This window comes from Actinomadura parmotrematis, from assembly GCF_019458805.1.
Classification (GTDB): domain Bacteria; phylum Actinomycetota; class Actinomycetes; order Streptosporangiales; family Streptosporangiaceae; genus Spirillospora; species Spirillospora parmotrematis.
Window position 1 is genome coordinate 223,879 of the sequence record NZ_JAIBOA010000005.1, and the last position, 55,944, is coordinate 279,822.

At 75.5% G+C, this 55,944-nt stretch carries 51 protein-coding genes and 1 riboswitch (1 of these 52 only partly in view); of the genes, 18 read left to right on the forward strand and 33 right to left on the reverse strand.

Annotation, left to right across the window (positions count from 1 at the left end):
• A protein-coding gene (locus K1Y72_RS10325; protein WP_220165518.1) for an Fpg/Nei family DNA glycosylase crosses the window boundary here: on the reverse strand, positions 1-84 show its beginning. Its footprint begins 738 nt before the window's first position; 84 of the gene's 822 nt are visible here — the first part of the coding sequence; its start codon is at positions 82-84; the stop codon falls past the left edge of the window.
• Between the two features lie 81 nt (positions 85-165).
• A complete protein-coding gene (locus tag K1Y72_RS10330) occupies positions 166-1,236 on the reverse strand; it encodes a fatty acid desaturase family protein (RefSeq protein WP_308286993.1) in 1,071 nt (356 codons plus the stop codon).
• 190 nt (positions 1,237-1,426) lie between these two features.
• Between K1Y72_RS10330 and K1Y72_RS10335 the strand changes: the two genes are divergently transcribed.
• Entirely contained in the window at positions 1,427-2,269 is an 843-nt protein-coding gene (locus tag K1Y72_RS10335; protein ID WP_220165519.1) for a tyrosine-protein phosphatase, read from the forward strand.
• A 315-nt stretch (positions 2,270-2,584) separates the two neighbouring features.
• Here the strand turns inward: K1Y72_RS10335 and menD are convergent, their stop codons facing one another.
• Genes menD through K1Y72_RS10350 form a run of 3 tightly spaced genes read right to left on the reverse strand, consistent with a single transcriptional unit; the run spans position 2,585 to position 6,130 of the window.
• Positions 2,585-4,255 (reverse strand): 2-succinyl-5-enolpyruvyl-6-hydroxy-3-cyclohexene-1-carboxylic-acid synthase, encoded by a 1,671-nt coding sequence (menD, locus tag K1Y72_RS10340; protein WP_220165520.1) that lies wholly within the window; start codon positions 4,253-4,255, stop codon positions 2,585-2,587.
• Positions 4,252-5,211, reverse strand: coding sequence for an o-succinylbenzoate synthase (locus tag K1Y72_RS10345; RefSeq protein WP_220165521.1), 960 nt, complete (start codon positions 5,209-5,211; stop codon positions 4,252-4,254). Before K1Y72_RS10345 ends, menD begins: the two co-directional genes overlap by 4 nt.
• A gap of 19 nt (positions 5,212-5,230) precedes the next feature.
• Positions 5,231-6,130 (reverse strand): 1,4-dihydroxy-2-naphthoyl-CoA synthase, encoded by a 900-nt coding sequence (locus K1Y72_RS10350; protein WP_220165522.1) that lies wholly within the window; start codon positions 6,128-6,130, stop codon positions 5,231-5,233.
• A gap of 88 nt (positions 6,131-6,218) precedes the next feature.
• On the opposite strand from K1Y72_RS10350, the gene K1Y72_RS10355 reads away from it, so the two are divergent.
• The 9 genes from K1Y72_RS10355 (at position 6,219) to K1Y72_RS37100 (ending at position 17,221) form a co-directional block, all read left to right on the forward strand.
• A complete protein-coding gene (locus tag K1Y72_RS10355) occupies positions 6,219-7,367 on the forward strand; it encodes an AMP-binding protein (RefSeq protein WP_220165524.1) in 1,149 nt (382 codons plus the stop codon).
• Between the two features lie 57 nt (positions 7,368-7,424).
• On the forward strand, positions 7,425-8,432 hold the full coding sequence (locus K1Y72_RS10360) for a cation diffusion facilitator family transporter (RefSeq protein ID WP_220165526.1): 1,008 nt from the start codon (positions 7,425-7,427) through the stop codon (positions 8,430-8,432).
• 331 nt (positions 8,433-8,763) lie between these two features.
• On the forward strand, positions 8,764-10,236 hold the full coding sequence (locus tag K1Y72_RS36150; protein WP_258572203.1) for an RNA polymerase sigma factor: 1,473 nt from the start codon (positions 8,764-8,766) through the stop codon (positions 10,234-10,236).
• Between the two features lie 647 nt (positions 10,237-10,883).
• Positions 10,884-12,026 carry an ATP-binding protein gene (locus K1Y72_RS10370; RefSeq protein ID WP_220165528.1) on the forward strand — a complete coding sequence of 381 codons (1,143 nt, stop codon included), beginning with the start codon at positions 10,884-10,886 and terminating at the stop codon, positions 12,024-12,026.
• Positions 12,023-12,574 carry a roadblock/LC7 domain-containing protein gene (locus K1Y72_RS10375; protein ID WP_220165530.1) on the forward strand — a complete coding sequence of 184 codons (552 nt, stop codon included), beginning with the start codon at positions 12,023-12,025 and terminating at the stop codon, positions 12,572-12,574. Before K1Y72_RS10370 ends, K1Y72_RS10375 begins: the two co-directional genes overlap by 4 nt.
• Positions 12,571-13,059: a DUF742 domain-containing protein gene (locus K1Y72_RS10380; protein WP_220165531.1), complete on the forward strand. Its 489-nt coding sequence runs from the start codon at positions 12,571-12,573 to the stop codon at positions 13,057-13,059. Before K1Y72_RS10375 ends, K1Y72_RS10380 begins: the two co-directional genes overlap by 4 nt.
• Entirely contained in the window at positions 13,040-13,651 is a 612-nt protein-coding gene (locus K1Y72_RS10385) for a GTP-binding protein (RefSeq protein ID WP_220165532.1), read from the forward strand. The genes K1Y72_RS10380 and K1Y72_RS10385 overlap by 20 nt, the downstream gene beginning before the upstream one ends.
• An 81-nt stretch (positions 13,652-13,732) precedes the next feature.
• The gene (locus K1Y72_RS37095; protein ID WP_220165533.1) at positions 13,733-14,983 is read left to right on the forward strand and encodes a styrene monooxygenase/indole monooxygenase family protein; all 1,251 of its coding nucleotides are present in this window, start codon (positions 13,733-13,735) and stop codon (positions 14,981-14,983) included.
• Positions 14,984-15,364: 381 nt separating this feature from the next.
• Positions 15,365-17,221 carry an ABC transporter ATP-binding protein gene (locus K1Y72_RS37100; protein ID WP_220165702.1) on the forward strand — a complete coding sequence of 619 codons (1,857 nt, stop codon included), beginning with the start codon at positions 15,365-15,367 and terminating at the stop codon, positions 17,219-17,221.
• Between the two features lie 58 nt (positions 17,222-17,279).
• Here the strand turns inward: K1Y72_RS37100 and K1Y72_RS10400 are convergent, their stop codons facing one another.
• The 4 genes from K1Y72_RS10400 to K1Y72_RS10415 all read right to left on the reverse strand — a co-directional run bounded on the left by K1Y72_RS10400 (position 17,280) and on the right by K1Y72_RS10415 (position 20,583).
• Positions 17,280-17,870 carry a hypothetical protein gene (locus tag K1Y72_RS10400; protein WP_220165534.1) on the reverse strand — a complete coding sequence of 197 codons (591 nt, stop codon included), beginning with the start codon at positions 17,868-17,870 and terminating at the stop codon, positions 17,280-17,282.
• A gap of 61 nt (positions 17,871-17,931) precedes the next feature.
• Positions 17,932-18,519, reverse strand: coding sequence for a hypothetical protein (locus K1Y72_RS10405; RefSeq protein WP_220165535.1), 588 nt, complete (start codon positions 18,517-18,519; stop codon positions 17,932-17,934).
• Positions 18,520-18,625: 106 nt separating this feature from the next.
• Positions 18,626-19,588, reverse strand: a complete 963-nt coding sequence (locus tag K1Y72_RS10410; RefSeq protein ID WP_220165536.1) for an ABC transporter permease — start codon at positions 19,586-19,588, stop codon at positions 18,626-18,628.
• Between the two features lie 2 nt (positions 19,589-19,590).
• Positions 19,591-20,583, reverse strand: coding sequence for an ATP-binding cassette domain-containing protein (locus K1Y72_RS10415; protein ID WP_220165538.1), 993 nt, complete (start codon positions 20,581-20,583; stop codon positions 19,591-19,593).
• 94 nt (positions 20,584-20,677) lie between these two features.
• Here K1Y72_RS10415 and K1Y72_RS10420 point away from each other — a divergent pair, with 94 nt between their 5' ends.
• A complete protein-coding gene (locus K1Y72_RS10420; protein ID WP_220165540.1) occupies positions 20,678-21,202 on the forward strand; it encodes a MarR family winged helix-turn-helix transcriptional regulator in 525 nt (174 codons plus the stop codon).
• 25 nt (positions 21,203-21,227) lie between these two features.
• Here K1Y72_RS10420 and K1Y72_RS10425 read toward each other — a convergent pair whose 3' ends face one another.
• The 4 genes from K1Y72_RS10425 to nirB are packed head-to-tail and all read right to left on the reverse strand — an operon-like array spanning position 21,228 to position 26,187.
• A complete protein-coding gene (locus K1Y72_RS10425; protein WP_220165542.1) occupies positions 21,228-21,971 on the reverse strand; it encodes a sirohydrochlorin chelatase in 744 nt (247 codons plus the stop codon).
• The gene (locus K1Y72_RS10430; protein WP_220165544.1) at positions 21,964-23,157 is read right to left on the reverse strand and encodes a uroporphyrinogen-III synthase; all 1,194 of its coding nucleotides are present in this window, start codon (positions 23,155-23,157) and stop codon (positions 21,964-21,966) included. Before K1Y72_RS10430 ends, K1Y72_RS10425 begins: the two co-directional genes overlap by 8 nt.
• Positions 23,141-23,614, reverse strand: coding sequence for a nitrite reductase small subunit NirD (gene nirD, locus K1Y72_RS10435; protein WP_220165546.1), 474 nt, complete (start codon positions 23,612-23,614; stop codon positions 23,141-23,143). The genes K1Y72_RS10430 and nirD overlap by 17 nt, the downstream gene beginning before the upstream one ends.
• Positions 23,611-26,187, reverse strand: coding sequence for a nitrite reductase large subunit NirB (nirB, locus tag K1Y72_RS10440; RefSeq protein ID WP_220165548.1), 2,577 nt, complete (start codon positions 26,185-26,187; stop codon positions 23,611-23,613). The genes nirD and nirB overlap by 4 nt, the downstream gene beginning before the upstream one ends.
• 429 nt (positions 26,188-26,616) lie before the next feature.
• On the opposite strand from nirB, the gene K1Y72_RS10445 reads away from it, so the two are divergent.
• Positions 26,617-27,147: an NUDIX domain-containing protein gene (locus K1Y72_RS10445; RefSeq protein WP_220165550.1), complete on the forward strand. Its 531-nt coding sequence runs from the start codon at positions 26,617-26,619 to the stop codon at positions 27,145-27,147.
• A gap of 10 nt (positions 27,148-27,157) precedes the next feature.
• Here K1Y72_RS10445 and K1Y72_RS10450 read toward each other — a convergent pair whose 3' ends face one another.
• Complete coding sequence (locus K1Y72_RS10450; RefSeq protein ID WP_220165552.1) at positions 27,158-27,418, reverse strand: metallothionein; 261 nt, start codon at positions 27,416-27,418, stop codon at positions 27,158-27,160.
• A gap of 142 nt (positions 27,419-27,560) precedes the next feature.
• Positions 27,561-28,940 carry an MFS transporter gene (locus K1Y72_RS10455; protein ID WP_220165554.1) on the reverse strand — a complete coding sequence of 460 codons (1,380 nt, stop codon included), beginning with the start codon at positions 28,938-28,940 and terminating at the stop codon, positions 27,561-27,563.
• 272 nt (positions 28,941-29,212) lie between these two features.
• Here K1Y72_RS10455 and K1Y72_RS10460 point away from each other — a divergent pair, with 272 nt between their 5' ends.
• On the forward strand, positions 29,213-31,501 hold the full coding sequence (locus K1Y72_RS10460; RefSeq protein WP_220165556.1) for a catalase: 2,289 nt from the start codon (positions 29,213-29,215) through the stop codon (positions 31,499-31,501).
• Between the two features lie 57 nt (positions 31,502-31,558).
• On the opposite strand, the gene K1Y72_RS10465 is transcribed toward K1Y72_RS10460, so the two are convergent.
• A complete protein-coding gene (locus K1Y72_RS10465) occupies positions 31,559-32,221 on the reverse strand; it encodes a maleylpyruvate isomerase N-terminal domain-containing protein (RefSeq protein ID WP_220165558.1) in 663 nt (220 codons plus the stop codon).
• 194 nt (positions 32,222-32,415) lie between these two features.
• Entirely contained in the window at positions 32,416-32,844 is a 429-nt protein-coding gene (locus tag K1Y72_RS10470; protein WP_220165560.1) for a plectin, read from the reverse strand.
• Between the two features lie 119 nt (positions 32,845-32,963).
• Between K1Y72_RS10470 and K1Y72_RS10475 the strand changes: the two genes are divergently transcribed.
• Positions 32,964-33,557 carry a TetR/AcrR family transcriptional regulator gene (locus tag K1Y72_RS10475; protein WP_220165562.1) on the forward strand — a complete coding sequence of 198 codons (594 nt, stop codon included), beginning with the start codon at positions 32,964-32,966 and terminating at the stop codon, positions 33,555-33,557.
• 24 nt (positions 33,558-33,581) lie between these two features.
• Here K1Y72_RS10475 and K1Y72_RS10480 read toward each other — a convergent pair whose 3' ends face one another.
• From K1Y72_RS10480 to K1Y72_RS10490, 3 genes are read right to left on the reverse strand one after another with little or no spacing between them, the layout of a single operon-like run.
• The gene (locus K1Y72_RS10480) at positions 33,582-34,169 is read right to left on the reverse strand and encodes a LutC/YkgG family protein (protein WP_308286995.1); all 588 of its coding nucleotides are present in this window, start codon (positions 34,167-34,169) and stop codon (positions 33,582-33,584) included.
• Positions 34,166-35,422 (reverse strand): 4Fe-4S dicluster domain-containing protein, encoded by a 1,257-nt coding sequence (locus K1Y72_RS10485; RefSeq protein WP_220165566.1) that lies wholly within the window; start codon positions 35,420-35,422, stop codon positions 34,166-34,168. Before K1Y72_RS10485 ends, K1Y72_RS10480 begins: the two co-directional genes overlap by 4 nt.
• A complete protein-coding gene (locus K1Y72_RS10490) occupies positions 35,419-36,147 on the reverse strand; it encodes a (Fe-S)-binding protein (protein ID WP_220165703.1) in 729 nt (242 codons plus the stop codon). Before K1Y72_RS10490 ends, K1Y72_RS10485 begins: the two co-directional genes overlap by 4 nt.
• A gap of 352 nt (positions 36,148-36,499) precedes the next feature.
• Here K1Y72_RS10490 and K1Y72_RS10495 point away from each other — a divergent pair, with 352 nt between their 5' ends.
• Positions 36,500-36,703, forward strand: coding sequence for a DUF5999 family protein (locus tag K1Y72_RS10495; RefSeq protein ID WP_220165704.1), 204 nt, complete (start codon positions 36,500-36,502; stop codon positions 36,701-36,703).
• Between the two features lie 111 nt (positions 36,704-36,814).
• Here the strand turns inward: K1Y72_RS10495 and K1Y72_RS10500 are convergent, their stop codons facing one another.
• On the reverse strand, positions 36,815-37,468 hold the full coding sequence (locus K1Y72_RS10500; RefSeq protein WP_258572204.1) for an alpha/beta hydrolase family protein: 654 nt from the start codon (positions 37,466-37,468) through the stop codon (positions 36,815-36,817).
• A 54-nt stretch (positions 37,469-37,522) separates the two neighbouring features.
• Here K1Y72_RS10500 and K1Y72_RS10505 point away from each other — a divergent pair, with 54 nt between their 5' ends.
• A complete protein-coding gene (locus K1Y72_RS10505; RefSeq protein ID WP_220165569.1) occupies positions 37,523-37,948 on the forward strand; it encodes a PPOX class F420-dependent oxidoreductase in 426 nt (141 codons plus the stop codon).
• Positions 37,949-37,985: 37 nt separating this feature from the next.
• Here K1Y72_RS10505 and K1Y72_RS10510 read toward each other — a convergent pair whose 3' ends face one another.
• The gene (locus K1Y72_RS10510) at positions 37,986-39,092 is read right to left on the reverse strand and encodes a tetratricopeptide repeat protein (protein ID WP_220165570.1); all 1,107 of its coding nucleotides are present in this window, start codon (positions 39,090-39,092) and stop codon (positions 37,986-37,988) included.
• Between the two features lie 111 nt (positions 39,093-39,203).
• Positions 39,204-42,086 (reverse strand): aminomethyl-transferring glycine dehydrogenase, encoded by a 2,883-nt coding sequence (gene gcvP, locus K1Y72_RS10515; protein WP_220165572.1) that lies wholly within the window; start codon positions 42,084-42,086, stop codon positions 39,204-39,206.
• Between the two features lie 194 nt (positions 42,087-42,280).
• A riboswitch (glycine riboswitch) is annotated at positions 42,281-42,376 on the reverse strand.
• 333 nt (positions 42,377-42,709) lie between these two features.
• Between gcvP and K1Y72_RS10520 the strand changes: the two genes are divergently transcribed.
• The gene (locus K1Y72_RS10520; protein WP_220165574.1) at positions 42,710-45,184 is read left to right on the forward strand and encodes a lysylphosphatidylglycerol synthase transmembrane domain-containing protein; all 2,475 of its coding nucleotides are present in this window, start codon (positions 42,710-42,712) and stop codon (positions 45,182-45,184) included.
• Positions 45,185-45,251: 67 nt separating this feature from the next.
• Here the strand turns inward: K1Y72_RS10520 and K1Y72_RS10525 are convergent, their stop codons facing one another.
• The 8 genes from K1Y72_RS10525 to K1Y72_RS10560 all read right to left on the reverse strand — a co-directional run bounded on the left by K1Y72_RS10525 (position 45,252) and on the right by K1Y72_RS10560 (position 51,199).
• Complete coding sequence (locus tag K1Y72_RS10525; RefSeq protein ID WP_220165575.1) at positions 45,252-45,848, reverse strand: MerR family transcriptional regulator; 597 nt, start codon at positions 45,846-45,848, stop codon at positions 45,252-45,254.
• 390 nt (positions 45,849-46,238) lie between these two features.
• Positions 46,239-46,709, reverse strand: coding sequence for a bifunctional nuclease family protein (locus tag K1Y72_RS10530; protein ID WP_220165576.1), 471 nt, complete (start codon positions 46,707-46,709; stop codon positions 46,239-46,241).
• A gap of 178 nt (positions 46,710-46,887) precedes the next feature.
• On the reverse strand, positions 46,888-47,634 hold the full coding sequence (ftsR, locus tag K1Y72_RS10535) for a transcriptional regulator FtsR (protein ID WP_220165577.1): 747 nt from the start codon (positions 47,632-47,634) through the stop codon (positions 46,888-46,890).
• A gap of 62 nt (positions 47,635-47,696) precedes the next feature.
• The gene (locus tag K1Y72_RS10540; protein WP_220165578.1) at positions 47,697-48,239 is read right to left on the reverse strand and encodes an FHA domain-containing protein; all 543 of its coding nucleotides are present in this window, start codon (positions 48,237-48,239) and stop codon (positions 47,697-47,699) included.
• A gap of 291 nt (positions 48,240-48,530) precedes the next feature.
• Positions 48,531-49,235 (reverse strand): DUF881 domain-containing protein, encoded by a 705-nt coding sequence (locus K1Y72_RS10545; RefSeq protein ID WP_220165579.1) that lies wholly within the window; start codon positions 49,233-49,235, stop codon positions 48,531-48,533.
• The gene (locus K1Y72_RS10550) at positions 49,232-49,564 is read right to left on the reverse strand and encodes a small basic family protein (RefSeq protein WP_220165580.1); all 333 of its coding nucleotides are present in this window, start codon (positions 49,562-49,564) and stop codon (positions 49,232-49,234) included. The genes K1Y72_RS10545 and K1Y72_RS10550 overlap by 4 nt, the downstream gene beginning before the upstream one ends.
• Positions 49,561-50,490 (reverse strand): DUF881 domain-containing protein, encoded by a 930-nt coding sequence (locus tag K1Y72_RS10555; RefSeq protein ID WP_220165582.1) that lies wholly within the window; start codon positions 50,488-50,490, stop codon positions 49,561-49,563. The genes K1Y72_RS10550 and K1Y72_RS10555 overlap by 4 nt, the downstream gene beginning before the upstream one ends.
• A gap of 61 nt (positions 50,491-50,551) precedes the next feature.
• Positions 50,552-51,199, reverse strand: coding sequence for a LysE family translocator (locus tag K1Y72_RS10560; RefSeq protein ID WP_220165584.1), 648 nt, complete (start codon positions 51,197-51,199; stop codon positions 50,552-50,554).
• A gap of 91 nt (positions 51,200-51,290) precedes the next feature.
• Here K1Y72_RS10560 and K1Y72_RS10565 point away from each other — a divergent pair, with 91 nt between their 5' ends.
• Positions 51,291-52,622 carry an aminotransferase-like domain-containing protein gene (locus K1Y72_RS10565; protein WP_220165586.1) on the forward strand — a complete coding sequence of 444 codons (1,332 nt, stop codon included), beginning with the start codon at positions 51,291-51,293 and terminating at the stop codon, positions 52,620-52,622.
• Positions 52,623-52,644: 22 nt separating this feature from the next.
• Here the strand turns inward: K1Y72_RS10565 and K1Y72_RS10570 are convergent, their stop codons facing one another.
• Positions 52,645-55,143 carry a mannose-1-phosphate guanyltransferase gene (locus K1Y72_RS10570; protein WP_220165588.1) on the reverse strand — a complete coding sequence of 833 codons (2,499 nt, stop codon included), beginning with the start codon at positions 55,141-55,143 and terminating at the stop codon, positions 52,645-52,647.
• A complete protein-coding gene (gene clsA, locus K1Y72_RS10575) occupies positions 55,140-55,814 on the reverse strand; it encodes a cardiolipin synthase ClsA (protein ID WP_220165706.1) in 675 nt (224 codons plus the stop codon). The genes K1Y72_RS10570 and clsA overlap by 4 nt, the downstream gene beginning before the upstream one ends.
• Positions 55,815-55,944: the final 130 nt, after the last annotated feature.

Here is a 55,944-nt window from a genome sequence, read left to right on the forward strand (position 1 = left end):
CGGACTGCACGCCCGCACGGAACGGCCGCCGAACATCCGCAGATGCTCGGCGGCCAAGCGATGAATGGTGTGACCCTCAGGCATAACGCGCCAGCATAAGCCCGCCGCACCCCCGCCACACCGCACGACCGCATCCTCAGACCGTGCCCCCGCGTCCGTGCCCCTTCAGGCCCGCAGCTCCGCGCCCACCCCGTGCATGTGCGCCAGCGCCGCCCGGTACGACTCCACCGCACCCGCCTCGCAGTACGGCAGCCCCACCCGCGCGCAATGCGCCCGCACCAACGGCTGCACCCGCCGCAACGAACACCGCGGCACGCTCGGGAACAGGTGATGCTCCACCTGATAGTTCAACCCGCCCAGCAGCCAATCGGTCACCAGACCGCCCCGCACGTTCCGCGACGTCAGCACCTGCCGCCGCAGATGATCCCACCGCTCACCCGGCGCCGGCATCGCCATCCCCTTGTGGTTGTGCGCGAACGCGCTCCCCAGGTGCAGACCGAACAACCCCTGGTGCACCGCCACCAGCACCGCGCCCTTCACCGGCCCCACCAACACCAGCACCAGCACCAGCGCCGCGTACCCCACCGCGTGCACCGCCAGCAGACCGCCCTCCACCACCCGCGTCCGCAGCGGCCGCCCCCGCAGGAACAGCACACTCCCCACCCGCAGGTTCACCCCCTCCAGCAGCAGCAGCGGAAAGAACAGCGCCGCCTGATGCGCCACCACCCACGCCGCCGCCCCCCGGCGCCCTGCCGCCTGCGACCGCGTCCACGCCAGCACGCCCTCCCCCACGTCCGGATCCCGCCCCACCTCGTTGGGATGCGCGTGATGACGGTTGTGCTTGTCGTTCCACCAGCCGTACCCCATCCCCAGCATCGCGTTCCCGAACGCCAGCCCCCACCACCGGTTCACCCGCGCCGAACCCGCGATCTGACGGTGCCCCGCGTCATGCCCCAAGAACGCCGTCCGCGCCGACACCACCGCCAACGGCACCCCCACCAGCACGACCCACCACGACCACCCCCACCACCACACCACCCCCCACCAGCCCGCCGTCGCCGCCACGTTCCCCACCATCAGCCGCGCGTAGAAACCCCGCCGCCGCGCCAGCAGCCCCGCCGCCCGCACCTCCCGCGCCAGCGGACCGAAATCACTCACCACACCCCGACCGGCACCCGCACCCGCCGCAAACGCACCCGCCGCAGCACTCACGCCCGCACCCGTCACAACAGCCACCGGAGCCACCCCTCCCACCAGCCCGAACCGATGACCGAAACGCTAAGAACCACCCCACCGAACCGTCATCACCCCAACGAGCCAACCCCGCCCTCACCCCTGCGCCCCACCCCCGACCCACCCGGAACGTCACCACCCGATGACCCCCGGGTAAAGAAACCCCCATCACGGCCGGATAAAGTCAGAACACATGAGCGAGAGCACCCGGTGGATCCCCCTCGACGGCGCCGTCAACGTCCGCGACCTCGGCGGACTCCCCACCCACGACGGCCGCACCACCCGCCTCGGCCGCGTCCTGCGCGCCGACAACCTCCAGGACCTCTCGGTCGCCGACACCCGCCTCCTGCTCCACCACTACGCCCTCAAGAACGTCATCGACCTGCGCAGCGACGCCGAGGTCTCCCTCGAAGGCCCCGGCCCCCTCACCCGCACCCCCTCGGTCACCATCCACCACCTCTCCCTGTTCTCCGAAGGCGGCCACCACACCGACGTCGCCGCCGACACCCCCCGCACCATCGACATCGACCGCGTCCTGCCCTGGCAGAACCGCACCGACGACCCCACCGAGGACCCCACGGGTAACACCGCCGGGAACGCCACCGACACCGACCGCTCCGTCGGCCACTACCACGGCTACCTGCGCGACCGCGGCGACTCCATCGTCGCCGCCCTGCGCATCATGACCCGCACCGACGGCTCCGCCCTCGTGCACTGCGCCGCCGGCAAGGACCGCACCGGCGTCGTCTGCGCCCTCGCCCTGGAGACCATCGGCGTCACCCGCCAGGCCATCGTCACCGACTACACCCAGACCGGCGAACGCATCGACGCCATCATGCGCCGCCTGCGCGCCAGCGACACCTACGCCGCCGATTTGGACTCACGCCCCGACGACAGCCACGTCCCCCACGCCGCCATCATGGAGAAGTTCCTCTCCCGCCTCGCCGAGGAGCACGGCGGCGCCGTCGGCTGGCTCGCCGGGCACGGCTGGACCGACGAGGACACCGCCGCTCTGCAGGCCCGCCTGCTGTCCTGACCGCTCCCCGGCCTTTCGCCCGCGCTCCGCTCTCTCCCAAAGCACGGCCTTTGACGTCGTTGAGGGGGTTAGGAGTGAGAGGGGTGCTGGTTCATCAAGCGAATGCCTTTACAAAGTAAGCCACAGTCGGAAGGGGGATTCGGCGTTCGTTCCGCAGGCTCCGCGCCTCTCATCAACCCGGCACAGGGACACGCGCACGGCATCCCCGACCATCCTCAGGGTAATGCCCGGCCACTCCCCGTGTCCGGCCATTGACAAGAAGTGTTCAACACTCCTCCGTCCCGGCACGGCGCCGCCGTGCCGGGACGGGACGGATCAGTGGGCGAGCAGGTCGGTGACCGCGCGGCGGGCGGCGTGGCGCATGTCGGCGTGCAGCTCGGCGTTGGCCTCGCGGTCGGTGCGGGCCTCCACCAGCCGCAGCCCCTCCCCCGCGATCGCCTTGGGCAGGTCGGCGGCCGACTCCAGCCGCCGGTAGGGCAGGCGGTGCGCGGCGGCGACCAGCTCCAGGTCCACCGCCTGCGGGGTGCCGAAGACGCGCTCGAAGGGGTCGGGCAGGCCGGCCTGCGGCAGCAGCGAGAAGATCCCGCCGCCCTGGTTGTTCACCACCACCAGCGCCAGGTCGGGACGCCGCTCGTGCGGGCCGAGCAGCAGCCCGTTCTGGTCGTGCAGGAACGCCAGGTCGCCCAGCAGCGCGTACGCGCGGCCGCTGTGGGCGAGCGCGGCGCCCATCGCGGTCGACACCAGGCCGTCGATGCCGCTGGCGCCCCGGTTGGCCAGCACCCGGATGCCGCGCCGGGGCCGCATGACCTGGTCCAGGTCGCGGATCGGCATGCTGGCCGCGGCGAACAGCAGCGACCCGCCGGGCAGCATCGACACCAGGTCGCGGGCCAGGCGCGGCTCGGTCACCTCCGGGCGGGCGTCCAGCACCCGGTCGACGGCCGCCGCGGCGGCCGCGTCGGCGGCCCGCCAGGACTTCAGCCAGCCGTCGTCGCCCGGCACCACCGGGATCTCCACGTCCTGGGCGACCTGCGTCGCCGACCGCACCGGGTCGGGCCAGGCCGCCAGGTCGGGCGAGACCACCACGTGCTCGGGGACGTGGCGCAGCAGCGACAGCAGCGGCCGCGACAGCCCCGGCTTGCCGAGCGTCACCACCACCTCGGGCCGGTGCCGCTCGAGGAACTCGGGCACCCCGAGCAGGAAGTGGTGCGAGGACAGGGCGTGGTCGCCGTAGCGGGCGTTGCCGCTCGGCTCGGCCAGGACGGGCCAGCCCGCCATCGACGCCGCCGCCACGTACCGCTTGACGTTGGCGGCGCCGTCGCCGACCACCAGCACCCCGCGCCGCGTCGGCGGCACGTGCAGCACCGATCCGGGCGTCGCCGCCCGCACCCGCGTCCAGGCCCCCGGCGATCCGCCGTCCAGCGGCTCGCACCAGGAGGTGTCGCCGTCGGGGACCAGCGGTTCGCGGAACGCGGCGTTCAGGTGCACCGGCCCGGCGACGGGGAACTGCGCCGCGCCCCACGCGCGGCTGACCAGCGACCGCCAGTAGGCGACCATGCCCGGCCGCTCCTCGGGCACGCCGATCTCGCTGGTCCAGCGCGTCGCGGTCCCGTACAGCTTGACCTGGTCGATGGTCTGGTTGGCGCCGGTGCCGCGCAGCTCGGGCGGCCGGTCGGCGGTCAGCACCACCAGCGGCACCCGCGACTCGTGCGCCTCGATGACGGCGGGGTGGAAGTTGGCGGCGGCCGTGCCGGAGGTGCAGACCAGCGGCACCGGCCGCCCCGACCGCTTGGCCAGGCCGAGGCCGAGGAACGACGCCGATCGCTCGTCGACGCGCACGTGCAGGCGCACCCGCCCGGTCCGCTCGGCCTCGTACAGCGCGAGCGCCAGGGGCGCCGAGCGCGAGCCGGGCGCCAGCACGGCGTCGGTCATGCCGCAGCGCAGCATCTCGTCCACCAGGACGGTGGCCAGCGCGGTCGCCGGGTTCATCGGGTCGTCCCGTCCAGATGGGCGGCGGCCGCGTCCAGGCGGCCCCGCCAGCCCTCGTCGTCGATCTCGTAGCGGTCCAGCGCGGCGGGATCCACCGCCGGGCGCCGCACGGGCAGGGCGCCGCCGGCCGGGCGCAGCGGGTCGGCCGCCACGTCGCCCTCCAGCAGCGCCAGGGTGGCCAGGCCGCAGGCGTAGGGCAGCTCGGGCAGCGCCGCGGCGAGCGCGACGCCGGCGGCTAGCCCGACCGAGGTCTCCACCGCGCTGGACACCACGACCGGCAGCCCGGTGGCCTCGGCGACCTTCAGCGCCGCCCGGACCCCGCCGAGCGGCTGCACCTTCAGCACCGCGATGTCGGCGGCGCCGGCCGCCCGCACCTTCAGCGGGTCCTCGGCGCGGCGGATCGACTCGTCGGCGGCGATCGGCACCTCCACCCGCCGCCGCACCTGAGCGAGCTCCTCCAGCGTCGCGCAGGGCTGCTCGACGTACTCCAGCGCGAACCGGTCCAGCAGCCCGATCATGCGGACGGCGCGGTCGACGTCCCAGCCGCCGTTGACGTCGATGCGGACCTTGCCGGCGGGGCCGATCGCGGCGCGGACCGCCTCCACCCGGGCCAGGTCGTCGGCCTCGCCCTGGCCGCGCTCGGCGACCTTGACCTTGGCCGTCGCGCATCCCGACGCCGCCACGATCTGCGCCGCCCGCTCGGGGCCGACGGCCGGGACGGTGGCGTTGACCGGGACGCGGTCGCGCACCGGCTCGGGCCATCCGTCGAACGCCGCCTCGCGGGCGGCGGCCAGCCAGCGCGCGCACTCGGCGGGCCCGTACTCGGCGAACGGCGAGAACTCCCCCCACCCCGCCGGGCCCTCGATGAGGACGCCCTGGCGCCGGATGATCCCGCGGAACCGCGTGCGCATCGGGATGGAGTAGACCCGCACCCGCCGACCCCCTGCCCTGCTCATCGACCGGCTCACCGATCGCCTAGTAGTACCACGGGAAGGACGACCAGTCGGGGTCGCGCTTGTCCAGGAAGGAGTCGCGCCCCTCGGCCGCCTCGGCGGTGCCGTAGGCCAGCCGGGTGGTCTCCCCCGCGAACACCTGCTGCCCCACCAGACCGTCGTCGATCATGTTGAAGGCGAACTTCAGCATCCGCTGCGCCGTCGGCGACTTGCCGTTGATCCTGCGGCCCCACTCCAGCGCCGCCGCCTCCAGCTCGGCGTGCGGCACCACCGCGTTCACCATCCCCATCCGGTGCGCGGCCTCGGCGTCGTAGGTGTCGCCCAGGAAGAAGATCTCCCGGGCGAACTTCTGCCCCACCTGCCGCGCCAGGTACGCCGACCCGAACCCGCCGTCGAAGCTCGCCACGTCGGCGTCGGTCTGCTTGAACCGGGCGTGCTCGCGGCTGGCCAGCGTCAGGTCGGCCACCACGTGCAGGCTGTGCCCGCCGCCGGCCGCCCACCCCGGCACCACCGCGATGACGACCTTGCCCATGAAGCGGATGAGGCGCTGCACCTCCAGGATGTGCAGCCGGCCCGCCCGCGCCGGATCGATCGAGGCGGCCGTGTCCCCCTCGGCGTACTTGTAGCCGTCCTTGCCGCGGATGCGCTGGTCGCCGCCCGAGCAGAACGCCCACCCGCCGTCCTTGGGCGAGGGCCCGTTGCCCGTCAGCAGCACGCAGCCCACGTCGCTGGACATGCGCGCATGGTCCAGCGCGCGGTACAGCTCGTCCACCGTGTGCGGCCGGAAGGCGTTGCGCACCTCCGGCCGGTTGAACGCGATGCGGACCGTGCCCTGGTCCACGGCGCGGTGGTAGGTGACGTCGGTGAACCCGAACCCCTCGACCTCTTTCCACGCCGACGCGTCGAACAGCTCCGAGACCATGTGTTCCTCTCCTAGCGGGCGGACACCCCCATTCAACCGCCTCACCGATATGAACGCGTTCAGCGGGGTCGTCTAGGCTGGCCGGATCATGGAACGCCGCCTGCTCGCCGCCGCCCTGGCGCCCGGACCGCGCCTGCTGGAGGCCCTCGCCGCCGCCCTGGACGGCACCGGCCCCGCCCTCTGCCCGCTGCCGCCCGACCTGCCGCCCCCCGCCCGCGACCGGCTGCTGGACGCCCTGGCCCCGCACGCCGTCCTCACCGAGCAGGGCCTGGCCCCCCGCCCCGGCGGCCACGGCGTCGACCCCGGCACCGCCGTCCTCATCGCCACCTCCGGCTCCACCGGCACCCCCAAGATCGTCGAGCTGTCCGGCGCCGCCCTGCGCGCCTCCGCCGCCGCCACCGCCGCCCGCATCGGCGCCGGCCCGCGCGACCGCTGGCTGTGCTGCCTGCCCACCAGCCATATCGCCGGCCTGCAGGTCCTGGCCCGCGCGCTGCTCGCCGGCACCGACCCGATCGTCCAGCCGCGCTTCGACACCGCCGCCGTCACCGCCGCCGGCGCCGACCTGGTCTCCCTGGTCCCCACCCAGCTGCGCCGCCTGCTCGACGCCGGCGCCGACCTGGCCGCCTTCCGCGCCATCCTGCTCGGCGGCGCCGCCGCCCCGCCCGACCTGGTCGACGCCGCCCGCGCCCGCGGCGCCCGCCTGTTCACCACCTACGGCATGAGCGAGACCTGCGGCGGCTGCGCCTACGACGGCCTCCCCCTGGACGGCGTCCGCCTGGACCTGGACCCCGGCGGCCGCATCCGCATCGCCGGCCCCGTCCTGTTCACCGGCTACCACCGCCGCCCCGACCTCACCCGCGCCGCCCGCGACGGCGCTTGGTTCCTCACCCAAGACCTCGGCGCGTTCCAGGACGGCCGCCTGCGCGTCCGCGGCCGCCTGGACGACGTCATCAACACCGGCGGCGAGAAGGTCGTCGCCGGCGAGGTCGCCGACCTGCTGTCGCGCCACCCCCGCGTCCGCGACGTCGTCGTCGTCGGCCGCCCCGACCCCGAATGGGGCGAGCGCGTCACCGCCGTCGTCGTCCCCGCCGGTCCCCCGCCCGCCCTCGCCGACCTGCGCGACTGGGTGCGCACCGCGCTGCCCGCCGCCGCCGCGCCCCGCCAGCTGGAGATCGTCCCCGCCATCCCGCTGCTGGCCTCCGGCAAGCCCGACCGCGCCCTGCTCCGCCGACCATGATCGCCCCGTGATCGCCGCGAGGGTTTGAGCGGGCCCCCCGCGGAACAGGCTCCGAACATGCCCGACCAGCAGGAGCGGCCCGACCAGGCGCCCGAGAGCACCCTCACCGTGCTGCTCGCCCTCGGCGCCAACCTCGGCATCGCCATCGCCAAGATCGTCGCCGCCGTCGTCACCGGCTCGGCCTCCATGGCCGCCGAGGCCGCCCACTCGGTCGCCGACACCTTCAACGAGATCCTCCTGCTGGTCGGCCTGCGCCGCAGCGAGCGCGCCGCCGACCGCCGCCACCCCTTCGGCTACGGCAAGGAGCGCTACATCTGGACCCTGCTGGTCGCCGTCGCCATCTTCGGCATGGGCGCCCTGTTCGCCTACTACCAGGGCGTGCAGACCCTCATCGGCCACCAGGGGGAGGAGGCCGACCCCCTGGTCGGCTACATCGTGCTCGCCATCGCCCTCGTCCTGGAGGGCACCTCCTGGCGCCAGGCCCTCCGCCAGATCCGCGGCGAGGCCCGCCAGGAGCGGCTCGGCTTCCTGGCCTACATCCGCCGCACCGACGAGCCCACCGCCGTCAGCGTCCTGCTGGAGGACTCCGCCGCCCTGCTCGGCCTGCTGCTGGCCTTCGCCGGCCTCGGCCTGCACCAGCTCACCGGCTCCCCCGTCTGGGACGGGATCGGCTCGGTGTGCATCGGCGTGCTGCTCACCGCCGTCGCCCTGGTCCTCGGCCGCATCAACCTCAACCTGCTCATCGGCACCCAGGCCGACCCGCGCATCGTCGCCGACGTGCGCGACCGGCTGGGCGCCGCCCCCGAGATCGAGTGGGTCGTGGACATCCTCACCATGACCGTCGGCGCCGACCGCGTCCTGGTCTGCGCCCGCCTGGACTTCCGCGACGCCCTCACCGCCGGCGACGTCGAGCGCGCCTGCGTCCGGCTCGCGCACGAGCTGCGCGCCGCGCACGAGGAGATCGACGAGGTCTTCATCGAGCCGGTCCCCCGCGACGACCCCGAGCTGCGGCAGCGCGTCATCGCCCGCTACGGGGAGCAGGGCGGGGCGTCGACCGCTCCGTGAGGGGATTTGCCCTCGTCGCCGGTCTTTACATAGTAAGGTATGTTCTGTCCGTTTTTGTGGTGAGTGTGAGCCGTCTCACTCGCTCTCGCCGTCACCGTGCGTCCCGGGACCGTCACCTGCCCCCGGCGGGCCCGGCGGCCCTTGCCGATCAGGGGTTTCGCGTCCGCGCGCCCGTGCCGGGCACGGCCCGCGCGCCGGTAGGGTGATCCGTTCGGCCCCTCCCCCGCCGGGAACAACCGCGCCCCTGCCAGGCGTTCCGGTTTATGCACGCGTCGAGAGAGAACAGCTTCTCCGCGTCGCCCTACACCACGGAAGGGAGGGGGGTGTCCTCATGCCGCGAACCGCCGTAGAGACCCCGCTGACGGAGTCGACGAACCCGGTCTTCGGCGCTCTCATCGAGCGCGGCCGCTCGCAGGGGCACCTCTCGCTGGACGAGGTGCGCCGTGCCTTCGAGGCCGCCGGGATCAGCCCGGCCCAGGGCCGTTCCATCCTGCGCCGGCTCACCGAGTCGGGCATCGGCCTGGCCGCCGAGGAGGACGGCGCGCGGCGCGCACCCGCCGAGCGGAAGGCGGCCGCCACGACCGACAGGCCCGACACACCCGAGCGGACCGGCGAGGGGGCCGCGAAGGGGTCCACCAAGGGGTCGGCGCCGTCGCGCCGCGTCGCCCGCAAGGACGGTGCCGCCGACGACGCCGCGACCGGCGGCACCGCCGGCGCCAAGCGCGCCCGCCGGACCGCCCGCAAGGACGCCCCGGTGAAGGCCGCGCCCGACCCCGCGCCCGAGCCCGCCCCCGGCGAGGCCGACGGTACCGACGACGGTCCCGACGACGGCGCGTTCGAGCTGACCCAGGTGGAGACCGCCGAGGCCGAGATCGCCGACCTGGACGACACCTCGACGGCCATGGGCGACTCGGTGCACACCTACCTGAAGGCGATCGGGCGGCGCCAGCTGCTCACCGCCGAGCAGGAGGTCGAGCTCGCCAAGCGCATCGAGGCCGGCCTGTACGCCGAGCACAAGCTGGAAACCGCCAAGCTCACCCCGCAGGCCCGCCTGGACCTGGAGTGGGTCGCCGCCGACGGCCGCCGCGCCAAGGCGCACATGCTGGAGGCCAACCTGCGGCTGGTGGTGTCGGTCGCCAAGAAGTACTCCGACCGGGGCCTGTCCCTGCTGGACGTGGTCCAGGAGGGCAACCTCGGGCTGATCCGCGCGGTGGAGAAGTTCGACTACTCCAAGGGCTACAAGTTCTCCACCTACGCCATGTGGTGGATTCGCCAGGCCATCCAGCGCGGCTTCGCCGACTCGGCCCGCACCATCCGGCTGCCCGTGCACGTGCTGGAGATGCTGAGCAAGCTGAGCCGCGTCGAGCGCGACATGCACCAGCGCCTCGGCCGCGAGCCCACCCCCGAGGAGCTGGCCGTCGAGCTGGACAAGAGCCCCGAGCAGATCCGCGAGCTGCTGCGCACCAGCCGCCAGCCGATCAGCCTGGACTCCACCATCGGCGAGGACGGCGAGACCCGGATCGGCGACCTCATCGAGGACACCGACTCCCCCGAGGCCTCCGACCTGGTGGACCGCCAGCTCATGGCCGAGCAGCTGCGCCGCACGCTGGACATCCTGTCCCCCCGCGAGGCCAAGATCATGGCGATGCGGTTCGGGCTCTACGACGGCACGCCGCGCACGCTGGACGAGATCGGCAAGGCGCTCGGCCTCACCCGCGAGCGCATCCGCCAGCTGGAGAAGGAGTCGCTGTCCAAGCTGCGGCACCCCTCCAACGCCCACCCGCTGCTGGACTTCGCCGTCTGATCCCCGCCACGGCCCGAAGGGCCCGCCCGGACACCGTCCGGGCGGGCCCTTCGCCGTTCCAGCCGGACGGTGCCGGCGGGACGGTGCCGGCGGGACGGTGCCGGCGCGGGGTTCGCCACCCGGTGAACGGTTCTCCGGGCGGGACAATGGGAATACCGACCGGTATTTCAACTGTCTTTTCGCTCTTAGTTGCGAGCATGATCCATAAATCCGGTACTGTGCTGCCCTATGAGCGTGAAAGCGCTCACGCAAGGCGGCTTGCGCGCCGCTCGGCCCGCCGCCCGGCGGGGCGTGCCGGCGCCTCCGGCACCGTCTTGCGACCCGCGCGACCACCGGGACGGTGCACTGACCCGACGCCTCCACTCCCCCGTGCGGCGCGCCCGCTCCGCCACCGCCCGGGGCGTTCCCGCGCATCGGCGGCGTCCTCGCGTCGCGGCGCCGCCCCGGCGCCGCCCCGGCACACGCCCGCCTCCGCAGATGGCCCCAGCCCTTTCGGACACTGATGGCAAATTCATGCGAAAATTCCCCCGCTCGGTCGCTTCCGGGATCGTTCCGGTGATGGCGCGCGGCCATTCCGACGCCCTTCCCCTCCGTGCCGCACCGCGCTTTCACGGTGCCGGCGCCGGCGCCGCGAAAGGCGGGCGCTGATGGGCTGGGGGCGGCGCCGCCGGCCCGCTCCGGACGCGGCCGCCGGGTGCCCTCCCCTCCTCCCCGCGCCCGCGTTCGCCGCCGCGCCCGCCGCCGCGCCCACCGGGCGCGAGGCCGCGCTGGAGGCGGCGCTGGAGGAGTTCTCGCTGCGGCTCGGGCTGCTCAGCGAGTCCATGCGCGAGGATCTGGACGGTCTCCAGCAGCGTGTGGAGGATCCCGCCCTGCTGGAGCTGGTCTACCGGCTGGACTCGGCGGCCGCGCGCTCCTGGCGGCTGGCGGGGGACCAGCGGGTGCTCGCCGGCACCGCGCCGGGCCACCTCACCGAGTCGCTCACCATCGCCGACATGGTCGCCGTCGCGATCGGCGGGATCGTCCGCCACGACCACGTCGTCGTCACCGCCATGTGCGAGGCCGCCGCGGCGCCCGGGGTCGGCGAGGACGCCGCCCAGCTCCTGGCGGCGCTGCTGGACAACTCCACGACCGGCACCCGCGCCCAGGTGGAGGTGGCCGCGTCGCTGGTCCCCGGCGGCGCGGTGCGGATCCAGATCGACGACTACGGGACGGGCCTGCCCCCGCAGCGGCTCGCCGAGCTGACCCGGCTGCTGGCCGGGCCCGTCCCGGCCCTGTCGGAGGCCACCGCGCGGCGCACGGGCCTGCCGGTGGTGCACCGGATCGCGGCCCGCCACGGCCTCACCGTGGAGCTGGCCTCCCGGACCGGGCAGGCCCTCTGGCACCCGACCGGCACGATCACCACCGTCACGCTGCCCGCCCACCTGGTGTCGGCCGTGGCCCCGCCGGGCGCCGCGGATGCGGGCGGCCCGCCGGTCCGGGACCGGCGGGCGCTGGTCGCCGAGGTCCCCGCGCCGCCGGTCCCGGCCGCCCCCGCGCCGGACGCGCACGCGCTGACCGCGGACGGCCTGCCCGTCCGGCCGACCGCCGGCCGGCGCGGCGGGCGCGGCGGTGCGCCGCGGACCCCGGCGGTCCCCGACGCCGATGCGCACGCCGCGTTCGCCGCCGACCTGGACGGCCTGCCCGACTACGACATGCCCGCCCACGAGATGCCCGCCCGCGAGATGCCCGGGCAGGGACCGCCCGGCGCGCCCGCCACCGCCGCCGACCCGAGGGGACGCCCTCAGCGATGACCGTGAATCCCCTTCCCCCGCCGCCGGGCCTGCCGGGCGCCGACCCGAGCACCACCGCGGACTTCCAGCGGCTGCTGGAGGAGTTCGTGCACGGCGCCGCCGGCACCGGGCACGCCCTGCTGGCCTCCAGCGACGGGCTGCCGCTGCTGGCCGCGGGGCTGCCGCGGCCCGCCATCGAGCCGGTGGCCGCCCTGATCACCGCGATGATCTCGACCGGGCACCGCGTCGCGGACCTGCTCGCCGACCCCTACCAGGGCGCCGCCCCGGCCGGGCCGGCCGGGCCGGGCCGGCGTCCCGGCCACGGCGCGCACCGCTCCGCCGCGGCCGCCTCCTGCGACGACCTGGTGATCGGCTGCGGCGCCGGCCGGTACCTGATCATGCGGGTGACGCCGGAGGTGACCATGGGCGCGCTGGTGGTCCGCGGCGGCAACCTCGGCCATGTCGCGCACGCCATGAGCCGGTTCATCGCGCAGCACCAGCGCCATTTCGGCGACCGGGTGCGCCTGCGGCTCCGCGAGGACATCCTGAGCGGGACGCTCGCGCCATGACCACGCCGCCCTTTCCCGACCCCCGCGCGCCGCACGGCCCGGCCCCGCGACCTGCCGCGCCGCCCGCCGCACCGTCCACCCCGCAGCCCGGTTCGCCGCCCGCCGCGCCCGGGCCCGTTCCGCCGTCCTGGACGGGCGGGCGGCACCGCTGGGTCCGCCAGTTCGTGCGCGCCGGCGGGCGCGTGCGCCCGCCCCGCCACCTGGACGTGCACGCCCTCGTCGCCGCTCGCGGCTTCGACGCCGGCGCCGCGGCCCGGATGGAGCCCGACGCGCGCGCCCTGTACGGGGCGGCCGGGCGGGGGCCGGCGACCGTCGCCGAGCTGTCGGCGGCGACCGGCATGTCGCTCGGCCTCACCCGCATCGTGCTGGGCGACCTGTTCGCCTCCGGCCACCTGCGGCACGGCGACACCGCCGGGGCGGGCGCCGCCGATCCCTACGACCCTCAGATGTTGGAGCGGCTGCTCGATGGCCTTCAGCGACTCTGACCGGCACCGCGGCCTGCGCGTCACCTCGGCCAAGATCGTGGTGGCGGGCGGCTTCGGCGTCGGCAAGACGACCCTGGTGGGCGCGGTCTCGGAGATCCCGCCGATCAGCACCGACGAGTGGATGACGACCGCGGCCGGCGGGGTGGACGGCGCGCCGGCGGCGCCCGGCAAGACCCGCACCACCGTCGGCATGGACTTCGGCCGCATCACCGTGGCCGGCGATCTGGTCCTCTACCTGTTCGGCACGCCCGGGCAGGCGCGGTTCTGGCCGCTGTGGGACGACCTGTCGCACGGCGCGTCCGCGGCGGTGGTGCTGGTGGACTCGCGGCGGCTGCAGGAGGGGTTCCCGGCCGTCAACTACTTCGACGTGGACTCCGACGTGCCGTACGTGGTGGCGGTGAACCTCTTCGACGGCGTCCGGCACCACCGCCCGGACGCGGTCCGCGAGGCGCTGCGCCTGCCCGCGCGGGTTCCCCTGGTCGCCTGCGACGCCCGCGACCGGCGCTCGGTGCTGCACGTCCTGGTCGCCGCTCTGCGGCATACGCAGGCGACCCGCGCGCCCCGCCCCGCCGGAGCCGCCGCCCCCGCCTGACCGCGCCCGCGCACGTCCCCGCCCCCGATCCTGCCCGCCTTCGTCCCCCGCTCCACCGCCCGATCCTCTGGGAGACCCCCCTTGCGCAAGATCCTGATCATCGGTGCCGGCCAGGCCGGCCTGCAGCTCGCGCTGGTGCTCGCCGGGAACGGCTACGACGTCACCGTGATGTCGGACCGCTCCGGCGAGGACATCGCCGGCGGCCGCCCCACCTCCACGCAGTGCGTGTTCCACCCGGCCCTGGACATCGAGCGCGCCCACGGGCTGGACCTGTGGCCGCAGGCGCCGCAGATCACCGGGCAGCGCGTCACCGTCGCCGGTCCCGGCGGGCAGGCGCTGCTGGAGACCTACGGCCCGTTCGCGCGGCCCGCCGCCTCGGTCGACCAGCGCGTGAAGATGCCCGCGTGGATGGACCTGCTGGAGGAGCGCGGCGGCCGCGTGCAGGTCCACCCCGTGCTGACCTCCGAGCTGCCCGCCCTGGCCCGCCGCCACGACCTCACCGTCATCGCCGCGGGCAAGGGCGAGCTGGTGGAGCTGTTCGACCGCGACGACGCCCGCTCCCCCTACCGCGCCCCGCAGCGCCGCCTGGCGGCGATCTACCTGCACGGCATGGCGCCCTGGCCGGCGGATCCGCGCCCGCACGTGCGGATCACCGCGCTGCCCGGCGTCGGGGAGCTGTTCTACATGCCGGGCCTCACCCGTACCGGGGCCTGCGACATCGTGCTGTGCGAGGCGGTGCCCGGCGGCCCCCTGGACGTGTGGCCCGCGAGCGCCCGCACCTCGCTGACCCCGGACGGCCACCTGGAGCGGCTGCGCGAGCTCACCGCCGAGTGGGCGCCCTGGGAGCACCGGCTGCTGGCCGCGGCCGAGCCGACCGACGCCCGCGCCGCCCTGTACGGCGGGTACCCGCCCACCGTGCGGCGGCCCGTCGCGGTCCTGGACGGCGTGCCGCTGCTCGGGCTCGCCGACACCGTCGTGCTCAACGACCCGGCGACCGGGCAGGGCGCCAACAACGCCTGCCACGCCGCCGACATCTACGCCCGCGCGATCCTCGAGCGCGGCGACGGGCCCTTCGACGCCGGCTGGATGCAGGCGACGTTCGACGCCTACTGGGACACCTACGCCCGGTTCCCGACCGCCTTCACCAACATGATGATCGGGCCGCTGCCCGAGCACGTGCAGCAGGTGCTCGGCGTGGCGTCGGCCGACGACGGGGTCGCCGCCCGCTTCGCCGCCTGCTACACCGACCCGCCCACCACCGAAGAGTGGATCATGGATGCGGGGGCCACCGGCGCCTACCTTGCCTCGGTCACCGGGCAGCCCGCCGGCTAGGCCCGCCCGGCCCGCCTGACCCGCCCGGTCTGCCGGGCCTTCCCGCGGCCGCGCCCGGGGGGTGTCCCTTACCCGCCGGCGGTACGACTGTGGCGGGCGGGACGGGGCCGTAGTGCGCATTTTTCCCTTTCCGGCCGCGGGCGGGTTCGCCGAGTGTGGTGGGGTGGCGCGGACGGCGGGAGACGATGTGACGATCGACGGTGCCGGGGCGGGTTCGTGAGGCGCCCGCGGCGGCCGGGGTGGCCGCGGTGGCTGGGGTGGCCGGGGTGGCGCCGGGGGGCGGGGGGCGCCGGGCCGGCGGAGGGCGTCTTCGGTCCCAAGCTCAGCGAGGCCAAGGGGTACGGCAAGGCCGTCGAGCTGTCGCGGACCGGGACGTTCACGATGGCGCGGCGGCTGCCGGCGCTGCTCGGGCAGGTCATGCGGATGGCCTGGGGGGCGGGGCGCCGCGACCTTGTGGTGACGCTGGCGCTCAACGTCGTGGTCGGGGTGTTCACCGCGTTCGGGCTGCTGGCCACCACCGCCGTCCTGACCGCCCTGTTCGCCGGGGGCCCGACGCCGGGGCGGGTGCGCGAGGCGGCGCCGGCGCTGGTGCTGGTCGGGGCGGCGATCACGATCCGGGCGGGGCTGGCGGCGGCGGCGCAGTGGACGCAGGCGCGGCTGAGGCCGCAGATCGACCGGATCGCCGAGCAGCGCCTGTACGAGCTGACGACCGCGGTCGATTTGGCGGCGTTCGACGATTCGGATTTCCAGGACGACCTGCACCGGGCGCGCATGCGGGGCGTGGACGCGGCGTCGTCGATGGTGGACAACGCGGTGGACCTGCTGACCGCCTCGGTCGGGGTGCTGGCGGCGGCCGGGGCGCTGGGCGTCCTGCATCCGGTGCTGCTGCCGCTGCTGCTGCTGACCGCGCTGCCCGAGGGGTGGGCGGCGGTGCGCGCGGCCCGGCTGGGGTACCTGACGCAGCTGGAGCTGGTGGAGGTGCGGCGCCGCGAATGGATCATGACGGATCTGATGGTGGGGCGCTGGCACGCCGCCGAGGTCCGCTCGTTCACCGTCCGCGGTTTCCTGCTGCGCGAGTACGCGGGGCTGTCGGGGCACATCAGGGCGGTGCTGCTGGGCCTGGCGCGGCGCCAGACGATGACGCGCCTGTACGGCGATGTGTTCAAGGGCGCGGCGACGGCGGTGATGTACGTGGCGCTCGGGCTGCTGCTGTGGGAGCAGATCATGCCGCTGGCGGTGGCGGGCACGGCGGTGCTGGCGATCCGCACCGGGCAGAGCTCGCTGATCAACCTGGTGTACTCGCTGAACCGCTGCTACGAGGACGGCCTGTACTTCGGCGACTATCTGGGGTACTGCGCGGCGGCCGAGGAGCGCATCTCCGCGGGCCGGGCGGGGCGGCCGGCGCTGGCGGCGGGCGAGCGGGAGCGGCGGGTGGAGCGGCTGCGCGGCTTCTCCGAGATCGTCGCCGAGGACGTCACGTTCGCCTACCCGGGGTCGCAGGAGCCGTCGCTGCGCGGGGTGTCGGTGCGGCTGGGGCGCGGGGAGGTGGTGGCGCTGGTCGGGGAGAACGGTTCGGGCAAGACGACCCTGGCCAAGGTGCTGGCCGGGCTCTACCCGCCGCAGCGGGGGCGGATCCGCTGGGACGAGGTGCTGGTCACCGGCCTGGATCCCGAGGTGCTGCGGCGGGCGATCGCGGTGGTCGCCCAGGACCACACGCACTGGCCGATGACCGCGGCCGAGAACATCGTGATGGGCGACGACCCGGGCGCGGCCGAGGTGCGGGCCGCGGTCCGCGACGCCGCCGCGGCGGCGGGCGCCGACGAGGTGATCGACGCCCTGCCGCTCGGCCTGGACACCCTGCTGGACAAGCGCTTCGAGGGCGGCCGGGAGCTGTCGGGCGGGCAGTGGCAGCGGCTGGCGGCCGCGCGCGGCTTCTACCGGGCCGCGCCGCTGCTGATCTGCGACGAGCCCACCGCCGCGCTGGACGCCCGGGCCGAGCACCGGCTGTTCGAGCAGATCCGCGCGCACGCCGCCGCGCACGACCGGACCGTCCTGCTGATCACCCACCGGCTCGCCAGCGTCCGCCACGCCGACCGCATCTACGTCCTGGAGGACGGTCGCGTCATCGAGCACGGCGACCACCGGGCGCTGATGGAGCTGGGCGGGCTGTACGCCGACCTGTACGCCCTGCAGGCGTCGGCCTACCAGGACCAGGCGGGGTTCCCGCCGGCGCGGTGAGGCGCGGCGGGGTGGGGCGCGGCGGGGTGGGGTGCGGCGGGGTGGGGTGCGGCGAGGGTCACTGGCGGTGCTCGGTGAAGGAGACGCGGCCGTCGTGGACGGTGATCTGCACCGCGACGGTGCGGGCCCGGTTGCGGCCGGCGGCGCCGAGGCCGGGGTCGGCCGCGGTGGGCTTGACGTAGCAGCGCTGCTTCAGCCGGGCCAGGGGGGCGACGCGCTGCTGCTCGGGCAGGACGGGGTCGCATCTGATCGCGGTGGCGCGCGGGGCGTAGGCGTCCCACAGGGCCCGCTCGACGCCGGTGCGGGTCACGATGAGGGCGTCGGGTCGGGCCGTCCAGCGGTGGATCGTGCCGGACTGCGGTTCGGAGGTGACCTGGTAGGTGACCGTCTGGCCGAGGAGGGTCACCTGGCAGGTGAAGGCGGGCAGGGGCGCGGGGGTGCTGCATTGCGACCGCACGGGCCGCACGACGCCGGCGGTGGCGAGGACGCGTCCCTGCAGGGCGACGCGGATGCCGCTGACGCCGTTGGCGACCCCTTCGGGGGTGCGTGTGGGCGCCGGTTCGCTGGGGACGGCGACGGGGCGGCCGCGCCCCGCCCAGGCGTCCTTGCCGCCGTCGCCGGAGCAGCCGCCGGTCAGGACCAGGCACACCGCCGCCACCGATGCCGCCGCCGGTGTCGCCGCCGGTGTCGCCGTTGTCCGTCGCACGGGGTCAGCTCCGTTCCAGTGCGGTGCGCGCGATGGCGGCCAGGCCGTCGCGGTTGTGGCCGTCCAGGAACGCCGACAGGGTGATGGTCCGCATGCGGGTGCCCTCCAGCCGGGCGACGGCGAGGGTCTCGGCGGCGTTGGCGGCGCTGCCGCCGGCGTACAGGGCCGCGTCGCCGAGGCCGGGGACCTTCTCCAGGGTGCCGGTGTACTGGCCGATGACGGCCTGGACGGTGAGGTCGGGCGAGCGGCGGGCGGGTTCGAGCACCGCCCACATCTCCACCCAGGTGCTCGCGTACTGGTAGCGGCAGGAGCGGGCGCCGCCGGGGTGGGCGGTCTCGCGGGCCCGGGGGCGGGTGGGGGTCTTCAGGGCCGAGGCCACCAGCGCGGCGCCGGCCAGGGCGCACACCTTGGTGACGGCCGGTCCGGGGGTGCGGGTGTTGGAGGGCGCGGCCAGGGGCGTGGGGCTGGCCTGGGCGAGCGGCGGCGGCTCGCTCGTCGCGCCCGCGCCGCCGGCGCCCGTGCCGTTGCCCGTGCCGCCGCATCCGGCGGCGAGCAGGACCGCCAGCGCGGCGGCGGGCAGGCGTGGTCGCACGGGGGCTCCCGGGGGTCGGGTCCCGCTTCATGATCGAGGGCGGGCGGCACCATCCTGGCCGCCCGCCCCGTCCCGCCGCCAGACCCAAAACCCGTTCCGGGCGGGGTCAGTCGCCGTGGCGGAACTCCCAGATCGCCACGCCCATCAGGCCGAGGCCCATGGCGATCACGATGAGGATCTCCAGGCCGACGGGGACGCGCCAGTCTCCCCAGGTCACGCCGGGGTTGAACGTCCGCTGCATCTGCTCGGAGACGTGCAGGTGCGCGAAGACCGCCTGGCGGAGGGGGTCGACGGCGTAGGTGAGCGGGTTCAGGCGGGTGAGGACGGTCAGCCAGGTGGGGAGGCCGTTCAGCGGATACAAAGCTCCTGAAAGGAACATCATGGGCATCATGGCCATCTGCATGACGGCGAAGAACGCCTGCATGGCCTTGATGCGGGCGGCGAGCATGACGCCGAAGCCGGTGAGGGCGAAGGCGCCGAGGAACATCAGGCCGAGCATCTGCGCGAGCAGCAGCGGGTCGTAGGGGACGCCGGCCAGGCCGGCGAGGGCGAGGATGATGACGCCCTGCAGGGTGGCGACGACGGCGCCGCCGATGCACTTGCCGACGACGATGGAGGCGCGCGAGACCGGCGCGACGAGCATCTCACGCAGGAACCCGAACTCGCGGTCCCACACGATGGAGCCGGCCGAGAACATGGCGGTGAACATCACCGACATGGCGCACACGCCGGGGAAGATGAAGGTGCGCAGGTTGACCTCGCCGTGGGAGCCGCCGGCCGAGGCGGTGAGCTTGGCCAGGCCGGTGCCCATGACCAGCAGCCACAGGACGGGCTGGACGAGGCCCGAGGCGATGCGCATGCGGTCCTGCAGGAAGCGGATCAGCTCCCGGTGCAGGACGATCTTCACGGCGCGCAGGTCGTGGGCGAGGCTGCGCTCGGGGACGCGGACGGCGGCGACGGCGGGCACGGCGGGCGCGGCGCCCGGGGCCGGGCCGGAGGCGAGGGCCCGCTCGGGGGTCGGCTCGGGGGTCGGCTCGGGGGTCGGGCCGGGGGTCGAGGTGGTGGCCATGCTCATCGCCTCCCGCGCGCGGCCATCGCCATGCGCATCCGGTCGGTGCCCTTGCCGGCGCCCTCGGCGTCGCGGATGGTGCTGCCGGTGTAGGTGAAGAACACATCGTCCAGGGAGGGCCGGGCGACGCTGACGGCGGTGATCGGCACGCCGAGGTCGGCGAACAGGCGCGGCACGAACGCCTCGCCGGAGGCGACGGCGAAGGTCACCGCGCCCTCGGCGAGGACGGCGTCCAGGCCGAAGCGCTCCTTCAGGGCGGCGAGGGCCGCGGTGCCGTCGGGGGTGCGGATCTGCACGCGGTCCTTGCCGACGGCGGCCTTCAGCGCCTCGGGGGCGTCCAGGGCGACGATGGTGCCCGAGTCCATGATGGCGATCCGGTCGCAGTACTCGGCCTCGTCCATGTAGTGGGTGGTCATGAAGATGGTGATCTCCTCGGCGGCCTGCAGCCGGCGGATGTACTCCCAGATGGAGGCGCGGGTCTGGGGGTCCAGGCCGACGGTCGGCTCGTCCAGGAACAGCACCCGCGGGGAGTGCAGCAGGCCGCGGGCGATCTCCAGGCGGCGGCGCATGCCGCCCGAGTAGGTCGACACCCGGTCCTTGCGGCGGTCCCACAGGCCGACCATGTCCAGGACCTGCCGCATGCGGCCGGCGGCGACCGCGCGCGGCACGCCGTACAGCTCGGCGTGGAAGCGCAGGTTCTGCTCGCCGGTGAGGTAGCCGTCCAGGGTGGGGTCCTGGAAGACCAGGCCGATGCGGCGGCGCACGTCGTCGCGTTCGGCGACGACGTCGTGGCCGGCGACGCGGGCGACGCCGCCGGTGGGGCGCAGCAGGGTGCACAGCATGTTGATGGTGGTGGACTTGCCGGCCCCGTTGGGGCCGAGGAAGCCGAAGACCTCCCCCGGCGCCACCGTGAAGCCGATCCCTCGGACCGCCTCGGTGTCGCCGAACCTCTTCACCAGGCCGTCCACGACGACGGCCGGTTCCCCTTCGGGCATGAGGTCTCCTCGCGTGTCGTTCCTTGGACCGGACAACCGTAGGTGTATCCTGTCTCTCACGTCAAGAGATATTAGTGCGACCAAGGAATGATCGATGCCCGACGGCTCCCCGCCGGCCGCCCCGCCCGAGTCCGCGCCCGAGTCCGCGCCCGAGCCCCTGCTCAGCGCGCCCTCCTACCTGGTGTACGAGCTGGTCCGGCTGATCCGCCGCAAGGCCGGCACGACGCGCACCGCCGACAACGGCGGGCTGCTGCGGATGCCGCACCTGATGGCGCTGGCGTGCGTGGCGGCCTACGGGCCGCTGTCGCAGCGCGAGGTGAGCGACCGGCTGTGGACCGACGCCGGCGACCTGGTCGCGGTCGTGGACGCGCTGGAGCGCGACGGCCTGGTGGAGCGGCGCCGCGATCCCGGCGACCGCCGCCGCTACCGCCTCGAGGTCACCGGGCCGGGCCGGCGGGCCCTGGCGGCGCAGCGCGACCGGCGCGCGCGCCTGAACGAGGAGCTGTTCGCGCCGCTGGCCGAGCAGGAGCGGGCCGATCTGGAGGACATGCTGCTGCGGGTCCTGGCCCACCACGACCCGCGCTTCGCCCCCGGCGGCGCCCGCCCGCCCATCGCCTGACCCCGCGCCCCGCGAGGGGGCGGGGTCAGGGGACGGGGACGACGGCGGTCATGCGCAGGCGGGCCTGGTCGTAGCGGCGCAGCACCAGGCGTGCGAGCGCGTCGTGGTCGCCCAGGGGGCGGGTGACGTGGTCGGCGCCGGCGGTCTCCAGGCGGTCCTGGAAGTGGCCGGGCGCCAGCAGGTAGGACGCCACGACCACACGTGCGGCGCCCCGCGCGCGCTGCTCGGCGATCACCCGGTCCAGGGCGGGGCCGGTGCCGGCGACGACGCCGAAGGGCACCGGCCGCCGGGTGCGGCGGGCCAGCAGGCGGGCGGCGGTGCGCAGGTCGGCGAGCGCGGCGGGGTCGCTGGACCCGGCGGCGCCGAGCACCACCGCGTCGCCGCGGCGCGCCGCGGGGATCTCGGCCAGGCGTTCGGCGAGCGCCGCCGCCAGCAGGGCGTGCGGGCCCAGCGGCCGCGCCACCGCGGCGTCGGGGCGGCGGCGCTCCACCCGCCCCGGGACGTCGATCAGCGCGTGGTAGCCGCGCGCCAGCAGCAGCGGGACGCCGACGAGCGGCCCGTCCACGCCGTGCAGGGCGTCCTCCAGGGACGGCGCGGCGATCTCGGCGTAGGACTCGGCGACGGCGATCCACGGGCGCAGCGCGCGCACGCGCCGCAGCAGGGCCCGCACGCCGGCGGTGGCGCGCGGGTCGCGCGACCCGTGGGCGACCGCCAGCAGCGCGGGCGCGCCGGGCCGCGCGCACGCCGTCGTCTCCTGCGCGTCAGCCATGGAACTCCGCCCGCAGGGGTTCGGCGGCCATGCGCGGGTCGCAGGCCAGCCGGTAGCCGCGCTTGACGACGGTCTCCACGATGCCGGTGCGGCCCAGGCCGCGGCGCAGCCGCGCGACCGCCATCTCCACGGCGTGCTCGTCGGCCTGCGGGCGGGCCTCGCGCGCCCACGGCGAGCCGCCCGACATCAGCCGGCTCGGCAGCACCCCGCACAGCTCGGCCCGCGACACCACGTGCCCGGGGCGGCGCGCCAGCGCCCGCAGGATCGCCATCGGCGCCGGCGCGATCGGCCGCAGCTGCCCGTCCAGAACGACGGCGTGGCCGCGCAGCTCCAGCTCGGTGCCGCGCACCGACAGGCGCCGCGAGCGGCGGCGCGGCAGGTTCTCGGCCAGCGCCCGCACCAGGGCGCCGATGCGGGCCCGCTCGGGCTGCACCGTCGGCACCGCCCGCTCGGTGAGGGCCTGGGCGGTGACCGGGCCGACGCAGGCGGCGACCACGTGGGTGCGCAGCGCCTCCAGCAGCGGCTCCTCCAGGCCGTCCTCGGCCGCCACCGCCAGGGTGGAGGCGACCGCGGGCGCGCTGGTGAAGGTGATGGCGTCCACGGTGCCGGCGACGGCCTGGCCGACCAGGCGCCGCAGCGGCGTGGAGTCGTCGGTGCGCGACCAGCGGTACACCGGGATCTCCACGACCTCGGCGCCGGCGGCGCGCAGCGCGCCGGTGAACTCCGGCAGCTGCTCGCCGTAGAGCTGGACGGCGACGCGGGCGCCGCGCAGGTCCTTGGCCAGCAGGTACTTCAGCACCTCGGCGCAGCTCTCGGCGGGCGGCGACCACTCCTCGGCCAGGCCGATCTGGCGGATCGCGCCGCGCGCCTTGGGGCCGCGGGCCAGGATGCCCACGCCCTCCAGCCGCGCCACCAGCTCCTCGCGCAGCCCCCAGCCGTCGGCGGCCTCCAGCCAGGCGCGGAAACCGATGCCGGTGGTGACGACGGCGTGGTCCAGGGGCCGCGCCACGCACTCCTTGGTGGCCTGCAGCAGCTCCACGTCGTCGGCCAGGGGGATCAGCCGGATGGCGGGGGCCAGCACCACGCGGGCGCCGCGCCGTTCCAGCAGCATCGCCAGCTCCTCGTGCCGGCGGGCGGCGGTGACCCCGACCGCGAAACCGGCCAGCGGCTCATCGGCGCTGCTCATCGCGGTCCGCCACCTCCACCCGGTCCCCGGGGCCGCGGCGGATCGCGAAGGTGGGCAGCGCGACGCGCGGGTCGTCCAGGCAGACGCCGGTGGCCAGGTCGAAGACCTGCTTGTACATGGGCGAGGCGACGGTGGGCGCGCCGCCGCGGCTGCCGGTGATGCCGCGGGAGATCACCTGGGCGCCGCTGAAGGGGTCGAGGTTGGCGACCGCGTACAGGGCGCCGTCGCTGGTGCGGAACACCGCGACCTGGACGCCGCCGACCATCGCGGCGGCGCCGCGCTCGGGGGTGAGCGCGCCGTAGTCGCAGACGGCGTGCCAGCGCGCGGCGGCCGGCGCGGCCGGCGCGGCCGGCGCGGCCGGCGCGGCCGGCTCGGGGACGGCCGGTGCCGCCGGTGCGGCCGGTGCGGTGGCGGGCGGCGCGGTGGCGCGGACGGCGGTGTCGGGCGAGACGGTCATCGGGCGGCAACCTCCAGGCGGGGGCCGGTCACCAGGACCGGCTTGATCTGGTCGCGTTCGGACGCGAACACGATGCTCGGGTCCGGGGTGTCGGGAGCGTTGACGAAGGACACGAAGCGGCCGAGCTTGGCGGGGTCCTCCAGGGTGTCGCGCCACTCGTCGGAGTAGGCGCCGACGTGGCGTTCCATGGCGGCGTCGAGCTCGGCGCAGATGCCCAGGGCGTCGTCGACGATGACGGCGCGCAGGTAGTCCAGGCCGCCCTCCAGGCCCTCCAGCCAGCTCGCGGTGCGCTGCAGCCGGTCGGCGGTGCGGATGTAGAACATCAGGAACCGGTCGATGTAGCGGACCAGCTCGGCGTCGGTGAGGTCGGTGGCGAACAGGTCGGCGTGGCGGGGCCGCATGCCGCCGTTGCCGGCCAGGTACAGGTTCCAGCCCTTCTCGGTGGCGATGACCCCGAAGTCCTTGCTCTGGGCCTCGGCGCACTCGCGGGCGCAGCCCGACACCGCCGACTTCAGCTTGTGGGGGGCGCGCAGCCCCCGGTAGCGCAGCTCCAGCAGGATCGCCATCGCGGTGGAGTCCTGCACGCCGTAGCGGCACCAGGTGGAGCCCACGCACGACTTCACCGTGCGCAGCGCCTTGCCGTAGGCGTGCCCGGACTCGAACCCGGCGTCGACCAGGCGCTTCCAGATCCGGGGGAGCTGCTCGACGCGGGCGCCGAACAGGTCGATGCGCTGCCCACCGGTGATCTTGGTGTAGAGGCCGAAGTCGCGGGCCACCTCCCCGATCACGATGAGCGCGTCGGGGGTGATCTCGCCGCCGGGGACGCGCGGCACCACCGAGTAGGTGCCGTTCTTCTGGATGTTGGCCAGGAAGTGGTCGTTGGTGTCCTGCAGCGCGGCCTGCTCGCCCTCCAGGATGTGGCCGTGGCCCAGGCTGGCCAGGATGGAGGCGACGACGGGCTTGCAGATGTCGCAGCCGCGGCCGCGGCCGTGCTCGGCGATGAGCCGGGAGAAGGTGGTGATGCCGGTGACGCGCGCGATGTCGAACAGCTCGGCGCGGCTGTGCTCGAAGTGCTCGCACAAGGCCTTGCTGACTTGCACGCCCGCCGCGGTCAGCTCGGCGTCCAGCAGTTTCTTCACCAGCGGGACGCAGCTGCCGCACGTGGTGCCGGCGCGCGTGCAGCCCTTCACCGCCGCCATGTCGGTGCAGCCCTGGTCGCGGACGGCGCAGCGGATCGTCTCGGCGCTGACGTTGTTGCACGAGCAGATGACGGTGGCGCCCGGCAGCTCCCCGCCGGCCGCCTCCACCCCGCCGAACAGGGCCTGCTCGGGCGTGCCGGGCAGCTCGGCGCCCAGGTGGGCGCGCAGCGCCGGATAGGCGGCGGCGTCGCCGACCAGCACGCCGCCCAGCAGGGTGCGGGCGTCGTCGCTGACGATGAGGCGCTTGTAGACCCCGGCGAGCGGGTCGGTGTAGGTGACGTCCAGGGCGCCCTGGTCGGGCCCGGCGAACGGGTCGCCGAAGCTGGCCACGTCCACGCCCATCAGCTTCAGCTTGGTGGACAGGTCCGCGCCGGTGAACGCCGCCGAGCTGGGCGGGCCGCCCGCGGCGTCGGCCAGCAGGTGGGCGGCGGCGACCTCGGCCATGCTGAAGCAGGGCGCCACCAGGCCGTAGACCGTGCCGCCGATGAGGGCGCACTCGCCCACCGCGTAGACCGCCGGGTCCTCGGTGCGGCACGCCTGGTCCACCACGACGCCGCCGCGCTCGCCGACCGGCAGGCCGCAGCCGCGCGCCAGCTCGTCGCGCGGGCGGATGCCGGCGGAGAACACCACCACGCCCGCGTCGACGCCGGTGCCGTCGGCCAGGGCGACGCGGGCGACCGCGCCGTCCGCCCCCGCCTCCAGGCCCTTCATGGGGGTGCCGGCGTGCACGGTCATGCCGAGCGTCTCGATGTGGCGGCGCAGCATCGCGCCGCCGCCCTCGTCGAGCTGGCGCGGCATCAGCCAGGGCGCGACCTCCACCACGTGGGTGTCCATGTCCAGGCCCTGCAGGGCGCGCGCGGCCTCCAGGCCGAGCAGCCCGCCGCCGACGACGACGCCGCCGACGCCGCCGACACCGCCGCCCGCCGCGCGTCCTCCGGCGGTCAGGCGGGCGCAGTGCTCGCGCAGCGCGTCCAGGTCGTCGATGGTGCGGTAGACGAACACCCCGGGCAGGTCGCGGCCGGGCACCGGCGGCACGAACGGCGCCGAGCCGGTCGCCAGGACCAGCGCGTCGTAGCCGATCACGCGGCCGGAGGCGGTGCGGACCGTGCGGGCCGCCCGGTCGATCGCGACCGCCGCGTCCCCGGTGACCATCTCCACCGCCTCGTCGTGCGCGGGGTGACCGAGGTCGGCGCCGTCGGTCAGGTAGGAGGTCAGCGCCACGCGGTCGTAGGCCGTCCGGGTCTCCTCGCCGATCACGGTGACGGTGCAGCGGGCGGCGTCACCGCCGGCGCGCAGCGCCTCCACCAGCCGGTGCCCGGTCGGGCCGTGGCCGATGACGACGATGCGGGTCGTTGCGTCTCCTCCATCGCTCATGGGGCCGATCCTGTGCAGGAGCGGTTTCGGGGCTGCGTCCCGTCTGTCACCGGCGTGTTAAAAGCCGCTCACTCTGAAACCCTTTCGTGGTCATCTCGCAACCCGGGAACGGCGAAATCCGCCGCTTCTTTCCCGCCAGGCAACTCCCGGCCCGTTCGCCGGCGCGGCGCGCTGGTTTCCGGCGCCTCACCGCGTTACCCGCGCGAGCCCCGCCCCCGCCCCGTGCCCGTCCCGCGCCCGTCCCGCGCCCGCCCGTCACTTGTCGACGGCCCCGGGTCGAGCGTTGTCACTTCCCGTCAGGGATCATTCGGCGCCGCCGGCGCGGGTGCCGCACGGATCGGCGGCGGCCCGGCGATCCGCGGCCAGGATGCGGCCGGCGCCCGCGCGCGGCCCCCCGCCGCGCCCCGGCCGCCCGCCTACGCTCGGGGCATGGCCGACCCCGCCCACGACCTCGCCCCCGACCCCGCCCACGACCCCGCCCATGACCTCGCCTACTACGCCTCGCTGCCGCGCACCCGCGGCGCGGCGGCCGCGCTGCTGCTGGACGACCTCGGCCGGATGCTGCTGGTCAAACCCACCTACCGGCCCCACTGGCAGCTGCCCGGCGGCGTCATCGAGGCCGGTGAGTCGCCGCTGGCGGCGTGCGTGCGCGAGTGCGGGGAGGAGCTCGGGCTCCGCCCCCGCCTGTCGGGCCTGCTGTGCGTGGACTTCGGCCCGCCGCGCGGCGGCATCGACGCGGTCAACGTGTTCGTGTTCGGCGGCGCCCTGGACGCCGCCGAACACGCCGCGATCGTCCTGCCGCCCGAGGAGCTGTCCGACCACGCGCTCGTCGCCCCCCACAAGGCGGCCGCGTTCCTGCCGCCCCACATCGCGCGGCGGACCGGGCCGTGCCTGGCCGCCCTGGCCGCCGGCCGCCCCGTCTACCTGGAGGACGGCCGCCCGGCCCCCTTCGCCGCCTGACCGGGCCGTTCTAGGCGGGCGCCTGCGCGGGCACGCTGTCGCGGACCCGCCGGCCGCGCTCGGGCTCGGCCGTCCGCGCGCAGTGCGCCGAGCAGTACCAGTGCCGCTCCACCTCCACGCCGTGCCCCACGATCCGCACCGAGCAGTGCTCGCAGACCGGCGCCATCCGGGTGATCGCGCACTCGAACGAGTCGAAGGTGTGCACCGCGCCCTGCGCGTGCACCTCGAACGACAGCGCGTAGTCGTTGCCGCAGACCTCGCAGGTCGCCATCTGTCCCGTTCCCCTCCCCCACCACATCACGATCACGACCTACCCGCCCCGCGCCCACCGCGAAACGCCCGCCCGGACCCCGTGAACGGGTCCGGACGGGCGTCACGCCGCCTCAAAGAGACGAAGTGCCGGAGGGCAGATGTCAGACGGTGGGCGCCAGCGCGGGATGCGCCGCACGCACCGCCGGCCGCAGATAGCAGGCCCACGTCAGCACCAGGCACAGCGCGTAGAACCCCGCCAGCGCCAGCAGCGCGGCGCCGATACCGCCGGTCTGCTCGAGGGAGACCCGGAACGCCTGCTGGACCAGCACCCCGCCCGCCGCCCCGACCGCCGAGATGATGCCGATCGCCGCCGCCGCCGGGCGCCGCGACGCCGCCACCGCCTCGGCCGCCGCGCCCGCCCGCGTCACGTCCACCTCGGCCATCGACCGGGCAGCGAACGCCGCCGGGATCATCTTGTACGTCGACCCGTTGCCCAGCCCGGTCGCCACGAACACCAGCAGGAACGCCCCCAGGAACAGCGGCCACGACCCCGCCCCCGCCGCATAGGCCACCGCCGCGATCCCCGCCGCCATCACCGCGAACGTCGCCAGCGTCACCCGCGCCCCACCGAACCGGTCGGCCAGCCACCCGCCCAGCGGGCGCGCCACCGACCCCGCGAACGCCCCCAGCCAGATCACGTGCGCGCCCTTCACCTCCGGGAACTGGCTCTTGATCAGCACCCCGAAGGTGAACGAGTACCCGATGAACGACCCGAACGTCCCCACGTACAGCACCGACAGCACCATCGTCTGCCGGTCCCGCGCCGCCGCCGCCATCTCCCGCACCGTGTACGACGACGTCGCCCGCGTCAGGTTGTTCATGAACACATACGCCAGCACCGCCGCCACCAGCACCAGCGGCATCCACACCCAGCCCACCGCCACCAGCCCGAACGCCACGATCAGCGGCGGCATCGCCAGCTGCGTCACGCTCGTCCCCAGGTTCCCGCCCGCCGCGTTCAACCCCAGCGGCAGCCCCTGGCGCGACGCCGGGTAGAAATGCGTGATGTTGGCCATCGAGGACGCGAAGTTCCCGCCCCCCAGCCCCGTCGTCGCCGCGATCAGCAGCAGCGCCCAGAACGGGATCCCCGGATGCCCGATCGCATACACGAACAACCCGCACGGCACCAGCAGCAGCAGCGCGCTCACCACCGTGAAGTTACGGCCCCCGAACCGCGCCGGCGCGAAGGTATAGGGCACCCGCAGCACCGCCCCCACCAGGTTCGGCACCGTCGTCAACCACAGCGCCTGCCCCACCGACAGGTGGATCCCCGCCCCCGGCAGCGAGAGCACCGCGATGCTCCACAGCAGCCACACCGAGAACCCCAGATGCTCGGTGATGATGGAGAACACCAGGTTCCGAACGGCCACCCGGCGCCCCGTGGACGCCCAGAACGCCTCATCATCGGGCCGCCAGTCATCGATCCAATGGCGGCCGCGCCCCGGCGCGGGCGCGGCGGTCGTCTCATCCAGCGCGGTCATGCCCCAGCCTTCCTGTCGTCGGACACCCCCGACGCTAGGAACCACCCGTTACAACCGGCGACGCCCACTGTGCCCGCACTGCTACATCGTGCGCACACCCGAAACCCGCCCCTGTGAAACCGGGCCCCCAAAATTGATCGGTTCAAAGCCCCGACCCCGGGTAGCGGGAACAGCAGCAGATCGGAACAGTGACGCGGCGGACACCCGGCGTGACCGAACAGGCACACCGGAACCCCCGCCGCGCTGACCCAGCTACGCGAGGAGACACCCAGATGGCCGAGGAGAACCCGGTGAAGGCCGCCGTGGAGAAGGTCAAGGACGCCGCCACCGCCGCCACCGGCGGCACCGCCGGCGAGCAGCCCATCCCCGGCCGGCCCAGCCCCAGCACGCCCACCGTCGAAGAACCCACCACCCCGCGCGAACCCCTGCCCCCCAAGCCCGACCAGGGCACGCCCGCCACCGTCACCCCGACCGGCGCCCCCACCGGCGCCCCACCCGAATCCAAGGCCCAGCAGGGCGCCTACCTCACCACCGCCACCGGCACCCGCCTGCCCGACACCGACCACTCCCTCAAGGCCGGCCCCCGCGGCCCCGTCCTGCTGCGCGACCACCACCTGCGCGAGAAGATCACCCACTTCGACCACGAACGCATCCCCGAACGCGTCGTGCACGCCCGCGGCGCCGCCGTCCACGGCGTCTTCACCGGCTACGGCACCGCCGCCGGCGTCACCAAGGCCGCCTTCCTCGCCGAAGGCGTCCAGACCCCGGTCTTCGTCCGCTTCTCCACCGTCCTCGGCTCCCGCGGCTCGGCCGACACCGTGCGCGACACCCGCGGATTCGCCACCAAGTTCTACACCACCGAAGGCATCTGGGACCTGGTCGGCAACAACATCCCGGTCTTCTTCATCCAGGACGCCATCAAGTTCCCCGACGTCATCCACGCCGGCAAACCCCACCCCGACCGCGAGATCCCCCAGGCCCAGAGCGCCCACGACACCTTCTGGGACTTCGTCGGCCTGCACACCGAAGGCACCTTCCACACCATGTGGAACATGTCCGACCGCGGCATCCCCCGCTCCTACCGCACCATGGAGGGCTTCGGCGTCCACACCTTCCGCCTGGAGAACGCCGAAGGCGCCACCACCCTGGTGAAGTTCCACTGGAAGCCCAAGGCCGGCGTCCACTCCCTCACCTGGGAAGAAGCACAGATCACCGCCGGCGCCGACCCCGACTTCCACCGCCGCGACCTGTTCGACGCCATCGAAGCCGGCGCCCACCCCCAATGGGAACTGGGCATCCAGACCTTCCCCGACACCCCCGACCAGATGTTCGAGGGCATCGACCTGCTCGACCCCACCAAGATCGTCCCCGAGGAGCTGGCACCCGTCCAGCCCATCGGCCTCATGACCCTCAACCGCAACACCACCAACTACTTCGCCGAGACCGAACAGGTCGCCTTCCACCCCGGCCACCTCGTCCCCGGCATCGACGTCACCGACGACCCCCTCCTCGCCGGCCGCCTCTTCTCCTACATCGACACCCAGATCACCCGCCTCGGCGGCCCCAACTACAACCAGATCCCCATCAACCGCACCCACGCCCCCGTCAACGACATGCTCCGCGACGGCCTCCACCAGCACGCCGTCCACGGCGGCGTCGCCCCCTACAAACCCAACTCCCTCGACGGCGGCTGCCCCTTCTTCGCCGGCGCCGCCCAAGGCGGCTACATCGAGGTCCCCGTCGAAGTCGCCGCCGCACCCCGCGTCCGCCAGGCACCCGCCACCTTCGACGACCACTTCAGCCAGCCCCGCCTCTTCTGGGCCAGCCTGTCACCCGTCGAACGCGAACACCTCATCGACGCCTACAGCTTCGAACTCGGCAAGTGCTACGAACAGCCCATCAAGGAGCGCTACCTCAAGGTCCTCGCCGAAATCGACCCCGTCCTCTGCACCAAGGTCGCCCAAAGCCTCGGCCTGCCCGCACCCCAGCCCACCGGCACCCCCACCGACGTCCAGCCCAGCCCCGCCCTCTCCCAAGTCGGCAAGGTCTGGCCCACCACCGGCCGCATCATCGGCATCATCGCCGGCCCCGACGCCGACCTCGCCGAGATCACCGCCACCCGCACCGCGATCCTGGACGGCGACATGGTCCCCCTCCTCATCGCCCCCACCGGCGGCCCCCTCGGCGACGGCCCGCTCGTCGCCCAGCGCACCTTCGCCACCGCCCGCTCGATCGAATTCGACGCCCTGCTCATCGCCGGCGCACCCGCACCCGGCGACGACGCCTACGGCGCCCGCGACGCCAAGGCCGGCCTCCGCGAACCCACCGACGCCGCCGTCGACCCGCGCGTCACCCAACTGCTCAACGAGGCCTACCGCCACGCCAAGGCCATCGGCGGCTGGGGCGACGCCACCACCGCCCTCACCGCCGCCGGCATCCCCGACGGCGCCACCGGCGTCATCACCGGCACCGGCGGCACCGCCGTCCTCCAGCAGATCGCCGAACTGCTCGGCCGCCACCGCGTCTGGGAACGCTTCCCCGCCGCCGGCGACCTCACCTGACCCACACCACCACCCGCACCACCCGCTGAGGCGGCCCCGGCACCCGCCGGGGCCGCCTCACCCCGTCCGGCGATACAACGGCGCCGCCGGAATATCAGGCCAACGCAACGAACGCCCCGACGACCGCAACACCGCCTCCCACGCATCCAACCCCTCACCCACCACCAACGGCAGATGCGGAACCCCCCAATGCCACGCCGACACCAGCAACTCCGCATCCCCCGGCCGATGATCCTCCCCCACCGCCCGCGCCAGATCCCACGCGTGCAGATGCCACTCCACACACGCCGCACCCGCGTGATCCCCCACCGTGTACTTCGTCCCCCGATGGATCAAATGCGTCCGATCCCACTGATCCGGCACCAGATCCGCATACGCCCCCGCCGACACCGTGAACGCCACCACCCGCGCCGCACCACTCTCCACCGGCAGCACCGCCAACTCCGCCGCGTTCTGCCGCGCCTGCTGACGAATCAACACCGCCGTCGCCGCATCCTGCCCGAACAACTTCGCCAACCTGCTATCCGGCGAATCCTGCAAATACTCCAAATACCCCTCCGCCACACACCGCAGATGCCCCGCCAACTCCAACGCATCCCACTCAGTGCACGGCGTCGCCACCCTCCAGTCGGGCACCCGGGCCGCCAGCGCGCGGATCGCCTGCACCCCCTCCTGATAGCACTCCAGGACACGGTGCCGCTCGGGCGGCGTGCGCTCCACCTGGTGACCCCCCTCCCCCTGCACGCGGCGGGCCCGCACCACCGCGCCCGCCGCCCCCGGCCGGGCACGCCCCAACAGCGTCCCGGCTTTCCCCGTGAGACGGCAGAATCTCAGAACTCGATGGCCGGTGCCACTCGCCAGGACCATGCCACGCCGACACGTCCCACCAGGTCACCGGCCCTCCACCACCACCCTCAAACGGTCGGCGCGTCCGCCACCGTCGGGCGCGTCCGATAGGAGAAACGCAACTCCTCACGAGCGGTCCGCAACCGGTCGATCTCCGCACTCCACGGCCGCACACCCGGCCGCGCCAACCCCTTACGCCGCCCGATCTCCGCCGCCCGCCGCGCCTTGGCATCCTGCCCGGCCGTCCGATACCCCTTCGGCCCGATCTCCACCCGCTCAGCGGCCTCCGCCGCCGCCAACGCCTCCCCCAACGCCCCGTCGAACGCGACCGACAGCTCATGCAGCTCAGCAGCAGGCCGGCCCGCCTCCTGCGCCGCGCGCAACTCCCCCTCGGCCCGCCCAGCGGCGGCCAGCAGCTCCCGGTAGTCCTTCGCCAGCTCGCGGTCGGCCTCGTACGGCGCGGCGACGTCCTTGCTCACCCGGCGGCCCAGCGGCATCTGCGGCTCCTTTGCATCGATCGCGTCCTCGGTTATGGACGGGGCAAGCGTACGCTCGCCCGCGGCGCGTTGTGACGGGGGACACCCGGCCCCCATCCTTTACGTAGTAAGGTGGGGTCATGGTCCGGCAACCGAGCATCAACGCCCAGCACCGCCCGCCGCTCTCCATCGAGCGGATCGTCGAGGCGGCCCTGCAGATCATCGACGGCCAGGGCCTCGGCCGGCTCACCATGCGGCGCCTCGGCGACGCGCTGGAGGTCGAGGCGATGGCGATCTACCACCACCTGCCCCGCGGCAAGGAGGAGCTCCTGGACGCCCTCGTCGCGCACGTGGCCGCGGCCCCCGCCGCCGCGCCCGCCGGCGACCGCGGCGGCGGCGCCTGGCGCGACGAGCTGCGCCGCTGGGCCACCTCCTACCGGGCCCGGCTGCTGGAGCACGCCGGCGTGCTGCCGCTGCTGGTCACCGGCCGCAACCCGGCCGCGCTGATGAGCACCACCGCCTCCCTCCGCGAGATCCTGCGGCGCGGCGGGGTGCCCGAGGACGCCGCCGCCGGCGCCGCCCACGCCCTGCTCGCCCTGGTCATCGGCCACACCGCCCTGGAGGTGCGCGGGAACGCCCCCGGCCAGGGCGAGCGCACCGACTGGGACGTCCGCTTCCACACCGCCCTCGACCTGGTCCTGGACTCGGTGCGGCCCGCCCGGCGAACCGGCTAGCGCGGACCGGCCAGCACGGACCGGCTAGCAGAGCCGCTGGTCCACCACCAGGACCTCCAGGCCCGGCGTCCCGCCGAGCCAGGTGAGCGGCCGCCGCGGATCGAGGCGGGCCAGGGCCTCGGGCACCGTCCCGGCGATCTGGTCGGCGTGCACCACGCACAGGTGGTGGGCGGGCGCGCGGGCGAGGGCCCGGCGGCCCTGCCCGCGCCCGCCGTCCAGCACGACCGCGCCGGTCTCGGCGACGGCGGCCGCGCAGCCGGTCACGACCGCGTCCAGGGCCGCCAGCGCGGCGTCGTCCAGCGGCGGGACGTCGGCGAGGGCCCGCACGCCGTCCAGGTCGGCCAGCCAGCCGTAGGGCAGGCCGGCCGGGACCGCGATCCGCTTGGCCTCCCGGCCCCACAAAGCGGCCGCGACGGCGGTCCCCAGCTCGTCGGCGCCCACGTGCCGCACCGGGACGCGCAGGTCGGCGACCCGCTCGGTGAACAGCGCGACGACATCGGCGCGCTCGGCGCCGAGACCGCGCCGGTAGTCGCGCGGCACCCCGGCGGCACCGCCGCGATCGGGGCCGAGCGCGGCGCGCACCCGCGCCAGCACGCGGTCGCGGCCGCTCACCGCCGCCCCCACCACGCGCGGAAGCTCTGCGCGGGCGGGGCCGGCAGGTCGCGGGCGTCGCTCCACTTGCCGAGCCTGCCGGGCAACCGCCCGATGCGCCCGCCCCGCGCCAGCAGCCTCCCCCACCGGGCGCCCCGGCGGAGCGCCGCCTCGTAGCGGCGCGGCTCGGCGAGCGTCCAGGCGGCCGCGCGCATCGCGGCCAGCTCCGGTGCCGGCACCGGCCGGTCGCGGCGCGCCTCGACCACCTCGCCGCGCAGGTGCACCAGCAGCCCCGGCAGGTCGATCTTGACGGGGCACACGTCCGCGCACGCGCCGCACAGCGTGGAGGCGAACGGCAGCGAGGCGGCGTGCGCCCCGCGCACACCGCGCTGCAAGGGCACGCGGACCGCGCCGATCGGCCCCGCCCCGCCGGGCCCGTAGGCGGCCGGACCCGTCCGCTCGTAGACCGGGCACACGTTCAGGCACGCCTCGCAGCCGATGCAGCGCAGCGCGGTGCGCCCGACCGGATCGGCGAGCGCGCGGGTGCGCCCGTTGTCGACCAGCACCAGGTGGCAGGCGGCCGGACCGTCGCCGGCGACCGGACCGCTCCACACGACGGTGCGGGCGGCGGTGCGGCCCGCACCCGACGCGCGCGGCAACAGCTGCAGGAAGACCTCCAGGTCGCGCCAGGCGGGCACGGCCTGCTCCAGCCCGGCGACCGCGACGAGCGCGGCGGACGGCGCCGGCGCCGCGTCCCCGCCGCTCCGCACGAGCGCCCCGGTCTCGGCGACCATGAAGTCCACGCCCGTCACCGCCACCGCGGCCGCGGCGCCCGCGTCCAGCACCGCGATCCCAGCGGCGGCGAGCCCGCCGGCCAGGCCGATCTCGCGCAGCACCGGCGCGTCCGCGACGGCCGCCCCCGACTCCCCCTGCGCGCGCACGAGCCCGGCGACGACGCGCACGGCGTCGGCGGCCGACACCGCCCAGTGCACGGTCCCGCCCGCCTCCACGACCGCGCCCTCCAGCTCCTCCAGGTAGCGGTCCAGGTCCAGCAGGGTGCGGTCGCGGACGGCGGCACCCGCCGCCCGCAGCTCCTCCCAGTCGGCGCTGTCGGCGACGGCCCCGGCCGCCCCCGCGCGCGCCGCCGACGTCGCCTCGCGCAGGCCCCGCCGCACGGACGGATCGGCGAGCGCCTCGCGGGCCGCGTCGGCGAAGCGCGGCGGAGGCGGCGGGGGCGGCGGGGGCGTCCCGGCGGGCGGGACCGCGCCGCTCACCCCTCCTCCGGCCCGGCGAGGATCTCGGCCAGATGGGCGACGCGCACCCCCGCGTGCAGGCGCGACAGGGCGCCGCCGATATGGGCCAGGCAGGAGTTGTCCAGAGCGCACAGCACGTCGGCCGAGGTCGCGCGCACGTGCCGCACCTTGTCGGCGGCCAGGGCCACCGAGACGTCGGCGTTCTTGACCGCGAACGTGCCGCCGAAGCCGCAGCACTCCTCCGCCGCCGGCAGATCCACCAGCTCCAGGTCCCGCACCGAGGCCAGCAGCCGCAGCGGCCGGTCGCCGACGCCGAGCCCGCGCAGCGCGTGGCACGTCGGCTGGTAGGCGACGCGGTGCGGGAAGCGGGCGCCCACGTCGGTGACGCCGAGGACGTCGACCAGGAACTCGGTCAGCTCGTAGACCGCGAGCCGCCCCGCGGCCTCGGCGAGAGCGGGATCGCCCGCCGCGCGGGCGATGCCCGCGTAGGAGGCGCGGACCGTCGCCGCGCACGACGCCGACGGCGTGACGACCGCCCCGGCGCCGTCGAACACGCCGGTGAACGCGCGGGCCAGCGCCGCCGCCTCCCGCCGGTAGCCCGTCGTCCAGTGCATCTGCCCGCAGCAGGTCTGCGCGGCGGGGAAGTCCACCCGGTGGCCGAGCCGCTCCAGCAGCCGCACCACCGCGCGGCCCGTACCGGGGAACAGAGCGTCGTTGTAGCAGGCGACGAACAGCGCGACCCGCACCGCCTCCACCCCCGTCCTCGGCCCCGCCCGCCATGGTAGAGGCGGCGGCGCCGCGGCGGGCGAAAAGATCGGGGCCCGCGGCCGCCCCCGGCCGCATCCCGCCTCCACCCGTCTTCAACGGGAATGTTCGCCTTCCGTCCGGCGTGTCGTTCTCGCTCCGTTACCGGGATCGGGGCACGCTGGACCCTGCACCTCCGAGTGAGGCGGGTCACAGCCGGACGGTACTCCGGTACCACGGGACAACCGTCCCATCGGGCTATGGTCGCGACGCCGCGAACCGTTCCACACTGAGGTGCGTCATACAAGCAGCACCACCATGAAGTTCACCACAGTGAAGACCGGAGGCACGCCGATGTGCCGGCACCAGACACCCTGTCCCCCGTCCGACGGACCCGACCGCGAGGCCGCCCGCACCGTGGCCAGCCACCCCGAGCAGGGGTGGAGCCTGCTGTGCAACGGCGTCGTGCTGTTCGAGGACACCGGTGAGCTGCTGCCCGACGGAGCGGTGATCGCCCCGCACCGGCCGACCGACCCGCGGGTCGTGCCGGCCGCCTGAACCGGCCCCCCCGCCGGGGGACTAGTTCCAACGGGTGATCATCCTCGGGGGCACCGCCCGCCGCGTCCGGCCGCTGGACCCGCCCCGGGTCCAGCGGAACCGTGACATCCCCTAGCCCACCAGCGGCCGCCCGGCGGCCCACCGCTCCAGCCAGGGCGCCGCCGCCGCGCCCACCGCCGCCGGATCCCGGGCCAGCTCGTGCCGCTCCCCCGCCAGCACCACGACCTCGGCCGCGTCCGCCGCGTCCGGCACCCCGAACGGATCCCGGTCGCCGTTCACCACCAGCACCGGCACGCCCGCGCCCCGCAGCTCCCCCGCCCGCGACCGCTCCGGCCGGCCCGGCGGATGCAGCGGGAACGCCAGCGCCACCACGCCCACCGCCCCCGCCTCCCCCGCCGTCCGGCACGCCACCCGCGCCCCGTTGCTCCGGCCGCCCTGCACCAGCGGCACCCCCGGCCACCGGCCCCGCAGCACCGCGACGATCTCCAGCCACGCCTCGTCCTGCCGCGCCGCGGGCCCCGGCGCCCGCCGCCCCGCCAGCCGGAACGGCTGCATCACCCGCGCGACCACCGCGCCCCGCGCGAGCGCCGCGTCCCGCACCGCCAGCAGGTCGGGCGCCTCCACTCCCCCGTTGGACCCGTGCGTCAGCACCACCAGCAGCGCCGGCCCGCCCGCCGCGTCCGGCTCCTCGACGGTGACCTCCGCGGGCCCGTGCGCGGTCGTCAGCGGGATCACGCGCCCCCGCGGCGCCTCCTCGATCGGCATGCCGGCCACCGTACCGCCCGCACCGCCCCGCCCCCGGTAGGGCAGACTGACCGCATGGAGATCATGACCGAGGGTGAGTGGCGCGACTTCGTGCTGCAGGGCACCCGGACCGCCAAGGTCGCCGTCACCCGCAAGGACGGCACCCCGCACGTGACGCCCGTCTGGTTCGTCATGGACGGCGACGAGATCGTCTTCAACACCGGCGCCGCCACCGTCAAGGGCCGCGCCCTCGCCCGCGACCCGCGCGTCGCGCTCTGCGTCGAGGACGACATGCCGCCCTACGCCTTCGTGGCCATCGAGGGCACCGCGACGCTGTCCGACGACACCGCGGCCATGCTGCCGCTGTCCACCGCCATCGGCGCCCGCTACATGGGCCCCGACCGCGGCGAGGAGTTCGGCCGCCGCAACGCCGTGCCCGGCGAGCTCCTCGTCCGCGTGCGCGTCGACAAGGTCGTCGCGCAACGCGACCTGGCCGTCTGACGGCCGGACCGGCGGCCGCCCGCCGGGCGGCCCGGCCTCACCGCTCGGGCTGCTCGGGGGCGTCCATCGCCAGGCGCAGCCGCTCGGCGAAACTCTCCTGCAGCAGCGGCCCCCAGGCGTAGCCGCCCGGCACCCGCACGGCCTGCCCGATCGCCTCGCCCGCCTCCGCGCCCGCCGCGGGCCGCACGGCCAGCAGCGCGTACATGTGGTCGAGCGCGCCGAACGCCTCCCCCGCGACGGCCGGCAGCGTCCCCTCGGCGACCGCCTGCTCCAGCACCGGCTCCCACCACAGGTCGGCCGGATCGGCCTCGTCGTCCTCCCCGCCGAAATCACGGCGCAGCCGCGCGCGGACCTGCCCCGCGACGCCGGGATCGGCCAGCCCCCGCCGCCACACCTCGGGCGCCTCCCCCGGACGGCCCCGCAACGGCAGCGTGCGCGCCAGCAGCTCCACCGCCAGCGGCCCCACCTCGGGATCGGCCGGATCGGCGAGCGCCGCCCCGAACGCGCCGATCGCCTGATCCAGGCACGCGATGCCGAGCGCCACCGCCAGCCGCGCGTAGGCGTGCGGCGCCGCGTCCCGGTCGATCAGCTTCAGCCCCGCCGTCAGCGCCCGCTGCGCACGGGCGGCCTCACCGCGCTCCAGCAGCCGCTGCGCGAGATCATGGGCGGCGAGCGTCCCGTACTCGGCGTCGCCCGTCGCGAGCGCCAGCTCCCACTGCTCGCGCGCGGCCTCGAAATCGCCGGCGTCGTCGGCGATCCGGGCGAGCGCCAGGTGCGCCGGCGGCAGGTAGGCGGGGTTGCCGAACTCCACCACCGTGCGCCAGGCGGGCTCGGCCGCCTCGCGCTCGCCGGTCCGCTCGTGGGTCAGGGCGAGATGGTAGGCGGCCCGCGGGCCGTACTCGGGGTCGCCGGTGGCGATCGCGGCGCGATCGGCCTCGCGGGCGGCGGCCACGTCCCCGCCGTCGTCGAGGACGACGGCGAGGCCGAGCGCCGCGCGCGCCCGCAGCGGCGTGTCGCCGAGGTCCAGGACCTGCTGGAACAGCGCCGCGGCGCGCCCGGGGTCGCCGTCCTCGGCGTACCGGCGGGCCTGCTCGCACATCAGGGACGGGTCACCGGCTCGCGCCGCGTCAGGCGTGTGGCTCATTGGCTCTGCTGCCCTCTGGGGGTCGGGGTCGCCCCGAAGCCTAGCGATCCGGCGCCGCCGCGTCTCGTCCCGACACGGCGGCGCCGGACCGCCCCGGCCCGCACCGGCGCGTCAGTCCTCGAACGCCTCCGGCGGCGGGCAGGAGCAGACCAGGTTGCGGTCCCCGAACGCCTGGTCGATGCGGCGCACCGGCGGCCAGTACTTGCCCTCGCGCAGCGCGGGCAGCGGGTAGGCCGCCTCCTCCCGGCCGTAGGAGTGCTTCCAGTCCTCGGCGAGCAGCGCCGCCGCGGTGTGCGGGGCGTTGCGCAGCGGGTTGTCCGCGCGGTCATAGGAGCCGTCGGCGACCCGCTCGATCTCCCGGCGGATCTCGATCATCGCCTCGGCGAACCGGTCCAGCTCGGCCAGGTCCTCGCTCTCGGTCGGTTCGATCATCAGCGTGCCGGCCACCGGGAACGACAGCGTCGGCGCGTGGAACCCGTAGTCGATCAGCCGCTTGGCCACGTCCTCGGCGGTGACCCCGGTCTCCTTGGTGATCTTGCGCAGGTCGGCGATGCACTCGTGCGCGACCAGGCCGTTCCGGCCGGTGTAGAGGATCGGGTAGTGCGGGGCGAGGCGGGCGGCCAGGTAGTTGGCGCCGATGATGGCGCCCTCGGTCGCCGCGCGCAGGCCGTCCGGGCCCATCAGCGCGATGTAGGCCCAGGAGATCGGCAGGATGCCCGCCGACCCCCACGGCGCCGCCGAGATCGGCCCGACGGCGGTGCCGCCGGCCGGCCCGGCCTCCGCGCGCAGCGGGTGGCCCGGCAGGAACGGCGCCAGGTGCTCGCGGACGCCGACCGGGCCGACGCCCGGACCGCCGCCGCCGTGCGGGATGCAGAAGGTCTTGTGCAGGTTCAGGTGCGACACGTCCGACCCGAACTCCCCGGGCCGGGCGAGGCCGACCAGGGCGTTGAGGTTGGCGCCGTCCACGTACACCTGGCCGCCCGCGTCGTGCACGGCCTTGCACACCTCGGTGATCGACTCCTCGAACACCCCGTGCGTGGACGGGTAGGTCACCATGATCGCGGCGAGCCGCGCGCCGTGCTCGCCGATCTTGGCGTGCAGGTCGGCGACGTCGACGTTCCCGGCGTCGTCGCAGGCCACCACGACGACCTTCATGCCCGCCATGACGGCGCTCGCGGCGTTGGTCCCGTGCGCCGAGGACGGGATGAGGCAGACGTTCCGGTGCTCCTCGCCCCGGGAGGCGTGGTAGCCGCGGATGGCGAGCAGGCCCGCGAGCTCGCCCTGCGACCCGGCGTTCGGCTGCAGCGACACCGCCGCGTAGCCGGTGATCTCGGCGAGCGCGGCCTCCAGCTCCCCGATCAGCTCCAGGTAGCCCGCGGCCTGGTCGAGCGGCGCGAACGGGTGCAGGTCCGCGAACTCGGGCCAGGTGACCGGCTCCATCTCGGTGGTCGCGTTCAGCTTCATCGTGCACGAGCCGAGCGGGATCATCGAGCGGTCGAGCGCGATGTCCTTGTCCTGGAGCCGCCGCAGGTAGCGCAGCATCGCGGTCTCCGAGCGGTGCGCGGAGAACACCGGATGGGTGAGGTAGGGGCTCTCGCGGCGCAGCGCCGCCGGGAACGCCTCGGCGGCCTCGCCGACGGGAGAGGCGTCCACGCCGAACGCCTCCAGGACGGCGGTGACGTGCTGCGGCGTCGTCGTCTCGTCGCAGGCGACGGCGACGTGGTCGGCGTCCACCGGCCGCAGGTTGACGCGCCGGTCGCGGGCGGCCGCCAGGACCTCGGCGGCGCGGCCGGGGACCTCGGCGAGGACGGTGTCGAAGAACGCCCCGTGCACCACCCGCACGCCCCCGCGGCGGAGGCCCTCGGCGAGCTCGGCGGCGCGCGTGTGGGTGCGCCGGGCGATCGCGGCGAGGCCCTCGGGGCCGTGGTAGACGGCGTACATGCCCGCCATGACCGCGAGGAGGACCTGCGCGGTGCAGATGTTGCTGGTGGCCTTCTCGCGGCGGATGTGCTGCTCGCGGGTCTGCAGCGCGAGCCGGTAGGCGGGGGCGCCGGCGGCGTCCACCGAGACGCCGACGAGGCGGCCGGGGAGCTGGCGCTGCAGGCCCTCGCCGACGGCCATGAAGCCGGCGTGCGGGCCGCCGAAGCCGTAGGGGACGCCGAAGCGCTGCGAGGAGCCGACGGCGATGTCGGCGCCCGACTCGCCGGGCGGGCGCAGCAGCGTGAGGGCGAGCAGGTCGGCGGCGACGACGACCTTGGCGCCGCGCTCGTGCGCCTGCGCGCTCAGCGGCGCGAGGTCGCGGACGGCGCCGGACGCCCCCGGGTACTGGACCAGCACGCCGAAGAAGTCGCCGTCCGGCAGGCCGCCGGACAGGTCGGCCGTCACGATCTCGATGCCGAGCGGCACGGCGCGGGTCCGGATTACCTCGATCGTCTGCGGCAGCGCGTCGGCGTCGACCAGGAACGCGCCGGGCTCCTTGCGGCGGGACGCGCGGTGCGCCAGCGTCATCGCCTCGGCGGCGGCGGTGCCCTCGTCCAGCATGGAGGCGTTGGCGACGGGCAGCCCGGTGAGGTCGCCGACGACGGTCTGGAAGTTCAGCAGCGCCTCCAGCCGGCCCTGCGAGATCTCCGGCTGGTAGGGCGTGTAGGCGGTGTACCAGCCCGGGTTCTCCAGCACGTTGCGCAGGATCACGCCCGGCGTGTGGGTGCCGTGGTACCCGAGGCCGATCATGGAGGTGAGCACCCGGTTGCGGGCGGCGATCTCGCGCAGCCGCTCCAGCGCGGCGGGCTCCGACAGCGCCGGCGGCAGGTCCAGGGGGCGGTCGGTGCGGATCGCGGCCGGCACCGCGTCCTCGATCAGGGCGTCGGCGCTCGCGTAGCCGATCGCGGCGAGCATCCGGTCGCGGTCGGCGGCGGACGGTCCGATGTGCCGGTCGGCGAAGGCGTCGCGCGGGTCCTGCGGCGACGCCACGGGGGCGAAGAACTGGGCCGTCATAGAGGAGGAACCTTCCCGGGCTGCTGCGGTCGCCAAGGGGCCCGCGGCCCCTCGCGGGCCGCGGCCGTTCTCCCCCTCTGTCATGGGCACCTGAGAGCTTCCCCCGGCGCGCCGGTCGCCCGGCCGCGGGATTTCCCCTTCGGTGAGCCGCCGCGCCCTCCGGCGGAGGTGCGGCGCCTGCTTTCCAGAGGTGCCTCGCCCACGCGGTCCTTTTGCCTGAGAGGTTCCGGGGAGGTTGCCCCTTCGGCGCCCGCACGCTGGCCGCGTGGGGTCTCTCCCGCACGGGGTCGACGGCTGTCCTGCCCCGAACCCTACCCGAGCGGACGGCGCGGACGATCAGCCGGGCGCGGGCGGCGCGCGCGGAGGGGCGCCCCTCGGCGGCCCGCGGGGGGGCGGACAAGTACGATTATCCACAGCTCACGGACAGGGGGCCGGGCACGGGCCGGGGAGGCCGCCGGGGTCCGCCGAGGGGGACGGTTGGGACGAGGGCGCGGGGTGGAGCACGTGGGCGCGCGGCGCGCGGAGCGGGACGGGGGCCCCGGCGGGCCCCTCCCCCGGCCTCGACGGGGCGCGCCCCGGTCTGGGACGCTGATCTCAGTGACAGGTCCCTACGGCGGTGCGGCATGACGCAGACCGACGGCGCCGCCAGGCGCACCGGGCGGCCCGCGCCGGCCGCCCCCGCCGGCGTGCCCGTGGACGAGCCGGCGCGGCCCGACCGCATCCGCCGCCCCGGCGACGCCCTCCGCTTCCTGTCCTCGGTCACCGGCCTCGCCCTCGTCATGCTGCTGGTGTCGATCGCCCAGCAGACCGCGCACGGCCTGCAGACCGACATCACCGAGGGCACCGCGCACGCGCCGCGGGTGCTGCTGTCGCTCGCCACCCTGGTGTCGGGCTTCGGCGTCCTCGCAGTCCCCGTCGCCTACGCCGCCGAGCGCCTCTTCCACAAGGACGGCAAGCGCGTCGCCATCGCGCTGCTCGCCGCGATCATCGCGCTCGCGCTCACCATCGCCGTCGACGACTGGGTGCACGCCGCCGCGCCCGGCGGCGCGCTGGACGAGCTGATCTGGGGCGGGTCGCGGACCCCGCTGGTGCGGGTCGACATCACCCCGGTGATCGCGTTCGTCAGCGCCGTCGGGATGGCCGGCCGGCCGCGCTGGCAGGCCGCGGTCTGGTCGATGATCGCGCTCGCCGCGCTGACCGGCCTCACCGCCTCCTCGGTGTCGGTCGCCGCGCTCGCCGCCACCTACTTCCTCGGCCGCGCCATCGGCCACGGCACCCTGTACGCCGTCGGCATCCCGAACCCGCGGCCGCCCGGCACCGCCGTCGTCGCCGCGCTCGCCCGCCTCGGCCTCCGCCCGACGCGCGCCGCCGCGCTGCCCGGCACCTCCCCCGAGCGGCGCCGCTACGGCGTCGCCGTCGCCCATCCCCCCGGCACCGCCCCGGCCGACCCGACCGGCGCCGCGCTGCCGCCCGGCGAGCGGCAGCTCGACGTCGCCGTCCTCGACCGCGACACCCAGACCGCCGGGCTGCTCTACCGGATCTGGCGCCTCATCCGGTTCCGCGAGGCCACCCCCGACCGCGCCCTGCGCTCGCTGCGCCGCTCCCTGGAGCGCGAGTCGCTGATGTCCTACGCGGTGGCCGCCGCCGGCGTCCCCACCCCCCGGCTCGTCGGGACCTGCGAGGTCGGCACCGAGGCCGCGCTGCTCGCCTACGCCCACGTGCCCGGCCGGCCGCTCGCCGACCTCGCCGACGACGAGATCACCGACGAGCTGCTCGCGGCCGCCTGGCGGCGGCTCCGCCGGCTCCAGGCGGCCCGCCTCGCGCACCGCCGGCTGGAGGGCGCCGCGCTGCGGGTCGACGACGCCGGCGAGGTGAGCCTGGTCGACCTGGACGCCGGCGAGATCGCCGCCGGCGACCTGTCGCTGCGCCTGGACGTCGCCCAGCTCCTCACCACCCTCGCCCTGCGGGCCGGCGCCGAGCGGGCGGTCCGCACCGCCGCCGCCGAGCTCGGCGAGGAGGCCCTCGCCGCCGTCGTGCCGCTGCTGCAGCGGGTCGCGCTGTCGCGGGCGACCCGCCAGGCGCTCCGCCACGACAAGGAGCTGCTCACCCGCATCCGCGAGCAGATCGTCCGGCTGGAGCCCGAGGTCGACCTCGCGCCGATCCGGCTGGAGCGGTTCCGCCCCGGCACCATCGTCAGCATCGTCGCGCTCAGCATCGCCGCCTACATCGTCATCCCGCAGGTCAGCAACATCGACGTCGGGCACCTGATCTCCACCGCGCGCTGGTGGTGGGTGGCCGCCGGCGGCGCCGCGGCCGCCCTCACCTACGTGGCGGCCGCGCTCATGCTCATGGGGTTCGTGCCCGAGCGGCTGCCGCTCGGGCGGACCGTGGCCGTGCAGGTCGCCGCCTCGTTCGTCAAGCTCGTCGCGCCCGCCGCCGTCGGCGGCGTGGCGATCAACACCCGGTACCTGCAGAAGGCGGGGGTGCGGCCGGGCCCGGCCGTCGCCGGCGTCGGCGCGTCGCAGCTCACCGGCATGGTCACCCACATCCTGCTGCTGGTGGTGTTCGGGTTCGTCACCGGTTCCACCGGCACCGCCACCAAGGACCTGGCGCCGTCGCGGACGGTGGTGGTCATCCTGCTCGCGGTCGCGGTGACCGCGGCGGTGGCGCTCACCATCCCGCGGATCCGGCGGCTGGTCACCACGCGCCTCGGCAGCATGTTCTCCGGCGTCCTGCCGCGCCTGATCGACGTGCTGCAGTCGCCGCGCAAGCTCGCCACCGGCCTCGGCGGCACGCTGCTGCTCACCGTCGCCTTCGTGATCTGCCTGGACGCCTCGATCCGCGCGTTCGGCGGGTCGCTGCCGCTCACCACGGTCGCGGTCGTGTTCCTCACCGCCAACGCGCTCGGGTCGGCGGCGCCGACGCCCGGCGGCCTCGGCGCCGTCGAGGGCGCCCTCACGCTGGCGCTCACGATCTCCGGGCTCACCGCGGAGACCGCCACCTCGGCGGTGCTGCTGTTCCGTCTGCTGACGCTGTGGCTGCCGGTGCTGCCCGGCTGGGCGGCGTTCGCGTTCCTGCAGCGCAAGGAGGCCATCTAGGGCCTCGGGCGGCCTCCCGGTCCTCCCTACCCTTCCGAGGGGGGGGGCGGGCGCGCCGCGGGGCTCCTCAGCCGGTCTTGCGGGCGCGGCGGCGGCCGGCGAGCTCGTCGTGCGGGTGGACGTCGTCCTCGTCGGCGGCGCGCTCGGCGGGCAGCTCCGACAGGCTGCCCTCGACCTCCTGCCAGACCCGGCCGAGCGCGATGCCGAAGACGCCCTGGCCGCCCTGGAGCAGGTCGACGACCTCGTCGGCCGAGGTGCACTCATAGACGCTGACGCCGTCGCTCATCAGGGTGATCTGCGCGAGGTCCTGGACGCCGCGGTCGTGCAGGTGCGTGACCGCCGTCCGGATCTGCTGGAGCGACACGCCGGTGTCCAGCAGCCGCTTCACCACCTTCAGCACCAGGATGTCGCGGAACCCGTACAGCCGCTGGCTGCCCGAACCCTGCGCCGCGCGCACGCTCGGCGTGACGAGCCCGGTGCGGGCCCAGTAGTCCAGCTGCCGGTAGGTGATCCCGGCCGCGGTGCACGCGGTCGGCCCGCGGTAGCCGACGTCCTCGGCGGGCACCGACACCTGGGTGTCGAAGAGCAGCCCCTGCTCGCCGGCGCGCCGGGACGCCGTGCGCCTCTCGGGGGTCGCCTTGCCCTCGCCGCTGCTCACCGCCACGCGGACCTCCGGCTTCTATCAGCCCGTCGCGCTCCGTCAAGGGGGTTTGACGAATTACCACCACGGGTGTTCCACCAGCACGGTAGGTGCCGGTCAGGGTGTGGTCAACGTTCGTCGTCGGCGCGTCGCATGCCCGGATGAACCGGCTTCACGTGGGCAAACCTCGCACCATCGCTCTCGGGGAACTCCTACCCCGATCGTCACCGGCTGGAACCGGCGGGGCCCCGGCGGATGCGCGGGCGGCCGCCCGGAGGCCCGAACGGGCGCCCCGGACCGGGCCCGGCTGCGTTTCGCCTGCGTGACGCCGGTGACGGGAGCGGAACGCAATGCGCACCCGGGCGAGCGGGGCCGTGCGGCGACCGCGACGCGGCCGCCGGGGGGCGGCCGTGATCAGCCGGCGCGGCCGAAGTCCTCGGGCGAGATCGTGTCCAGGAACTCCCGGAACTTCTCGACCTCGTCCTCCTGCTCGTCGGGGATGGCGACGCCCGCCTCCTCCAGCACGTCCTCGCCCGCGTAGATCGTCGCGCCGGTGCGGAGCGCCAGCGCGATCGAGTCCGACGGGCGGGCGCTCACCTCCACGCCGTTGGAGAACACCAGGTCGGCGAAGAAGATCCCCTCGCGCAGCGCGGTGATGTTGACCGCGCGCAGCTGCACGCCGAGGGCGTCCAGCACGTCGCGCAGCAGGTCGTGGGTGAGGGGGCGCGCCGGCAGCACGCCCTGCTGGGCGAAGGCGATCGCGGTCGCCTCGACCGCGCCGATCCAGATGGGGAGGTAGCGCTCCCCGCCCGACTCCTTCAACAGGACGATCGGCTGATTGGAGGGCATCTCGACCCTGACGCCGACGACCTCCATCTGCTTCACTGCGGCTCCCTGCTGGTCCTCGACGTCTCTCGGTCACCCTGCGCCGGGGCCGGTCCCGAGGCCGACCACATAGCCAACGTACACCCCGCGTCCGACGGTGCGGCGCGGCGGCGGCGGGACAATCGCCCGCGCCCGTTCCCGGGCCCGCCGCCGCCCGGGTCCGGGCGGGGCGCGCCCGTCAGCGTCCGAGGCTGTCGTCCAGGCCCGCCTGGAGCAGGGCGGTGTGCAGCCGGACGGCCAGCTCGGCGATCCGGCGGGCGGTCTCGGCGGCCTCCTCGTGCGCGCCGGGGCTGCGGCGGCGGAGGCCCGGCGCGACGACCTGCTCGATGAGGTCGGCCTGCCGGTCGGCGGCGGCCTTGACGGCGCGCAGGTTGCGCGGCTGCAGGCCGTGCTCCCCGAGCTCGGCGACGGTGCGCGCGATGACCAGGGCGGCGCCGTCGTAGTGCGTGCCGGACCGGCGGACCAGGCCGTAGGTCTCCAGCTCGGCGAGCAGGTCCTCGTCGACGCCGGCGCCGTCCAGCAGCTGGCGGCGGGTGAGCCGGACGCCCCCCGCGGGGTCCTCGGGCGCCGCGGGCGGCCCGGGGGCGGGCGCGGCGGTCGGCGCCGCGACCAGGGTGCGCGGGCGGGCCGGGCCGGGCCGGTCGGCCGCCGCGGCGGGGTCGCCGCGGTCCAGCGCCTCCAGCCGCCGCCTGATCACGCGCAGCGGCAGGTAGTGGTCGCGCTGCGCGGCGAGGATGAAGCGCAGCCGGGCCAGGTCGTGCTCGCCGAACTTGCGGTAGCCCGACGGGCTGCGCTGCGGCTCGATCAGCCCCTCCGCCTCCAGGAACCTGATCTTGGAGATGGTGATGTCGGGGAACTCGGGCCGCAGCAGCCCGAGGACGTCCCCGATCGTCATCAGGGGCGGCCCGGCCGGCTGCGCGTTCATGGCCCTCCGATCGTCGCGCGGTGCGGCGGTCCCGCCCGCCCCGGTCCGGGGCGGGCGCGGGATCAGCCGTGCTGCGGGTTGGTCAGGAACACCAGCCGGAACTTGCCGATCTGGACCTCGTCGCCGCCGGACAGGCCGGCCTGGTCGATGCGCTGGCGGTTGACGTAGGTGCCGTTCAGGCTGCCCACGTCGCGGACCGCGAAACTCCCGCCCTGGCGGGAGAACTCGGCGTGCCGCCGGGACACGGTGACGTCGTCCAGGAAGATGTCGCTCTCGGGGTGGCGGCCCGCCGAGGTGCGGTCCTTGTCGAGCAGGAAGCGGCTGCCGGCGTTCGGCCCGCGCTGCACGACGAGCAGCGCGGTACCGGGGGGCAGCGCCTCCACCGCGACGTGCTCGGCGCCCGCGGGCTCGGGCTCGGCGCCCGCCTGCTCGGCCTCGAACGCCTCGAAGCCGCCGATGGAGATGGTGGACGTGGACTCGCCGGGGGATTCGCGGGGAGGCAGCGGCGGCTGGCCGCCGCGTCCCAGCGGAGTGCCGCAGTTGGAGCAGAAGCGGGCATCATCCGGGTTGGCGTGACCGCACTGCGTGCAGTAGACGCTCGGCATAGATCGGCTCGGCCTCCTACCATCGGTGTGCCACCGGCGGTCCCGCCTCGGCGGGTCCGCCTGCGCCACGCGCTCCTTCACTCGGCCCGCACCGGGAACCCTCCCCCGGGACGGTCCGGCGACCGCCCGCGGGACACGACGGTCGCCGCAACCTACGCGGGTGGCGCCCGGGGGGTCAACCGGATCGGTCACCCGGCCGCCCCTCAAGCTACCTTCGTCAATGATCGCAGGTCTACGGCGCCGCGCGGACCAGGACCCGTGGATCCGCCCCCCGGCGCGGTGCGAGGTGCCTCACCCCGACCGTACCGCGCGCACCTTCACGGTCGCGCGCTGCGCGATCGCGACGGCCGCGCCGGCCGCCTCCAGGGTCTTCACGACGCCGCCGGGGATGCCGAGCGCCGTGGTCAGGGTGTGCGGGTCGCCGATGGCGAGCACCCGGTAGGGCGCGGCCAGCCGGTGCCCGTCGGCGAGGATCCCGCCGGGGCCGTCGAGGAAGTAGGTGCCGGCGCCCGCGCGGACGTCGCCGATCTGGACGACCTCGGCGCCCGCGTCCCGCAGCTCCTGGAGGGTGTCGAGGAGGTCGGCGGCGCGGACCGCGCCGCCCGGGTCGGTGATGGTGACCTCGACGCCGGGGCCCTCGGCGGGCAGCGTGCCGGCCAGCAGCCCGTAGGTGGCGGCGCGCTCGCGGGCCTCCTGGAGGGCGGTGCCGCCCCGCGCGTCGCGCTCCAGGCCCGCCTTGGTGTCCTCCAGGTCGCGCACGTCGCCGCGGAGCCGCTCGGAGCGCTGGCCGAGGTCGGACAGGACGCCGACGAGCTCGTCCTGGCGGGCGGTGGCGAAGGTGGTGTCGCGCTGGGTGGTGTGGACCTGGGCGACCAGCGCGAAGCCGAGCACGAGGCTGAGCAGGCCGCCGATCAGGTGGCCGCGGGTGGCGCGGGGGCGCAGCAGGTCGGCGAGCGCGCGCCGGGCGCCCGCGCGCCCGCCCTCGGGGGCGCTCATGCGCCGAACAGCCGGCGGCGGATGGCCGCGGCGTTGGAGAAGATGCGGATGCCGAGCACGACGACGACGCCGGTGGACAGCTGCGAGCCGACGCCGAGCTGGTCGCCGAGGAACACGATGAGCGCGGCGATGATGGTGTTGCTGACGAACGAGACGACGAAGACCTTCTCGTCGAACATCCCCTCCAGCCGGGCGCGGACGCCGCCGGACATGGCGTCCAGCGCGGCCACGATGGCGATCGGCAGGTAGGGCTGGAGCCAGAGCGGCACCTCGGGGTGGAACACCAGCCCGAGCACGATCCCGGCGACGAGCCCGATGAGCGCGATCACGGCGGGTCCCCCTCTCCGCGCGCGGTGCCGCCGGCCGGCCCGGCGGGCAGCGGCCGCGCGTAGCGTAGCCGGAGCGCGCCGGCGGCGGGCAGCCGGGCGGCCTTCGCCGTCTCCAGGTCGTAGCGGATGCGGAACCGGTCGTGCAGCGCGGCGGTGCGGCGGTCGGCCGCCGAGCCGCGGTAGGCGGCGCGCAGGCGGCCCGGGTCGCCGAGCGCGGTCACCCGGTAGGGGCCGGTGAGGGGCCGGTAGTCGACCAGGATCGCCTCCCCGGCGGTGCGGACGGCGGTGGTCGGGGTGAGCCGCTGCCCGTTGATGGCGATGGCGGTGGCGCCGGCCGCCCACAGGCCGTTGACGACGGCTTGCAGGTCCCGGTCGTAGACGCGGCCGTCGCCGGGCGCGGCGCCGTCGCGGGCGGGCGGGGCGGCGTCCGGCGGCGCGTCGTCCAGCACGGCGACGAGCGCGGGCCCGGCGGCGGGCTGGGCCGCGGCGGCCGCCGCGGCGGCGGCGAGGTCGCGGCGGGCGCGGCGGCCCTCCTCGCTGCGGGCGAGGCCGGCGGCGCGCAGGCGCTCGGTCTCGGTGCGCAGCGCGTCCAGGCGGCGCTGCAGGGCGTCGCTCTCCTCGGTGCGCGCGCGGATCGCGTCGACCAGCCGGTGCCGCTGCTGCGCGGCGACCGGCTCGCTGCGGCGCGTCTCGGCGCCCGCGACCGCCAGCAGCACGCCGGTGAGGACGAGGACGAGCAGCACGCCGCCGCCGCGCAGGGGGCTCCGGCGCGGCGCGGCGTCCCCGGCGGCGGCCCGGCGCGCCGCGGCGTCGGCGTACCCGGGATCGAGGACGCGGCCGGCGTGCAGGTCGGCCAGCAGGGACATGGAGGCGTCGGGGCGCCGCCATCCGGGCGGGCCGCCCGGGGCCCGTGCCTGCCTGTCCACCGGACCATGATGGCAAGGCCCGGCGGGTCCGCCGGCGGCGGGGACGGCCGGGCGGGGACGGTCAGGCGGTGAGCGCGGCGCGCGAGCGGTCCAGGCCGATCCGCAGGGCGAGGGCGGCGAGGACGGTGCCCATCAGGTAGCGCTGGGCGCGCTGCCAGAGGGGGCGGCGGGCCAGGAAGGCGGCGATGGACCCGGCGGCGAGCACGATGAGCCCGTTGACGGTGATCGCGACGGCCGCCTGGGCGAGGCCGAGCTCCACGATCTGCAGCGGCAGCCGGCCCCGGGCGGGATCGGCGAACTGCGGCAGCAGCGACAGGTACAGGATGGCGATCTTGGGGTTGAGCAGGCTGGTGACCAGGCCCATCGTGTAGAGGCGGCGCGGCGGGTCGGCCGGCAGGTCGCGCGGCGCGAACGCCGAGGCGCCGCCGGGGCGGACCGCCTGCCAGGCGAGCCAGAGCAGGTAGGCGGCGCCGCCCAGCTTCACCGCGGCGTAGACGGCGGGCACCGCGACGAACAGGGCGCTCAGCCCGGCGGCGGTGAGCGCGATGTAGACGGCGAAGCCGGTGCCGACGCCGGCGAGGCTGACCAGCCCGGCCGCGCGGCCCTGGGTGATCGAGCGCGAGGCCAGGTAGACCATGTTCGGGCCGGGTGTCAGCACCAGGCCGAGCGCGACGGCGGCGAGGCCCAGCAGGGCGGTGAGGGGGACCACGGGACGTCCTTCCGGAGAATGCGCCGAGCCTATTGATCCGCGCGTACTCGGTGCAATAATGACTTTGTACTCGGAGCAATCGGGAGGGCCGGTGGAGACGTTCCAGCGGGTGGCGGACGCGGTCGCCGCCGACATCCGGTCCGGGCGGCTGCGGCCGGGCGACCGGCTGCCGCCGCAGCGCCTGTTCGCCCGCCGGCGCGGCATCGCGCCCTCCACCGCCGCCCGCGTGTACGGCGAGCTGGCCCGGCGGGGCCTGGTCACCGGCGAGGTCGGGCGCGGCACCTTCGTGCGCGCCGGCCGGGAGGCGGACGCGCCCGCGCTGGCCGAGCCCGCCGCCGCCCGCGTCGACCTGGAGCTGAACTACCCGGTCGCGCCCGGCCAGTCCGCGGCGCTCGCGGCCGGGCTGCAGCGGCTGCTGCGCCCCGACGCGCTCGCCGCCGCCCTCGGCCCGGCGCGCGCCGCCGGGACGCCCGGCGCCCGCGCCGCCGTCCGGGACCTGCTGGCCCGCCCGGGGTGGACGCCGGGCGAGGTGCTGTTCGCCGGGAACGGGCGGCAGGCGATCGCGGCGGCCGTCGCCGCGCTCGTCCCGCCCGGCGGCCGCCTCGCCGTCGAGGAGCTGACCTACCCGGTCGTGCTCGGCGTCGCGGCCCGGCTCGGCGTGACCGCCGTCCCGGTCGCCTGCGACGGGGACGGCCTCGTCCCCGAGGCCCTGGCCGAGGCGCACCGCCGGACACCGGTGCACGCGGTGTACGTGCAGCCGACGCTGCAGAACCCGCACAGCACGACGATGCCGCCCGCGCGCCGCGCCGGGCTCGCCGCCGTGCTGGAGGAGTTGGGCCTGCACGCGGTCGAGGACGCCGTCTGGTCGTTCCTGGAGCCGGACGCGGTCCCCCTCGCCGCGCACGCCCCCGGGCGGACCGTCCTCGTCGAGGGGTTCGCCAAGCGGCTCGCGCCGGGCCTGTCGGTGGGCGTGGCGGTGCCGCCCGCGGCGCTCGGCGCCCCGGTGGCGGCCGCGCTGCGGGCGGCCGGGTCGGCGCCCTCGGGGTACGCCCTGGAGGCCGTCACCGGGTGGATCGGCGACGGGACGGCGGACCGCGTCGCCGCCGCCAAGCGCGCCGACGCCGCCGCCCGCCAGCGGGTGGTCGCGGCCGCGCTGCCGGGCGCGCGGCTGCGGACCGCGCCGCGCTCCTACTTCTGCTGGTGGGACCTGCCGGCGCCGTGGCGGGCCGAGACGTTCGTCGCGGCGGCGGCGCGGCGCGGCATCGCGGTGACGCCGGGCGCGGCGTTCGCCGCGGGCCCGGGGGCGGCGCCGAACGCCGTCCGGATCGGCACCGCCTCCCCCTCCCCCGACGTCCTCGCCGGAGCGCTGGAGACCCTCGCCGCCCTCGCCCGGTCCGCCCCGGACGAGGTGCTGGGCGGCTGACGCCCCGGCCGTTCCGGCCCGGTCAGGCGCCGGCGCGCTCGACGACCGCGGCCCACTCCTCCAGCAGGGCCTGCGCGGCGTCGGCGTCGGGGCCCTCGGCCCACAGGTGGGTGACGGGCTCGGACGGGTCGGGCAGCACCAGCACCCAGCGGCCGCCGCCGGGCACGACCCGCACGCCGTCGGTGGTGTCGATGGTGAGACCGGCGGCGGCCTCCACCACGTGCCGCATGACGCTGCCCTTGGCCGCCCACGGCGTCGGCACCGAGCGGCGCAGCAGGTGCGCCTCGGGGATGCGCCGGTCGATCTGGGACAGGGTGAGGCGGGTGCGGGCGACCAGGCCGACGAGGCGGACGAACGCCGCGATGCCGTCCACGGTGGTGGTGAACTCGGGCATCAGGAACCCGCCGCGGCCGTCCGCCGCGAAGATCACCTCGGGGCGGGCGGCGGCCTTGGTGAGCACGTCCTGGGAGGTGGAGGTCCACTCCACCTGGACGCCGTGGAAGCGGCAGACCTGCTCGGCGACGCGGGTGGTGGTGACCGGCAGCGCGACCCGGCCGCCGCGCCGCTCGGCGGCGACGAGGTCGAGCATGACCAGCAGCGCCCGGTCGTCGCTGATCAGCTCGCCGTTCTCGTCGACCAGCGAGATGCGCTCGCCGACCGGGTCGAACCGCACGCCGAACGCGCCGCGCGAGGACGACACCAGCTCGCCGAGGCGCTGCAGGTCGCGCATCCGCTCGGCGAGGGTCTCGGTCGGGTTGGCCTCGTCCAGGGTGTTGTTGCGGGTGAGGACCTCCACGCCGACCTTGCCGAGCAGCGACGGCAGCACCAGGGAGGCGACGCCGCCCGCGCAGTCCAGCACGAGCTTCAGGCCGGCCTCGCGGACGCCGGTCATGTCGGCGCGGCGCAGCAGGTCGCGGGTGTAGGTCTCCATGACGCGCGCCGGGTAGCTCAGCTCGGCGATCTCGCCGGGGAAGGCGCGCCGGTACTCCTGGCGGCCGAAGACGCGCTCCAGCTTGCGCTGCGCGCCCTGGGACAGGTCGGCGCCCTCGTCGTCGAGGAACAGGATGTCCACGCCCTGGGAGTCGCCGAGGGTGGTGCGGATGTAGATGCCGCCGGCGGCGTCCTGGCGGCCGGTCTCGAACCGCGCGACCGGCAGCGGGCACGCCTCCAGGTCCTCGACGTTGATGGCGCTGGCGGTGAGCGCGCTGATCACCGCGCGCTTCAGGGTGCGGGCGGCGCGCGACACGTCGCGGCCGGTGACGACGGTGCTGCCCTTCTTCAGGGTGGTGGCGTAGGCGCTGGCGAGGCGCACCGCGAGCTCGGGCGTGATCTCGACGTTGACCAGGCCCGACACCCCGCGCGGGCCGAACAGGTTGCGCTGGCCGCGCGACTCCCAGATGACGCTCGTGTTGACCACGGCGCCCGCCTCGACGGTCTTGAACGGGTAGACCTTCACCCCGCTGGAGACGTACGCCTCGGCCTCGATGACGCACTCGTCGCCGATGATCGCGCCCTCCTCGATCCGGGCGCCCGCCATCACGTCGGTGTTCTTGCCGACCACGCAGCCGCGCAGGTTGGTGGACGGCGCGACGAACACGTTGTCGTGCACGATCGCGCGGTGCAGGAACGCGCCCTCCTTCACCACCACGTTGCTGCCGAGGACGGTGAACTCGCGCAGCTCGACGCCCGCCTCGACCTTGGCGTAGTCGCCGATGTAGAGCGGGCCCTTCAGCACGGCCTCGGCGTCGACCTCGGCGCCCTCGGCGACCCAGACGCCCGGCGACACCTCGAAGCCGTCCATCTCGACCTCGACCAGGCCCGACAGCATGTCGGCCTGGGCCTTCAGGTAGCTCTCGTGGGTGCCGACGTCCTCCCAGTAGCAGTCGGCGACGTAGCCGTACAGCGGGGCGCCCTCGGCGAGCAGTTTGGGGAACACGTCGCCCGACCAGTCGACCGGCTCGCCCGCCGCGACGTGCGCGAGGACCTCGGGCTCCATGATGTAGATGCCGGTGTTGACGGTGTCGGAGAACACCTGCCCCCAGGTCGGCTTCTCCAGGAAGCGCTGGATGCGGCCGTGCTCGTCGACGATGATGATCCCGAACTCCAGCGGGTTCGGGACCCGCTTCAGCCCGATGGTGACGAGGGCGCCGTTCTCCTCGTGGAAGCGGACCATGTCGGTGAGGTCGATGTCGGTGAGCGCGTCCCCGGAGATCACCAGGAAGCGGTCGTCGCGCAGCGCCTCCTCGGCGTTCTTGACGCTGCCCGCGGTGCCGAGCGGGACCTCCTCGGTCGCGTAGCTCAGCGCCATGCCGAGCTCCTCGCCGTCGCCGAAGTAGTTGCGGATCAGCGCGGCGAGGAACTGCACCGTGACGACGGTCTCGTCGAACCCGTGGCGGCGCAGGAGCCGCAGCACGTGCTCCATGATGGGCCGGTTGACGAGCGGGAGGAGGGGTTTGGGCTGGTTGGCGGTCATCGGACGCAGCCGCGTCCCCTCGCCACCGGCCATCACGACGGCCTTCATCGGGGGGTCTGAGCTCCCTTCGGGGCGCCTGGCGGGGCGCCGGGACCGTGGTCCGGGGCGCCGCCCGGACCGGGATCGGGGTCGGGCGCGGGGGGCGGCGCGGCGCGGCCGGCCCGGTCGGCGGCCGCGAGCCGGCGCGCCTGCTCCCAGTACAGCAGGGCCGCCCACCAGTACAGGGCGGTGCCCCAGATCGCGAACGACCAGCCGACGACCTTGGCGGTGGTCGCGACGGCGCCGGAGTGGTCGCCGAGGAGCAGCAGGGGGAAGGCGTAGAGCAGCGACATCGTGGCGGCCTTGCCGACGAAGTGCACCGGCAGCGGCCCCCGGTAGCCCATCCGGCGCATGACCGGCCCGATCGGCAGGATCGCGAACTCGCGGGCGACCAGCAGCACCAGCAGCCAGACCGGGATGATGCCGCGGACCATGAGGCCGATCAGCGTGACCAGGATGTAGAGCCGGTCGGCGGCCGGGTCCAGCACGGTGCCGAGCCTGCTGGTCTGGTCGAGGGCGCGGGCGAGCTTGCCGTCCAGCCAGTCCGAGAGGCCGGCGAGGACGAGCACGCCGAGCGCCCACCAGTCGTGGTGGGCCAGGACCAGCCAGAGGAAGAGCGGGACGCCGAGCAGGCGGGCGAAGCTGAGCGCGTTCGGCAGCGTCCAGACGCGGCCGGACACCGCCTCGGCCCCCGCCCCGGGAACCGCCCCGGACGCGGCCCCCGCCGCGCCCCCCGGCCCGGCCGGCCGCTCCGCGTCCCCCGGCCTGTCGATCTCAGCGCTCACGGGCGTCGTCGCCTCCCTGTCCCCC

Excerpts from the sequence above, each read along its gene's own strand:
- K1Y72_RS10335 (WP_220165519.1), top strand. The coding sequence starts at position 1,427 with ATGAGCGAGAGCACCCGGTGGATCCCCCTCGACGGCGCCGTCAACGTC.
- menD (WP_220165520.1), bottom strand. The coding sequence starts at position 4,255 with ATGAACCCGGCGACCGCGCTGGCCACCGTCCTGGTGGACGAGATGCTG.
- K1Y72_RS10345 (WP_220165521.1), bottom strand. The coding sequence starts at position 5,211 with ATGAGCAGGGCAGGGGGTCGGCGGGTGCGGGTCTACTCCATCCCGATG.
- K1Y72_RS10350 (WP_220165522.1), bottom strand. The coding sequence starts at position 6,130 with ATGGTCTCGGAGCTGTTCGACGCGTCGGCGTGGAAAGAGGTCGAGGGG.
- K1Y72_RS10355 (WP_220165524.1), top strand. The coding sequence starts at position 6,219 with ATGGAACGCCGCCTGCTCGCCGCCGCCCTGGCGCCCGGACCGCGCCTG.
- K1Y72_RS10360 (WP_220165526.1), top strand. The coding sequence starts at position 7,425 with ATGCCCGACCAGCAGGAGCGGCCCGACCAGGCGCCCGAGAGCACCCTC.
- K1Y72_RS36150 (WP_258572203.1), top strand. The coding sequence starts at position 8,764 with ATGCCGCGAACCGCCGTAGAGACCCCGCTGACGGAGTCGACGAACCCG.
- K1Y72_RS10370 (WP_220165528.1), top strand. The coding sequence starts at position 10,884 with ATGGGCTGGGGGCGGCGCCGCCGGCCCGCTCCGGACGCGGCCGCCGGG.
- K1Y72_RS10375 (WP_220165530.1), top strand. The coding sequence starts at position 12,023 with ATGACCGTGAATCCCCTTCCCCCGCCGCCGGGCCTGCCGGGCGCCGAC.
- K1Y72_RS10380 (WP_220165531.1), top strand. The coding sequence starts at position 12,571 with ATGACCACGCCGCCCTTTCCCGACCCCCGCGCGCCGCACGGCCCGGCC.
- K1Y72_RS10385 (WP_220165532.1), top strand. The coding sequence starts at position 13,040 with ATGGCCTTCAGCGACTCTGACCGGCACCGCGGCCTGCGCGTCACCTCG.
- K1Y72_RS37100 (WP_220165702.1), top strand. The coding sequence starts at position 15,365 with ATGGCGCGGCGGCTGCCGGCGCTGCTCGGGCAGGTCATGCGGATGGCC.
- K1Y72_RS10410 (WP_220165536.1), bottom strand. The coding sequence starts at position 19,588 with ATGGCCACCACCTCGACCCCCGGCCCGACCCCCGAGCCGACCCCCGAG.
- K1Y72_RS10415 (WP_220165538.1), bottom strand. The coding sequence starts at position 20,583 with ATGCCCGAAGGGGAACCGGCCGTCGTCGTGGACGGCCTGGTGAAGAGG.
- K1Y72_RS10420 (WP_220165540.1), top strand. The coding sequence starts at position 20,678 with ATGCCCGACGGCTCCCCGCCGGCCGCCCCGCCCGAGTCCGCGCCCGAG.
- K1Y72_RS10425 (WP_220165542.1), bottom strand. The coding sequence starts at position 21,971 with ATGGCTGACGCGCAGGAGACGACGGCGTGCGCGCGGCCCGGCGCGCCC.
- K1Y72_RS10430 (WP_220165544.1), bottom strand. The coding sequence starts at position 23,157 with ATGAGCAGCGCCGATGAGCCGCTGGCCGGTTTCGCGGTCGGGGTCACC.
- nirD (WP_220165546.1), bottom strand. The coding sequence starts at position 23,614 with ATGACCGTCTCGCCCGACACCGCCGTCCGCGCCACCGCGCCGCCCGCC.
- nirB (WP_220165548.1), bottom strand. The coding sequence starts at position 26,187 with ATGAGCGATGGAGGAGACGCAACGACCCGCATCGTCGTCATCGGCCAC.
- K1Y72_RS10445 (WP_220165550.1), top strand. The coding sequence starts at position 26,617 with ATGGCCGACCCCGCCCACGACCTCGCCCCCGACCCCGCCCACGACCCC.
- K1Y72_RS10450 (WP_220165552.1), bottom strand. The coding sequence starts at position 27,418 with ATGGCGACCTGCGAGGTCTGCGGCAACGACTACGCGCTGTCGTTCGAG.
- K1Y72_RS10455 (WP_220165554.1), bottom strand. The coding sequence starts at position 28,940 with ATGACCGCGCTGGATGAGACGACCGCCGCGCCCGCGCCGGGGCGCGGC.
- K1Y72_RS10460 (WP_220165556.1), top strand. The coding sequence starts at position 29,213 with ATGGCCGAGGAGAACCCGGTGAAGGCCGCCGTGGAGAAGGTCAAGGAC.
- K1Y72_RS10470 (WP_220165560.1), bottom strand. The coding sequence starts at position 32,844 with ATGCCGCTGGGCCGCCGGGTGAGCAAGGACGTCGCCGCGCCGTACGAG.
- K1Y72_RS10475 (WP_220165562.1), top strand. The coding sequence starts at position 32,964 with ATGGTCCGGCAACCGAGCATCAACGCCCAGCACCGCCCGCCGCTCTCC.
- K1Y72_RS10495 (WP_220165704.1), top strand. The coding sequence starts at position 36,500 with ATGTGCCGGCACCAGACACCCTGTCCCCCGTCCGACGGACCCGACCGC.
- K1Y72_RS10500 (WP_258572204.1), bottom strand. The coding sequence starts at position 37,468 with ATGCCGATCGAGGAGGCGCCGCGGGGGCGCGTGATCCCGCTGACGACC.
- K1Y72_RS10505 (WP_220165569.1), top strand. The coding sequence starts at position 37,523 with ATGGAGATCATGACCGAGGGTGAGTGGCGCGACTTCGTGCTGCAGGGC.
- K1Y72_RS10510 (WP_220165570.1), bottom strand. The coding sequence starts at position 39,092 with ATGAGCCACACGCCTGACGCGGCGCGAGCCGGTGACCCGTCCCTGATG.
- gcvP (WP_220165572.1), bottom strand. The coding sequence starts at position 42,086 with ATGACGGCCCAGTTCTTCGCCCCCGTGGCGTCGCCGCAGGACCCGCGC.
- K1Y72_RS10520 (WP_220165574.1), top strand. The coding sequence starts at position 42,710 with ATGACGCAGACCGACGGCGCCGCCAGGCGCACCGGGCGGCCCGCGCCG.
- ftsR (WP_220165577.1), bottom strand. The coding sequence starts at position 47,634 with ATGAACGCGCAGCCGGCCGGGCCGCCCCTGATGACGATCGGGGACGTC.
- K1Y72_RS10540 (WP_220165578.1), bottom strand. The coding sequence starts at position 48,239 with ATGCCGAGCGTCTACTGCACGCAGTGCGGTCACGCCAACCCGGATGAT.
- K1Y72_RS10545 (WP_220165579.1), bottom strand. The coding sequence starts at position 49,235 with ATGAGCGCCCCCGAGGGCGGGCGCGCGGGCGCCCGGCGCGCGCTCGCC.
- K1Y72_RS10570 (WP_220165588.1), bottom strand. The coding sequence starts at position 55,143 with ATGAAGGCCGTCGTGATGGCCGGTGGCGAGGGGACGCGGCTGCGTCCG.